At 58.4% G+C, this 40,649-nt stretch carries 40 protein-coding genes, 1 tRNA gene and 3 pseudogenes; 9 read left to right on the top strand and 35 right to left on the bottom strand.

The window, feature by feature from the left end; translation table 11 throughout:
- Nucleotides 1-270: 270 nt before the first annotated feature.
- The 3 genes from guaA to ALO80_RS02745 all read right to left on the bottom strand — a co-directional run bounded on the left by guaA (nucleotide 271) and on the right by ALO80_RS02745 (nucleotide 4,077).
- Entirely contained in the window at nucleotides 271-1,848 is a 1,578-nt protein-coding gene (guaA, locus tag ALO80_RS02755; protein WP_055007843.1) for a glutamine-hydrolyzing GMP synthase, read from the bottom strand.
- A 116-nt stretch (nucleotides 1,849-1,964) separates the two neighbouring features.
- Nucleotides 1,965-3,434 (bottom strand): IMP dehydrogenase, encoded by a 1,470-nt coding sequence (guaB, locus tag ALO80_RS02750; RefSeq protein WP_055007842.1) that lies wholly within the window; start codon nucleotides 3,432-3,434, stop codon nucleotides 1,965-1,967.
- Between the two features lie 94 nt (nucleotides 3,435-3,528).
- Complete coding sequence (locus tag ALO80_RS02745) at nucleotides 3,529-4,077, bottom strand: hypothetical protein (protein WP_055007841.1); 549 nt, start codon at nucleotides 4,075-4,077, stop codon at nucleotides 3,529-3,531.
- A gap of 131 nt (nucleotides 4,078-4,208) precedes the next feature.
- On the opposite strand from ALO80_RS02745, the gene xseA reads away from it, so the two are divergent.
- The 4 genes from xseA (at nucleotide 4,209) to ALO80_RS02725 (ending at nucleotide 9,685) form a co-directional block, all read left to right on the top strand.
- On the top strand, nucleotides 4,209-5,588 hold the full coding sequence (gene xseA, locus ALO80_RS02740; protein ID WP_162491657.1) for an exodeoxyribonuclease VII large subunit: 1,380 nt from the start codon (nucleotides 4,209-4,211) through the stop codon (nucleotides 5,586-5,588).
- Nucleotides 5,589-5,595: 7 nt separating this feature from the next.
- Nucleotides 5,596-6,420 (top strand): M23 family metallopeptidase, encoded by an 825-nt coding sequence (locus ALO80_RS02735; RefSeq protein WP_055007839.1) that lies wholly within the window; start codon nucleotides 5,596-5,598, stop codon nucleotides 6,418-6,420.
- A gap of 370 nt (nucleotides 6,421-6,790) precedes the next feature.
- Nucleotides 6,791-8,461 (top strand): 2-isopropylmalate synthase, encoded by a 1,671-nt coding sequence (gene leuA, locus ALO80_RS02730; RefSeq protein ID WP_055007838.1) that lies wholly within the window; start codon nucleotides 6,791-6,793, stop codon nucleotides 8,459-8,461.
- A 354-nt stretch (nucleotides 8,462-8,815) separates the two neighbouring features.
- Nucleotides 8,816-9,685: an isocitrate lyase/PEP mutase family protein gene (locus ALO80_RS02725; protein WP_055007837.1), complete on the top strand. Its 870-nt coding sequence runs from the start codon at nucleotides 8,816-8,818 to the stop codon at nucleotides 9,683-9,685.
- Between the two features lie 126 nt (nucleotides 9,686-9,811).
- Here the strand turns inward: ALO80_RS02725 and ALO80_RS02720 are convergent, their stop codons facing one another.
- The 23 genes from ALO80_RS02720 to ALO80_RS30410 form a co-directional block, all read right to left on the bottom strand.
- A complete protein-coding gene (locus ALO80_RS02720; RefSeq protein ID WP_055007836.1) occupies nucleotides 9,812-10,249 on the bottom strand; it encodes a hypothetical protein in 438 nt (145 codons plus the stop codon).
- 58 nt (nucleotides 10,250-10,307) lie between these two features.
- Entirely contained in the window at nucleotides 10,308-11,099 is a 792-nt protein-coding gene (locus ALO80_RS02715; protein WP_055007835.1) for an amidohydrolase, read from the bottom strand.
- On the bottom strand, nucleotides 11,087-12,235 hold the full coding sequence (locus ALO80_RS02710) for a pyridoxal phosphate-dependent aminotransferase (protein ID WP_055007834.1): 1,149 nt from the start codon (nucleotides 12,233-12,235) through the stop codon (nucleotides 11,087-11,089). The genes ALO80_RS02715 and ALO80_RS02710 overlap by 13 nt, the downstream gene beginning before the upstream one ends.
- A 110-nt stretch (nucleotides 12,236-12,345) precedes the next feature.
- Nucleotides 12,346-13,818: a ribosome biogenesis GTPase Der gene (gene der, locus ALO80_RS02705; protein ID WP_055005298.1), complete on the bottom strand. Its 1,473-nt coding sequence runs from the start codon at nucleotides 13,816-13,818 to the stop codon at nucleotides 12,346-12,348.
- Nucleotides 13,819-13,956: 138 nt separating this feature from the next.
- Complete coding sequence (gene bamB, locus ALO80_RS02700; protein WP_054988615.1) at nucleotides 13,957-15,111, bottom strand: outer membrane protein assembly factor BamB; 1,155 nt, start codon at nucleotides 15,109-15,111, stop codon at nucleotides 13,957-13,959.
- Nucleotides 15,104-15,745 (bottom strand): YfgM family protein, encoded by a 642-nt coding sequence (locus ALO80_RS02695; RefSeq protein WP_005760075.1) that lies wholly within the window; start codon nucleotides 15,743-15,745, stop codon nucleotides 15,104-15,106. The genes bamB and ALO80_RS02695 overlap by 8 nt, the downstream gene beginning before the upstream one ends.
- Nucleotides 15,746-15,783: 38 nt before the next feature.
- Nucleotides 15,784-17,073, bottom strand: a complete 1,290-nt coding sequence (hisS, locus tag ALO80_RS02690) for a histidine--tRNA ligase (RefSeq protein WP_055005297.1) — start codon at nucleotides 17,071-17,073, stop codon at nucleotides 15,784-15,786.
- A gap of 22 nt (nucleotides 17,074-17,095) precedes the next feature.
- Complete coding sequence (ispG, locus tag ALO80_RS02685) at nucleotides 17,096-18,205, bottom strand: flavodoxin-dependent (E)-4-hydroxy-3-methylbut-2-enyl-diphosphate synthase (protein ID WP_004656273.1); 1,110 nt, start codon at nucleotides 18,203-18,205, stop codon at nucleotides 17,096-17,098.
- Between the two features lie 3 nt (nucleotides 18,206-18,208).
- The gene (locus ALO80_RS02680) at nucleotides 18,209-19,210 is read right to left on the bottom strand and encodes a RodZ domain-containing protein (protein ID WP_055007833.1); all 1,002 of its coding nucleotides are present in this window, start codon (nucleotides 19,208-19,210) and stop codon (nucleotides 18,209-18,211) included.
- Entirely contained in the window at nucleotides 19,210-19,968 is a 759-nt protein-coding gene (pilW, locus tag ALO80_RS02675) for a type IV pilus biogenesis/stability protein PilW (protein WP_055007832.1), read from the bottom strand. Before pilW ends, ALO80_RS02680 begins: the two co-directional genes overlap by 1 nt.
- Before the next feature lie 26 nt (nucleotides 19,969-19,994).
- A complete protein-coding gene (rlmN, locus tag ALO80_RS02670) occupies nucleotides 19,995-21,143 on the bottom strand; it encodes a 23S rRNA (adenine(2503)-C(2))-methyltransferase RlmN (RefSeq protein WP_055007831.1) in 1,149 nt (382 codons plus the stop codon).
- Between the two features lie 33 nt (nucleotides 21,144-21,176).
- Nucleotides 21,177-21,602, bottom strand: a complete 426-nt coding sequence (gene ndk, locus ALO80_RS02665; protein ID WP_002552482.1) for a nucleoside-diphosphate kinase — start codon at nucleotides 21,600-21,602, stop codon at nucleotides 21,177-21,179.
- 96 nt (nucleotides 21,603-21,698) lie between these two features.
- A complete protein-coding gene (gene iscX, locus ALO80_RS02660; RefSeq protein ID WP_054988608.1) occupies nucleotides 21,699-21,899 on the bottom strand; it encodes a Fe-S cluster assembly protein IscX in 201 nt (66 codons plus the stop codon).
- 14 nt (nucleotides 21,900-21,913) lie between these two features.
- The gene (fdx, locus tag ALO80_RS02655) at nucleotides 21,914-22,255 is read right to left on the bottom strand and encodes an ISC system 2Fe-2S type ferredoxin (RefSeq protein WP_054988607.1); all 342 of its coding nucleotides are present in this window, start codon (nucleotides 22,253-22,255) and stop codon (nucleotides 21,914-21,916) included.
- A 3-nt stretch (nucleotides 22,256-22,258) separates the two neighbouring features.
- The gene (hscA, locus tag ALO80_RS02650) at nucleotides 22,259-24,121 is read right to left on the bottom strand and encodes a Fe-S protein assembly chaperone HscA (RefSeq protein WP_055007844.1); all 1,863 of its coding nucleotides are present in this window, start codon (nucleotides 24,119-24,121) and stop codon (nucleotides 22,259-22,261) included.
- Nucleotides 24,122-24,165: 44 nt separating this feature from the next.
- A complete protein-coding gene (gene hscB / locus ALO80_RS02645) occupies nucleotides 24,166-24,687 on the bottom strand; it encodes a co-chaperone HscB (protein ID WP_054988605.1) in 522 nt (173 codons plus the stop codon).
- Between the two features lie 10 nt (nucleotides 24,688-24,697).
- Complete coding sequence (gene iscA / locus ALO80_RS02640) at nucleotides 24,698-25,021, bottom strand: iron-sulfur cluster assembly protein IscA (RefSeq protein WP_003365093.1); 324 nt, start codon at nucleotides 25,019-25,021, stop codon at nucleotides 24,698-24,700.
- Nucleotides 25,022-25,080: 59 nt separating this feature from the next.
- Nucleotides 25,081-25,467: a Fe-S cluster assembly scaffold IscU gene (gene iscU, locus ALO80_RS02635; protein WP_055007830.1), complete on the bottom strand. Its 387-nt coding sequence runs from the start codon at nucleotides 25,465-25,467 to the stop codon at nucleotides 25,081-25,083.
- An 82-nt stretch (nucleotides 25,468-25,549) separates the two neighbouring features.
- A complete protein-coding gene (locus ALO80_RS02630; RefSeq protein WP_055005295.1) occupies nucleotides 25,550-26,764 on the bottom strand; it encodes an IscS subfamily cysteine desulfurase in 1,215 nt (404 codons plus the stop codon).
- A gap of 44 nt (nucleotides 26,765-26,808) precedes the next feature.
- Nucleotides 26,809-27,300 (bottom strand): Fe-S cluster assembly transcriptional regulator IscR, encoded by a 492-nt coding sequence (iscR, locus tag ALO80_RS02625; protein ID WP_054988603.1) that lies wholly within the window; start codon nucleotides 27,298-27,300, stop codon nucleotides 26,809-26,811.
- Nucleotides 27,301-27,458: 158 nt separating this feature from the next.
- Entirely contained in the window at nucleotides 27,459-28,235 is a 777-nt protein-coding gene (cysE, locus tag ALO80_RS02620; RefSeq protein ID WP_055007829.1) for a serine O-acetyltransferase, read from the bottom strand.
- Nucleotides 28,235-29,008, bottom strand: coding sequence for a tRNA (cytosine(32)/uridine(32)-2'-O)-methyltransferase TrmJ (gene trmJ / locus ALO80_RS02615; protein ID WP_055007828.1), 774 nt, complete (start codon nucleotides 29,006-29,008; stop codon nucleotides 28,235-28,237). Before trmJ ends, cysE begins: the two co-directional genes overlap by 1 nt.
- 37 nt (nucleotides 29,009-29,045) lie before the next feature.
- Nucleotides 29,046-29,225, bottom strand: a complete 180-nt coding sequence (locus ALO80_RS30410) for a hypothetical protein (protein ID WP_144434196.1) — start codon at nucleotides 29,223-29,225, stop codon at nucleotides 29,046-29,048.
- On the opposite strand from ALO80_RS30410, the gene suhB reads away from it, so the two are divergent.
- A complete protein-coding gene (gene suhB, locus ALO80_RS02610) occupies nucleotides 29,224-30,039 on the top strand; it encodes a type III secretion system regulator SuhB (RefSeq protein ID WP_054988600.1) in 816 nt (271 codons plus the stop codon). The two genes, ALO80_RS30410 and suhB, sit on opposite strands and share 2 nt — an antisense overlap.
- A 67-nt stretch (nucleotides 30,040-30,106) precedes the next feature.
- On the opposite strand, the gene ALO80_RS02605 is transcribed toward suhB, so the two are convergent.
- The 6 genes from ALO80_RS02605 to queA all read right to left on the bottom strand — a co-directional run bounded on the left by ALO80_RS02605 (nucleotide 30,107) and on the right by queA (nucleotide 36,190).
- Nucleotides 30,107-30,646 carry a glycine zipper 2TM domain-containing protein gene (locus tag ALO80_RS02605; protein ID WP_002552471.1) on the bottom strand — a complete coding sequence of 180 codons (540 nt, stop codon included), beginning with the start codon at nucleotides 30,644-30,646 and terminating at the stop codon, nucleotides 30,107-30,109.
- Nucleotides 30,647-30,754: 108 nt separating this feature from the next.
- Nucleotides 30,755-31,666, bottom strand: a complete 912-nt coding sequence (gene secF / locus ALO80_RS02600) for a protein translocase subunit SecF (protein WP_004406504.1) — start codon at nucleotides 31,664-31,666, stop codon at nucleotides 30,755-30,757.
- Nucleotides 31,667-31,675: 9 nt separating this feature from the next.
- A complete protein-coding gene (gene secD / locus ALO80_RS02595) occupies nucleotides 31,676-33,544 on the bottom strand; it encodes a protein translocase subunit SecD (protein WP_055007827.1) in 1,869 nt (622 codons plus the stop codon).
- 62 nt (nucleotides 33,545-33,606) lie between these two features.
- Nucleotides 33,607-33,942, bottom strand: a complete 336-nt coding sequence (gene yajC, locus ALO80_RS02590) for a preprotein translocase subunit YajC (protein ID WP_002552468.1) — start codon at nucleotides 33,940-33,942, stop codon at nucleotides 33,607-33,609.
- 53 nt (nucleotides 33,943-33,995) lie between these two features.
- The gene (tgt, locus tag ALO80_RS02585; RefSeq protein ID WP_122239191.1) at nucleotides 33,996-35,111 is read right to left on the bottom strand and encodes a tRNA guanosine(34) transglycosylase Tgt; all 1,116 of its coding nucleotides are present in this window, start codon (nucleotides 35,109-35,111) and stop codon (nucleotides 33,996-33,998) included.
- A gap of 14 nt (nucleotides 35,112-35,125) precedes the next feature.
- Nucleotides 35,126-36,190 carry a tRNA preQ1(34) S-adenosylmethionine ribosyltransferase-isomerase QueA gene (queA, locus tag ALO80_RS02580; protein WP_055007826.1) on the bottom strand — a complete coding sequence of 355 codons (1,065 nt, stop codon included), beginning with the start codon at nucleotides 36,188-36,190 and terminating at the stop codon, nucleotides 35,126-35,128.
- Between the two features lie 117 nt (nucleotides 36,191-36,307).
- On the opposite strand from queA, the gene ALO80_RS02575 reads away from it, so the two are divergent.
- A tRNA-Leu gene (locus ALO80_RS02575) sits at nucleotides 36,308-36,392 on the top strand.
- An 81-nt stretch (nucleotides 36,393-36,473) separates the two neighbouring features.
- Here ALO80_RS02575 and ALO80_RS02570 read toward each other — a convergent pair.
- Nucleotides 36,474-36,939: pseudogene (locus tag ALO80_RS02570) on the bottom strand (DinB/UmuC family translesion DNA polymerase); the annotation flags it as partial.
- Nucleotides 36,940-37,358: 419 nt separating this feature from the next.
- Here ALO80_RS02570 and ALO80_RS31870 point away from each other — a divergent pair.
- Nucleotides 37,359-37,703 (top strand): hypothetical protein, encoded by a 345-nt coding sequence (locus ALO80_RS31870; RefSeq protein WP_223813453.1) that lies wholly within the window; start codon nucleotides 37,359-37,361, stop codon nucleotides 37,701-37,703.
- Nucleotides 37,704-38,016: 313 nt separating this feature from the next.
- Nucleotides 38,017-38,165 (top strand): annotated as a pseudogene (locus ALO80_RS32250) (TetR/AcrR family transcriptional regulator); the annotation flags it as partial.
- Between the two features lie 98 nt (nucleotides 38,166-38,263).
- Here ALO80_RS32250 and ALO80_RS02560 read toward each other — a convergent pair.
- A complete protein-coding gene (locus ALO80_RS02560; protein WP_054984080.1) occupies nucleotides 38,264-39,010 on the bottom strand; it encodes an SDR family oxidoreductase in 747 nt (248 codons plus the stop codon).
- A gap of 139 nt (nucleotides 39,011-39,149) precedes the next feature.
- On the opposite strand from ALO80_RS02560, the gene ALO80_RS02555 reads away from it, so the two are divergent.
- Complete coding sequence (locus ALO80_RS02555) at nucleotides 39,150-40,052, top strand: LysR family transcriptional regulator (RefSeq protein ID WP_055007824.1); 903 nt, start codon at nucleotides 39,150-39,152, stop codon at nucleotides 40,050-40,052.
- A 296-nt stretch (nucleotides 40,053-40,348) separates the two neighbouring features.
- Here the strand turns inward: ALO80_RS02555 and ALO80_RS02550 are convergent.
- A pseudogene (locus ALO80_RS02550) lies at nucleotides 40,349-40,649 on the bottom strand (type III effector HrpK); the annotation flags it as partial.

Genomic DNA, 40,649 nt, shown 5'->3' with positions numbered 1-40,649 from the left:
AAACCATAAATCCCTTACACAGGCCCGATCATCGCCTGTACGCATCCATGCTGTAAAAATCCGAACCTGGTGGTTCGGGGTGCTGATGCCATTTTTGCATTGCTAAACAGATTGGTGCCAGTGCGAAGTGTGGCGAGGGGGCTGTTTGATGGATCACGCCACATAAACACGGTGCCTGGTGATGCCAGACCCAAAAAGCCAAAAGCCCGCAATTACGCGGGCTCCAGGGCATTTCTTGCTAGATCGTGCCGAGCAGTGCCGGACGCGGGATCACTCCCACTCAATCGTAGCCGGCGGCTTGCTCGACACGTCATAAGTCACCCGCGAAATCCCTTCGATCTCGTTGATGATCCGACCGCTTACTGTCTCCAGCAGCTCATAAGGCAGGTGCGCCCAGCGAGCGGTCATGAAGTCGATGGTTTCGACAGCGCGCAGCGCGACGACCCAGGCGTAGCGGCGGCCGTCGCCGACGACGCCGACTGATTTGACCGGCTGGAACACTACGAACGCTTGGCTGACTTTGTGATACCAGTCGGCCTTGCGCAGTTCTTCGATGAAGATGTGGTCGGCACGACGCAGGAGGTCGGCGTATTCCTTCTTCACTTCGCCAAGGATGCGTACGCCCAGGCCTGGGCCGGGGAATGGGTGGCGGTAGACCATGTCGTACGGCAGGCCGAGTTCGAGGCCCAGGCGGCGGACTTCGTCCTTGAACAGCTCGCGCAGTGGCTCTACCAGCTTGAGGTTCATTTCTTCCGGCAGGCCGCCCACGTTGTGGTGCGACTTGATGACGTGAGCCTTGCCGCTTTTCGCGCCAGCCGACTCGATGACGTCCGGGTAGATGGTACCTTGCGCCAGGTACTTGATGTTATCCAGCTTGCAGGACTCGGCATCGAATACGTCGATGAAGGTGCGGCCGATGATCTTGCGCTTTTTCTCTGGATCGCTCTCGCCTTCCAGGTTGTTCAGGAACTGCTCTTCGGCGTTGGCACGGATCACCTTGACGCCCATGTTCTCGGCGAACATGGCCATTACCTGCTCGCCTTCGTGCAGGCGCAGCAGGCCGTTGTCGACGAATACGCAGGTCAGTTGATCGCCGATGGCCTTGTGCAGCAGCGCCGCGACCACGGAGGAGTCAACGCCGCCGGACAGGCCCAGCAGGACGTTGTCAGTACCGACCTGAGCGCGAACCTGAGCGATAGCGTCTTCAGCAATCTTCGAAGGGGTCCACAGTGCTTCACAGCCGCAAATGTCGAGGATGAAGCGCGACAGGATGCGACCGCCCTGCTTGGTGTGGGTCACTTCCGGGTGGAACTGCACGCCGTAGTAACCGCGAGCGTCGTCAGCCATACCGGCAATCGGGCAGCTCGGGGTACTGGCCAGAATGTGGAAGTCTTCCGGCAGTTTGGTGACCTTGTCACCGTGACTCATCCATACGTCGAGGCCAAACAGGCCGTCGGCGTCGATATGGTCTTCGATACCATCGAGCAGACGGCTTTTGCCGACTACGTCAACGCGAGCGTAGCCGAACTCGCGCAGCTCAGAACCAGCAACCTTGCCGCCCAACTGCTCGGCCATGGTCTGCATGCCGTAGCAGATACCGAAAACCGGCACACCCAGGTCAAATACCGCTTGCGGGCAGCGCGGGCTGTCGGCTTCGTGTACGGACTCGGGGCCGCCGGCGAGGATCACGCCTTTTGGAGCGAATTCGCGAATCGCTTCGTCGTCCATGTCAAACGGATGCAGCTCGCAATACACGCCGATTTCGCGCACGCGGCGGGCGATCAGCTGGGTGTACTGGGAACCGAAGTCGAGGATCAAGATACGGTGGGCGTGAATGTCGAGGGCCATGGAAACTCTCTGAGCAGCTGCAAGCTATAAGCTGCAAGCGGCAAGTTGTCGGAATCAATGCGGTAGTTACCTTTGCGTAACTACCGCTTGTAGCTGATTGCTTGAAGCTGGAGGCGTTAGCCGACGCGATAGTTCGGCGCTTCCTTGGTGATCTGCACGTCATGGACGTGGGATTCAGCCATACCGGCACCGGTGATGCGAACAAACTCGGGTTTGGTGCGCATCTGCTCGATGTCGGCACTGCCGGTGTAACCCATGGAGGAGCGCAGGCCGCCCATCAACTGATGGATGATGGCCGACAACGGACCTTTATAGGCCACACGACCTTCGATACCTTCCGGCACCAGTTTCTCGGCACCTGCAGACGAATCCTGGAAGTAGCGATCGGACGAGCCTTGCGCCTGGGACATTGCACCCAGCGATCCCATGCCGCGATAAGCCTTGTAGGAGCGCCCCTGAAACAGCTCGATTTCGCCCGGCGCTTCTTCGGTACCGGCGAACATCGACCCCATCATCACGCAGGAGGCACCGGCCACGATGGCCTTGGACAGGTCACCGGAGAAGCGGATACCGCCGTCGGCGATCATCGGCACGCCCGTGCCTTCAAGGGCAGCGGAGACGTTGGCGATGGCGCTGATCTGCGGCACGCCGACACCGGCAACGATACGCGTGGTGCAGATGGAGCCAGGGCCGATACCGACCTTGACTGCATCGGCACCCGCAGCAACCAGCGCTCTGGCAGCCTCGCCGGTAGCGATGTTGCCGCCGATGACCTGTACCTGAGGGAAGTTTTCCTTGACCCAGCGAACGCGGTCGATCACCCCCTTGGAGTGACCGTGAGCGGTGTCGACCACGACAACGTCAACGCCGGCAGCAACCAGCGCGGTGACGCGCTCGCCGGTGTCCTTGCCGGTACCGACTGCAGCGCCGACACGCAGGCGAGCCTGATCGTCCTTGCTGGCCAGCGGGTAAGCCTTGGCTTTTTCGATGTCCTTGACGGTCATCATGCCCTTGAGCGCGAAGTTGCCGTCGACGATCAGGACTTTTTCAAGCCGGTGCTTGTGCAGCAGTTCGCGCACTTCGTTCTTGTCGGCGCCTTCACCCACCGTGACCAGACGCTCTTTGGGCGTCATCACTTCACGGACCGGGACATCAAGACGGTTTTCGAAGCGTACGTCGCGGGACGTCACAATGCCGACCAGGTCGCCATCGTGCAGGACCGGTACGCCGGAAATGTTGTGCATGCGAGTGAGTTCGAACAGATCGCGGACAGTGGCATCGGCTTCGATCGTGATCGGGTCCTTGACGACACCGGCCTCGAACTTCTTGACCTTGCGCACTTCGGCAGCTTGCTGCTCGATGGTCATGTTCTTGTGGATGATACCGATACCACCTTCCTGGGCCATGGCAATCGCCAGACGGGCCTCGGTGACTGTATCCATTGCAGCAGAGACCAAAGGTATATTCAGCTCGATGCCACGGGTCAAACGGGTTTTCAGACTGACTTCGTTAGGAAGCACCTCGGAATAACCGGGCACAAGGAGAATGTCGTCGAATGTAAGGGCTTCTTGACTGATACGCAGCATCGCGGGGGCTCCCGGGCGGGAAATTGGAAGCGCGCCATTATACCTACAGACCCCGCCCGGCTCAATGTAAACCTCAGCCTATTATCAAAGCTGTTTATAGACGCACATGAACGAAAGACACCGGGCGATCCAGACGTTCGGCGAAGTCGTCCAGAAAGGTCTGCGTGAACGAAGCATCCAGCCAGTTATTGAAGATGAAACCCAGGTTGGAAAACCCGCAGGCATCCAGAAACAGAAAACCGTTGATGTCATCTTCATGGCGACATTCGGGGCATGTGAAATTATCCGTGTGACCGGGCATCCAGTCCTCCAGGCTATCGAACAGTGCCTCCCCCACTTCGCGACGACACTCCGGGCAACCGGCCTCCTCGGCAAAGTCGTTCAGCGGGGTATAGATGCAGCGTCTGGTGACGATTTCCAGGCCGTTGACCGTTTGCCCGAACGGCAACGCATCGGGCTTCTTCACCACCCGCTTCGCTCCGGGTGCCACCGCGTAGGCCATCTTGTTATAGGTCCGCCCACAGGTCGTCAGCTCCGGCTCGACCATATCGAGTTTGACCAGCCAGCGCAGGATCAACCGCGCTCGGGCCTCGTGCCCGGGGAACGTGGAGATTTGCGGGACGATAATGCTTTGGGTGTTCATAACGGAGCGTCGCTTAAAACTGTTCGAGGCCGCAGCTTAATAGGCTGATGATTCTGGTCAAGGTGAAATCCTGCTCGAAGCGGCGATACAGACCCGTGCGCCAGACCTGCATTGCCATTATGATGCCCGACATGATCAAAGACCCTTTCGCAAGACTCGGCCTCGACCGGGAAGTCCTTACTGTCAGCCAGCTCAACGGCCGTGCGCGGGTGTTGCTGGAGGACGTGTTCAGCAGTATCTGGGTCGAAGGCGAGATTTCCAATCTCTCGCGTCCGGCTTCGGGTCATGTGTATTTCACGCTCAAGGACTCTGGTGCGCAGGTGCGCTGCGCGTTGTTCCGGCAGAGCGCAGCCCGCGTGCGCCAGGCGCTCAAGGACGGCTTGCAGGTCAAGGTGCGCGGTAAGGTTTCGCTATTTGAAGGCCGCGGCGACTATCAGTTGATTCTCGATACAGTGGAACCTGCCGGTGATGGTGCATTGCGCCTGGCGTTCGATGCATTGAAGGCCAAGCTCAGCGACGAAGGCATGTTCAGCGCCGAGCGCAAGGTCGCTCTGCCACTGCACCCGCAACGTATCGGGATCATCAGCTCACCGACCGGTGCGGTGATCCGCGACATCATCAGCGTGTTCCGCCGTCGCGCACCACGGGTCGAGCTGACCTTGATTCCCACAGCCGTTCAAGGCCGCGAGGCGATCAACCAGATTGTCCGCGCACTAAAGCTGGCCGACAGCAGAGGCTTCGATGCGCTGATCCTGGCCCGTGGCGGCGGCTCGCTGGAGGACCTGTGGTGCTTCAACGAAGAAGCCGTCGCCCGCGCCATCGACGCGTGCGTGACGCCGATTGTCAGCGCTGTCGGGCATGAAACCGATGTTTCCATCAGCGACTTTGTCGCCGACGTGCGCGCTCCGACGCCCTCCGCTGCCGCCGAACTGCTCGCCCCGGATTCCAGCGACCTGCATCGACGCGTCGACAACCTGCACCGGCGACTGGTGAGCCGCATGCAGGATCGCCTGATGCGCGAACGGCTGCGTCTCGAAGGTATTTCACGACGTCTGCGTCACCCTGGCGAACGGTTGCGCCAGCAGTCCCAACGCCTGGACGATCTGGACATGCGCCTGCGCCGCGCCTTTGAACAGAACATGCATCAACGTCAGGTGCGTCTCGCCCACATGGAGAGTCGTCTCGCGGCCCAGCATCCAGGACGAACCCTGGCCTTCCTGCGTCAGCGTCTGGATGCGTTGGCCGAGCGGCTGCCGAGAGCCATTCGCGAACAGATCAAGGCGCGCAAGCTGCAGCTGCAGAGTCAGGTGCAGACTCTCAATGTCGTCAGCCCGCTCGCCACACTAGGGCGCGGCTACAGCATCCTGCTCGACGAGCGCGGCCATGCGATCCGTAACGCCGCACAAACCAGGACGGGCCAGCGACTTACCGCCAGGCTCGGCGAAGGCGAACTGCAAGTACGTGTCGAAGACAACCACCTCACACCCGTGACCCTTTCCCTTCTGGACTGACTGCCTGATGCTACGTCTTATCGCCCCGCTGTTCGCGCTACTGCTGTGCCTGCCCGCCCACGCCGACAGCTTTATTACCCGCGCCCTCGACAAACCGGTGCCCGGCGGCGTGGCCGTTATTGATCTGGGCACAGGTGCGCAAGCGCCAACGGCCACCTATCAAGGCAAACCCGTGCTGGTGGTCAAGGAACAGGGCACGCGCTGGCTGGCGATCGTCGGCATTCCACTGACCGTCAAGCCCGGTACTCAGCAAATCACCTCCGGCGGGCGGGCACTCAACTTTACGGTTGGCAGCAAGAAATACCCGGAACAGCACATCACCCTGAAGAACAAACGTCAGGTCAATCCCAACCCCGAAGACAACAAACGCATCGAAGGCGAACTGGCTGAACAGCTACGCGCCTACCGCAGTTTCAGCCCCGGCACGCCGAGCAACCTGATTCTGGACAAGCCGGTCAACGGCCCGCTGTCGAGCAAATTCGGCGTGCGCCGCTTCTTCAACGGCGAGGAACGCAACCCGCATTCAGGGCTGGATTTCGCCGTACCGGCCGGCACACCGATCAAGTCACCGGCAGCAGGCAAGGTCATCCTGACCGGCAATTACTTCTTCAATGGCAATACGGTATTCGTTGACCATGGCCAGGGCTTTATCAGCATGTTTTGCCACATGTCGAAAATCGACGTGAAGGTCGGTGACCTGGTGCCACGTGGCGGCGTGGTGGGCAAAGTCGGTGCCACCGGCCGGGCAACCGGCCCGCACATGCACTGGAACGTCAGCCTGAACGACGCACGCGTCGACCCGGCGATCTTCATCGGCGCGTTTCAGCCGTGATCCATCCGGTGAGCGAGCGCAGCGGCGCTTGCTCACTGCGACCTGTCTTTGCGCACATCGCTTTGAGCCAACAATAAGCACACTGTAAATCTTGAAATGCCGCTATAAACGATCGATAAAAACGCATTTTCGAGAATTTATCCCAATCTTTTTCAAGTGCTTGCCATCATCCATCCCAATGGTTACGGTTGGCCTCATGAAAAGCTCTCAAACCCTCATTCTGTTGCGCCAACACCGGTGCCTCAGCCTGGTCAGCGCCCGACTGCCAGGCTAGATTGCTGTGCCTCGCCCATGTGTTCGTAATTCCCTGTGCTATCCAGAACGGCAGGCCGACCCAACCCCGGCCCCGTGAATACAAAAGGATTTCCTGATGACCATGCTCAAAGACCCCTCGAAGAAGTACCGTGCGTTCCCGACCATTGATCTGCCCGACCGCACCTGGCCTTCGAAGACCATCGATACAGCGCCTGTCTGGTGCAGCTCCGACCTGCGCGATGGCAACCAGTCGCTGATCGAACCGATGGACGCGGCCAAGAAGCTGCGCTTCTGGAAAACCCTGGTCAGCGTCGGCGTCAAGGAAATCGAGGCATCCTTTCCATCGGCTTCGCAGACTGACTTCGACTTCGTGCGCACCCTGATCGAAGACGGCCACATCCCGGATGACACCACTATCCAGGTCCTGACCCAGGCTCGCGAAGACCTGATCGCCCGCACATTCGAATCGCTGCGCGGTGCCAAGAAAGCCATCGTCCACCTGTATAACGCGACCAGCCCGTCGTTCCGCCGCATTGTCTTCAATCAGGACAAGGCCGGGGTGAAGGAGATCGCGGTCAACGCGGCCAGGCTGTTCGTCAAATACGCAGCACAACAGCCTGAAACCCAGTGGACCTTCGAATACTCGCCGGAAACCTTCAGTGCGACCGAGCTGGAGTTCGCCAAGGAAGTCTGCGATGCCGTGATCGAGGTCTGGAACCCGACACCTCAGAACAAGGTGATCCTCAACCTCCCGGCTACGGTGGAAGTAGCAACGCCAAACATTTATGCGGACCAGATCGAGTGGTTCGGACGCAACATCACCCGCCGCGACAGCGTGCTGATCAGCCTGCATACGCACAATGACCGCGGTACTGGCGTTGCTGCGACCGAGCTGGGCCTGATGGCGGGTGCGGATCGCGTCGAAGGCTGCCTGTTCGGCAACGGCGAGCGGACCGGTAACGTCGACCTGGTTACGGTTGCACTGAACCTCTACACCCAGGGCATCGACCCCGAGCTGGACTTTTCGGACATCGACGGCGTGCGCAAGGTTGTCGAAGAATGCAACCAGATTCCGGTTCACCCGCGTCACCCCTACGTCGGCGACCTGGTTCACACTGCATTCTCCGGCTCGCACCAGGATGCTATCCGCAAGGGTTTCACCCAGCAGAAGGAAGGCGAGTTGTGGGAAGTGCCTTACCTGCCGATCGACCCGGCCGACATCGGTCGTAGCTACGAAGCGGTGATTCGTGTCAACAGCCAGTCAGGCAAGGGTGGCATCACTTACCTGCTGGAACAGGAATATGGCATTTCCCTGCCACGCCGCATGCAGATCGAGTTCAGTCAGGTGGTTCAGGGTGAAACCGACCGTCTGGGCCTGGAGATGACCGCCGAGCAGATCCACTCGTTATTGCGTCGCGAATACCTGCAAGCCAATGTGCCGTATGCGCTGATCAGTCATAAGTTGCAGGAAGAGAACGGCAACAGCTCGGTGGATGCCGAAGTGCATGTCGACGGTGAAACCCAGCATTGGCGCGGCAAGGGTAAAGGCGCGCTGGAAGCGCTGGTGGCCGGTCTGCCGGTGGCCGTGGAAATCATGGACTACAACGAGCATGCGATTGGTTCGGGCACCACGGCCAAGGCCGCTGCCTACATCGAACTGCGAGTGAACGGCGAGCGTGCCGTGCACGGCGTGGGCATTGATGAAAACATTACCACCGCCAGCTTCCGAGCCCTGTTCAGCGCACTGAATCGCTCACTGAGCCAGACACAGGCCAAGGCAGCCTGAGTCGACAGCAGGATGGCGGGTGCAAATCCGCCATCCTCATGCAAACCGAACCTGCGCTTCCCTCCCCGCCAGCCTCTTGCATTCCACGCATGACCCTGCCTGTTTCGGCATAATCTTTTTCATTTATGCTGTGGTAGCATGCTGCCTTTACTCCAGCGCGGGCGCAATCCAACAGCAATTCATATGCTGACGATGCCCGTCCGGACTTACCTGCCAGCTGCATCTTTCCTATAAAACCAAGACGACTATTGCATTGATTTCCGGACGAAAAGAATGCTCGGGCAGACCCACCGTGCATTGAAATTACCATCGGCCTCGGTACGCTGAGCTGATCCAATCACATTTGGAGCGATTATGCCCAAGGCTTCCCATCAAGATTTGCGCCGCAGTTTTCGGGCGCTCACCTCGTCGAATTCGTGCTTTCACACAGCCTCGGTGTTCGACCCCATGTCAGCGCGAATCACAGCGGATCTGGGCTTTGAAGTAGGCATCCTCGGCGGCTCCGTCGCGTCGCTGCAGGTGCTGGCAGCACCTGACTTCGCATTGATCACCCTGAGCGAATTCGTTGAGCAGGCCACGCGCATCGGCCGTGTCGCGCAGCTCCCGGTCATCGCGGACGCAGACCATGGTTATGGCAATGCCCTTAACGTCATGCGTACCGTGGTCGAACTGGAACGCGCCGGTATTTCTGCGCTGACGATTGAAGATACCCTGCTGCCTGCGCAATTCGGGCGCAAGTCCACTGACCTGATTTCCACGGCTGAAGGCGTTGGCAAGATCCGCGCAGCGCTGGAAGCACGTGTCGATCCGGAGATGTCGATTTTCGCTCGTACCAATGCGGCAATCATCCCGGTTCAGGAAGCCATCAGCCGGGTTCAGCAGTATCAGGCAGCTGGCGCTGATGGCATCACCATTGTCGGCATTCGTGATTTTGATCACCTGGCACAGATATCCGAAGGCGTGACCGTGCCGCTGATGCTGGTCACATACGGCAACCCGGAACTGCACGACAATGCACGTCTCGCCGAGATGGGCGTCAGGGTCTGCGTGCATGGTCATGCTGCGTACTTTGCCGCGATCAAGGCCACCTACGACTGCCTGCGCGAGCAACGCCAGATACTGGGCAGCGAGTCGAACATGAGCGCTACGGAATTGACCCATACCTATACTCAGCCCGAAGACTACGTAGAGTGGGCCCGCAAGTTCATGAACGTGAATGAGTAACAGGCAGAATGACTGACTCTGGACACTGCGCCGCCTGACCAGAAGCGAACGCAGTACGTCCAGGCAGCATACCCATGTGGAGCGTGAACGCATCGAGCGTCACTGCAGACGCTCTTGCGGAAAAGATCACGCAGTGGTGTTGACGCCGCCTTCGGTCTGCAGTTGCAACAGCGAGCCTTGCAACGTTTGCAGATTGGCACTGGTGGCCGAGATCTGTGCCTGGATCGCCAAAGCCTTCTGAGCTTTCTCTTCTGGCGTACCTTTACCGCTTTGGGCCGCAGCCAATTGAGCCTGCTGCTGGGCCAATTGCTTCTGAGCCTCCTTGATCTGTTGTTTTATCTTCTCGATCGTTTGCTCAAGCGCCGCCTTGGTTGAACCACCAGCACTGCCACCGCCTGCTGCAGCGCCTGCCTTGCCACCCTCTGTCGAGGCCTGATCGGACGTCTTTTCGGCTTCCGTTGTGCTCGCAGTGGCGGCCTTGGTTGCCTCGGCATCGGGATTTTTGACTGTTAGCGTCAGTGAACTTGAATAAGTGTTCAACGTGGAGGTGTTGATAGTAGTCATGGCGATCTCCTGAGGGTCTGGACTACCTATCGGCTGCCCCGTAACAATCTGAAGCAATTTAATGAACAATAAATGAATCAGCATCCAGTCCGGCAGGGAACCGGGTGCGATAGGCCTGCAGATCAGCAGCGCTGAGGATCGCCTTGAATACGCCATCAGCTTCGCCAGCACTCAAGACGCCTTCACCCTGAAAATCCAGAACCTGACTGTCACCCGTGTACGCAAAGCCCTTGCCATCCGAGCCCACTCGATTGACTGCAGCTACATAGCAGAGGTTTTCGATAGCTCTGGCAGGCAGCAGGCGATTCCAGTGCAGACGTCGAGCGCCGGGCCAGTTGGCGGTGTACACCAGCAAGTCGGTGCCCTCGGCATCACGGCTCCAGACCGGAAAGCGCAGGTCATAGCAGATCAGCGGACGAATACGCCAGCCGTTGAGCTCAAACATCACCTGACGCTCGCCCGGCGTGTAGTGCTCATGCTCACCGGCCATGCGAAACAGATGACGCTTGTCGTAATGCAGCAACTCACCATCCGGTCGTGCCCACAGCAGGCGGTTGCGATGGCTGCCATCGGCAGCGCGGATGATGACGCTGCCGGTCACCACCGCGTTGATGCGTCTGGCCTGCGCCAGCAGCCATGTTGATGTAGGCCCGGCTTCCGGCTCGGCCAGGGCTTCGGACTCCATCGAGAACCCGGTGGTGAACATTTCCGGGAGGATCACCAGATCAACACCGCGCGCCTGGTCGAGCAGTTGCTCGAAGTGCTCGAGGTTGGCCTCGCGATCATGCCAGGCCAGCGTGGTCTGGATCAGCGCGAGATTCAGGTTCGGCAGTTCACTTATATCGCGCATAGTTTCTCCGCAGCCTGAAGCAAGGTTGCTTCTTGCTTGGCGAAACACAGGCGAATCAGACGCTGTCCTGCTGGCGGGCTCTGGTAGAACACAGAAATCGGAATGCTCGCCACACCGTGCTCACGGGTCATCCACAGAGCCATGTCCACATCGTTCAGATCAGGCCGAATCTGCGAATAGTCCACCAACTGAAAATAAGTGCCGCCGACCGGCCTGAAGCTGAAACGCGATTCAGCCAGATGACCACAGAAAAAATCCCGCTTGGCCTGATAAAAGGCGGGCAACTCATCAACATGCTCCGGGTGCTCAGCCATGAAATCGGCCAGTGCGTACTGCAATGGCGTCACACCACAAAAACTCACGTACTGATGGACCTTGCGCAACTCGGCAGTCAGCGCAGGAGGTGCGACCACATAGCCGGTTTTCCAGCCGGTAACGTGATACGTCTTGCCGAAAGAGCTGACGACAAAAGCGCGCTGATACAGCGCTTCGTGGTCAAGCACACTGACATGGCGTGCGCCGTCGAACACCAGATGTTCGTAGACTTCATCACTGAGCAGGTAGATATCGCGCTCGGCAATCAGTGCGGCCAATCGATCAAGCTCGGCGCGACTGATCAGAGCCCCGCTCGGGTTGTGTGGGCTGTTGATGACGATCATGCGTGTGCGCGGGCTCAGCGCATCGGTCAGCTTTTGCCAGTCAATGGAAAAGTCATCGAGTGCCAGTTGCACGTGAACGCAGCGACCTCCGGCCAGCTCGACAGCAGGTTCATAGCTGTCATAGCAAGGGTCGAAAATAATCACCTCGTCACCGGTCCGGATAACGCTCTGGATCGCGCAAAAAATCGCCTGAGTAGCCCCGGGCGTAATGGTGATTTCGCTGTCAGGGTTAACCTCACGCCCGTAACTGCGGGCGATCTTTGCCGCCACCTGCTGACGAAGCGCAGGCAGCCCGGTCATCGGTGAGTACTGATTATGGCCTTGAGCGACATGTCGGCAGACCGCATCGCGCAGCGCCTGCGGCCCGTCGAAATCGGGAAACCCTTGGGACAGGTTGATAGCACCGGTTTCGGCGGCCAGCTGTGACATGACGGTGAAGATAGTGGTGCCCACGTTGGGCAACTTGCTGTCGATCATGGAACCCTTTCCCTGCAATCTCCCGACGCCGGGCGGCACGGGGTCAGGCAGGATAGCCCATAAAACGGGCACAAAAAAAGGCGCCGAAGCGCCTTTTTCCTGCTGCCGGTTCAGCGCTTGTCGCGGCGCTTCTTGTCGGCTTTCTTGTGGTGCGACATCATTCGACGCTTTTTGTTGACCTGACGGTCAGTCAGCGTGTTCTTGTTGCCTTCATACGGGTTCTCGCCACCCTTGAACTCGATGCGGATCGGCGTACCGACCAGTTTGAGCACGCGGCGATAGGTGTTTTCCAGGTAACGGACATAGGACTTGGGTACTTTCTCGACCTGGTTGCCGTGAATCACGATCAACGGCGGGTTGGCACCGCCCAAGTGAGCGTAGCGCAGCTTGATGCGTCGGCTGCCGACCATCGGCGGCGCATGCTCGCTGACCGCATCTTCCAGAATCTGGGTCAGGCGGCTGGTTGGCCAGCGAGTTACAGCAGACTTGAACGAGTTCTGTACCGACTGATACAGGTTGCCCACGCCCGTGCCGTGCATTGCAGAAATGAAGTGGATGTCTGCAAAGTCGACGAAGAAAAGCCGGCGTTCCAGCTCGATTTTCACGAAATCACGTTCGCCCGGCGTCATGCCATCCCACTTGTTCAGCGCAATGACCAGCGCACGACCGGCTTCAAGGGCGAAGCCCAGCAGGTTCAGGTCATGGTCGACCACCCCTTCACGGGCGTCCATCACAAAAATCACCACGTTGGCGTCTTTGATGGCCTGCAGCGTCTTGACCACCGAGAACTTCTCGACTTCCTCGTGGATCTTGCCGCGCTTGCGCACACCGGCAGTGTCGATCAGCGTGTACTTCTCTTCGTTACGTTCGAAGGGAATATAGATACTGTCGCGCGTCGTGCCCGGCTCGTCATAGACAATAACCCGATCTTCACCCAGCATCCGGTTGACCAACGTCGATTTGCCGACGTTGGGACGACCGATGATGGCGATCTTGATGCCGTCCTTTTCGCTCGGGCCTGGAATGCGCTTGGCTTCCTGACCTTCGGCGACTTCCTCGACCTCCTCGCCTTCCTCCAGCTCGTCTTCGTCCTTGGGAAAGTCCCGCAGGGCAATTTCGAGCATCTGCGAGATGCCACGACCGTGGGCACCGGCTACCGGAATGGCGTCGCCCAGACCCATCGGGCTGAACTCGGCACGCGCCAGGTTCTCATCGATATTGTCGATCTTGTTGGCAACCACGTAGGAACGCTTGTTGCGTTTGCGCAGGTGCTCACCAATCATCTGATCAGCAGCGGTGTAGCCCGCACGGGCATCCACCAGAAACAGCACCACATCGGCTTCTTCAATGGCCAGCAGCGACTGCTCGGCCATCTTTTCGTCCATGCCATGCTCGTCACCGGAGATACCGCCGGTGTCGATCAGAATATAGGAGCGCCCTTGCCACTTCGCCTCTCCGTATTGGCGATCACGGGTAAGACCGGACAGATCGCCGACAATGGCGTCGCGAGTCCTGGTCAGGCGGTTGAACATGGTGGACTTGCCGACGTTCGGTCGACCCACCAGGGCGATTACGGGAACCATGCGGCTCTCCACTTCGTTATTTCAGAAAATACAAAAGCCGCTGCAGGGCAGCGGCCGGAGTTCGGGGCAATGCCACAAAGGCACCGCAGCCTTGCCGAAGCAAGGGCACCCAAGGCCATGAGCCTTGGGCATGGACACTTATTGCTTGATGGTCAGGGCTTCCAGTTTGCCGCTGTTGCCATACACGTAAATCATGTCCCCAACCACCAGCGGACGCGCGCGCAGGCCGTCGCTGTCGATACGTTCGCGACCTACAAAGCGACCGTCCACCTGACTCAGCAGATGAAGGTAGCCTTCCATGTCACCGACCGCTACATAGCTGGAATACACTTCCGGCGCGCCCAGTTGGCGACGGGCCAGCGATTCGTTGCTCCACAGTGCCGAAGACGAACGCTCGTCGATGCCCTCTACAGTGCCGGAGGCCAGGGTGGCGTAAACGCTGCCAAAGCCCTGGGCTACGCCCGAGTAGCTGGAAGCGTCACGCTGCCAGAGCACACGACCGCTTTCCAGTTCCAGACCTGCGACGCGGCCCTGATAGGTCGCGACATACAGTGTACCGCCTGACAGCAACAGGCCGCCGTCGATGTCGACCACGCGATCCAGTTCCGAGCGACCTTGCGGGATGGCAACACGCTGCTCCCAGATCGGTACGCCGTTGGTGATATCCAGGGCGACGACCTTGCCGGTCGACAGCCCCGCCACGGCGAGACGGTTGGTTGCGAGCGGAGCTCCCGTGCCACGCAGCGTCAGTACCGCTGGCGTACTTTCGTAGATCCAGAGTTGCGAACCGGTAGAGGCGTCGAAACCGACAATACGGTCATCCTGAGTCTGGACAACGACCACGGAACCGTTGGTGGCAGGCGGGGCCAGCACTTCGCTGGTCACGCGAGCACGCCACTTTTCCTCACCGGAAGTAGCGTCCATGGCAATGACTTCACCCTTGAGGGTGCCGATCATCACCAGACCATAACCTACGCCGACTGCACCGGAAACGGGCAGATCGAGATCTTTCTTCCAGATCACGTCACCGGTCAGACGATCCAGCGAGACGACTTCACCCGTAACGTCAGCCGCATAAATGCGGTCGCCATCAATGGCCGGCACGAGCATGTTGTACGTCTTGCCCTGACCGTCGCCAATGGAACGGCTCCACTGCTTGTGCAGAACCACTTCTTCTTTGAAGTCGGTCAGCTCGGCCGGAGGCAATTCCTTTTTGCTGTTGCTGCTGCAACCCGCGGCCAGAATGGCCAGAGCCAGCAATGCTGCATGTTTCCAACGAATCACGTCACGCATCCCCTTTCGCCAGATCGTCGAGCTTCATTTGCAGGCCACCTACCGCTGCGTCTTCGGACAGCGCGGATTTGGCCTTTTGGTATGCAGCATAGGCCTCGTCGGTACGACCCAGCTGTACCAGCAGGTCACCCTTGAGTTCTTCACGACTGGCGAGGAAAGCCTTGTCGGCATCGCCGTCGAGCAGCTTCAGCGCGTCATCGGTCTTGTTCTGCGCAGCCAGCACACGAGCCAGACGTTGACGGGCAATTTCACCCAGCGTGTCGTTGGCAGGCTTGTCAGCCACGGTTTTCAGCTCGGCTGCGGCATCGTCCAGCTTGCCGGCATCGACCGCCACCTTGGCGACGAACAGGCTACCGAACTGTGCGTAGGTAGTGCCACCGAATTCGCTTTTCAGTTTGCCGGATATTTCGGCGACACGGGCGGTGTCTGCCTGGCCACTCGGCGTCAGTGCGGTTTCCAGCAATTGCTGATAAAGCATCGAGGCACCTTGCGACTGGCCGGCCTGATACCGGTGCCAGAACTGCCAACCCAAGACCACGACCAACGCAAGCAGACCACCGGTCAACAAGGGTTTGCCGTTACGCTGCCACCAGTCCTTCATTACCGCCAGCTCTTCATCTTCGGTACCCGACACCCCAATACTCCTATTCGCTAAACGGCTGTTAATCAGCTTCAACCCTGCACAACGCAGGAGGCCAGGTGCTCCGAGAGAGCATCCCAGGCAATATTCTGTTGTTCACCCTGACCACGCAGGGGTTTGACGCCTATGACCTGTGCAGCAAGTTCTTCTTCACCGAGGATCAGCGCATACAGCGCACCACTCTTGTCGGCCTTCTTGAACTGGCTTTTGAAGCTTCCGGCACCGGCATTGACCTGTAAACGCAGGTTCGGCAACTGATCACGCACCTTTTCGGTGAGGGCCAGCGCCGCCAGCTCGGCCGCTTCGCCAAAGGCGCACAGGTAGACATCGACCTGACGGGCAATTTCTTCCGGGACCTGCTCAAGGGTCTCCAGCAACAGCACCAGACGTTCGATACCCATCGCGAAACCGACGCCGGCAGTGGGCTTGCCGCCCATCTGCTCGACCAGGCCATCATAGCGACCACCGGCACAGACCGTACCCTGGGCACCCAGTTGATCGGTGACCCATTCGAAAACGGTCTTGCTGTAATAGTCCAGCCCGCGAACCAGCTTCGGGTTGATGACATAAGGAATGCCTGCCGCGTCCAGACGGGCCTTCAGGCCTTCGAAGTGAACGCGTGATTCATCATCCAGATAATCCGCCAGCTTCGGTGCATCGACCAGCACAGCCTGGGTTTCAGGGTGTTTGGTATCGAGGACCCGCAGCGGATTGGTTTTCAGGCGGCGCTGGCTGTCTTCGTCGAGCTGATCAAGACGTGCCGACAGATACTCGACCAGCGCATCCCGATAGCGCGCACGCGCCTCGCTGGTGCCCAGGCTGTTCAGTTCGAGCTTGACCGCATTGCGAATGCCCAGCAGGCCCCAGAGGCGCCAGGTCATGACAATCAGTTCGGCGTCGATGTCCGGCCCATCAAGGTTGAAGACCTCTACACCAATCTGGTGAAACTGGCGATAACGACCTTTCTGTGGTCGCTCGTGACGAAACATCGGGCCGATGTACCAGAGTTTCTGAACCTGACCGCCACCGGTGATGCCATGCTCCAGAACCGCACGCACACAGGCGGCAGTGCCTTCCGGGCGCAGGGTCAGGGAGTCGCCGTTGCGGTCGGCGAAGGTGTACATTTCTTTCTCGACGATATCGGTCACTTCACCGATGGAGCGCTTGAACAGCTCGGTGAATTCGACGATAGGCATACGAATCTGCCGGTAACCGTAGTTATCCAGCAGTCGTGAAACAGTGCCTTCGAAGTGGCGCCACAACGGCGTCTGCTCGGGCAGGATGTCATTCATGCCACGAATGGCTTGTAGAGACTTACTCACAGAAAATCCTTAGCAATCCTGGTTAGCCGCGCACGATGACCGATGCGTCGGCTTCGGCCTTTTCAGCCGCTTTCTCGCGAATCAAGCGTTCAAGCTCGTCCACAAGATTGTCGTTGGTCAGTTTCTGCGCTGGCTTGCCGTCGATGTAGATCAGGTTGGGTGTACCGCCCGTCAGGCCGATATGCGCCTCCTTGGCCTCGCCTGGACCGTTGACCACACAACCGATCACTGCGACATCGAGCGGCACCAGCAAATCCTCGAGGCGACCTTCAAGCTCGTTCATGGTCTTGACCACATCGAAGTTCTGCCGCGAGCAACTCGGGCAGGCGATGAAGTTGATGCCACGGGAACGAAGGCGCAAGGACTTGAGGATGTCGTAACCGACCTTCACTTCCTCGACGGGATCGGCAGCCAGCGAGATGCGGATAGTATCGCCAATTCCTTCGGCGAGCAGCATACCGAGACCGACAGCCGATTTCACTGTGCCTGAACGCAAGCCACCGGCCTCGGTGATACCCAGGTGCAGCGGCTGGACGATCTGTTTGGCCAGCAGACGGTAGGCAGCGACGGCCATGAACACATCGGAGGCTTTGACGCTGACCTTGAAGTCCTGAAAGTTCAGGCGCTCCAGGTGTTCGACGTGACGCAGCGCAGACTCGACGAGGGCTTCCGGCGTTGGCTCGCCATACTTCTTCTGCAGGTCTTTTTCCAGCGATCCGGCATTGACGCCGATCCGGATCGGAATACCGCGATCACGCGCAGCATCGACCACGGCCCGCACACGGTCTTCGCGACCGATATTGCCCGGATTGATACGCAGACAGTCGACACCCAGCTCCGCCACACGCAACGCAATGCGGTAATCGAAATGGATATCGGCGACCAGCGGCACCTTGACCAGTTGCTTGATACGCCCAAAAGCCTCGGCGGCGTCCATGTCCGGTACGGAAACACGCACGATGTCGACGCCGGCCGCTTCCAGACGATTGATCTGGGCCACGGTGGCGGCGACATCATTGGTATCGCTGTTGGTCATGCTCTGCACCGCGATCGGCGCATCACCGCCGACCGGTACGGAACCGACCCATATTTTTCGGGATTCGCGACGCTTGATTGGAGATTCGCCGTGCATGACTTATTGCCCTAGCTTCAGGCGAGCAGTTTCGCCGCTGGTAAAAGGTGCCACGTCTACAGGCTGACCGTTGTAACTGACCTGCGCACCGCGCGCGAAGCCCAGACGCAGGGTCAATGGCGGCTTGCCGCTGACGTCGAGACTATCGCCCTTGCGCTTGAGACCGCTGACCAGCACTTTGCCGTTTCCGTCGGTAACCTGAGTCCAGCAATCGGCGACGAATTGCACCGTGACCTGACCGGCACCCGCCACGACAGGCGCGGGTTGCTCGGCTGGCGCAGTCGGCATCGAAGGGACGGTCGGCGCAGCAACGGGAGCCTGAGGAGTGCTCGCCGGTGGCGTAGCAGCGGGTGTCTGTGGCTGTGTCGTTGCATGACCTGTGACGTTTGAAGCCGGGGCCGCAGGCGCAGTGGCAGGCGCCTCACTGGCAGGCGCACCGGTATTCAACGGCAGAGAGGTCTGACCGGCGGCGGGCGTTTCAGCCACTGCGGGCTCTTCCGGCTCATCCAGCGGATGGATCTGCGTGGTGCCATCGGCGCTTTCGACTTCGACATGCTCCATGTTCAGCCCGGACTGATCCTTGCCGCGCAGCGAGGCCTGATCCTGCCACCAGAAGAAACCACCGCCGACCAGAATCACCAGCAATAAAAGACTGACGATACGCAGAATGTTGTGTGACAGCCTGACCGGCTCTTCGATACGGCCCAGTGCATGAACCGAACTGCCCTTGCCATCGGTGCCGGTGAACTGGTCGAACTGCTCGACCAGCGCCGCCTGATCGAGATCGAGCAATTTGGCGTAAGCGCGTACATACCCCCGGGCGAACGTATGCCCAGGCAGTTTTTCAAAATGGCCGTTCTCCAGATTGCTCAGGGAGGTCACGGTGAGGTTCAGTCTCAAAGCCACATCTGGCAGCGACCAGCTCCTGCTCTCGCGGACCTGGCGCAGGGTTTCTCCAGGGTTCACGCGGGTGGTTGCTACAACTTCGGGATGCGCCGCTTTCATCATTGCTCCGACAGGTATTGCTGATATTCCGGCGTACCGGGATAGAGTCTTTTCAACAGCAGACCAAAACTGGCCGCCTTGTTACGATCATCATAGATCTTCGCCAGACGCGTACCGAGCAATAGACTACGTGCATTTTGCTCGCTGAGCTGGCTAAAACGGTCGTAATAATCACGCGCTGGCACATATTGCTTGTCTTCGTAGGACATCTGCGCCATTTCCAGCAAGGATCGCGGCAACTGGCGGTCAAGGCGCAACGCCTTGGTAAAGTGCTCAAGGGCCTGCTCGCGATCACCCAGCTTCAGCGAAGTCATGCCCAGGCTTTCAAAGACCCGTGACCGCTCAGGATACAGGTTGTCGGCAGCCGCCTGTTCAAAACGCTCGTAGGCTTCCTTGTAACGTTTTTGTTCGAACAGAAAACTGCCGTAATTATTGACGATACGTGTTTCGTTGTTGCTGGAAGCCAGCGCCTTGCGAAAATATTGCTCTGCAAGCTCCGGCTCCATCTCGGTCTGAAAAACCAGGGCCAGCGCGGCATTGGCCTGCGCATCGGAACTGTCCAGTTCGAGTGCCTTTTTCAGCGGAACCTTGGCCCGTTCGGTCTGCCCCTGCTGAAAGTAACCCAATCCAAGCTGCACGTAAGCCCTGCGCGCTTCTTCACGTCCCTGCGCTGTCGTCAGCGGGTTGACGTTGCCGGTGGACACGCACGCCGTCAGCAACATGGCAACACACAGCAGCAGCGAGGCACGCACAGACATGGAGTCTCTCTCGATCAGGTTGGCAGTCAGGTTCGAGTTGCCGCAACCGGCACCGTATCGGCCTCGGCGCTCAACTCACGCACAGCGATGTAGCGTTCACTACGGCGCGTGCGGTCCATCACCTGCCCGACCAGCTGGCCGCATGCAGCATCAATGTCTTCACCGCGCGTGGTGCGCACAGTGACGTTATAACCGGCCTGATGCAACAGGTCCTGAAAACGACGGATCGCGTTGTTGCTGGGACGCTCGTATCCGGAGTGCGGAAACGGGTTGAACGGGATCAGGTTGATCTTGCAAGGCGTGTCCTTGAGCAGTTCGATCATCTCGACGGCGTGCTCGACCTTGTCATTGATGTCCTTGAGCATCGTGTACTCGATGGTGAGTACACGCTTTTCGCCCAGGCTGGACATATAACGGCGGCAGGACTCGAGAAGCATCTGCAACGGGTATTTCTTGTTGATCGGCACCAACTGGTTACGCAACGCATCGTTGGGTGCGTGCAGCGACAAGGCCAGGGAAACGTCAATGTGCTTCGCAAGCTCATCAATCATCGGTACCACACCGGAGGTGGACAACGTCACCCGACGCTTGGATATGCCATACCCCAGGTCGTCCATCATCAGACGCATGGCGGCAATGACATTGTCGAAGTTCAGCAGCGGCTCACCCATGCCCATCATCACCACATTGGTGATGGCACGGTCGACGGTCGCCGGGACGCTGCCAAAGGATTTGTTGGCAATCCACACCTGACCGATGACTTCAGCGGCGGTGAGGTTGCTGTTGAAGCCTTGCTTGCCGGTGGAGCAGAAACTGCAATCCAGGGCACAGCCCGCCTGGGACGAAACACACAAGGTGCCGCGCTTGCCCTGCGGAATATAGACGGTCTCGACACAGCTGCCGGACTCTACGCGCACGACCCATTTACGGGTGCCGTCGCTGGAGATGTCCTCGCTGACCACTTCAGGACCGCGAACCTCGGCACACGCCTTGAGCTTTTCGCGCAGGGCCTTGCTGACGTTCGTCATTGCGTCGAAATCATCGACGCCGAAGTGGTGAATCCACTTCATGACCTGACCGGCACGGAAGCGCTTCTCCCCGATAGAGTCGAAGAATTTCTCCATTTCCTGTTGAGTCAGTCCCAGCAGGTTGGTTTTACCAGTCGATGCAATCATGAATTCACCCTTCACTCGTCAGTCAAAAATGACTTAGCGAGCGGTTACTTCGGTAGCGGCGAAGAAGTACGAGATTTCGCGAGCAGCAGCTGCTTCGGAATCGGAGCCGTGAACAGCGTTGGCATCGATGGAATCAGCGAAATCGGCGCGGATGGTGCCGGCAGCAGCTTCTTTAGGGTTGGTAGCGCCCATCAGCTCACGGTTCAGAGCGATAGCGTTTTCGCCTTCCAGAACCTGAACCACAACCGGACCGGAGATCATGAACGCAACCAGGTCGCCGAAGAAACCACGAGCGCTATGCTCAGCGTAGAAACCTTCAGCTTCGGCCTTGGACAGCTGCTTCAGCTTGGAAGCGACAACGCGCAGACCGGCTTTTTCGAAACGAGTGGTGATCTCGCCGATTACGTTCTTTGCAACGGCGTCAGGCTTGATGATGGAGAAAGTACGTTGGACAGCCATGGTGAAACTCCAGAAACAGTGATTTAAGCGAAAAATTAAACCCGCGAATTATACGCGGGTTCTGGTGTATTGCCTAACGGCGTACGTTACTGAACGTCAATCCAGCTCTTCGATCCATAACCCCTGGATCGCTTCGAGAACCTTCTCCCCGCTGCGGGCGGGGTCGTCATCGAACTCAGGCAAGGCAATCACCAGATCGCGCAACCTGGGGAAACTCACCGCGAGCGGATTGATCTCCGGATGGCTTTCAGCCAGCTGGATGGCAATTTCCTGCACATCGACCCATTTGAGACTCATGAGCAATCCTTGAATCAGTGTGGCGCTTCAGCAGCGTGATTGAGCGAATACTTGGGTATTTCGACAGTCAGGTCTTCGTTACCGACGATTGCCTGACAGGAAAGGCGCGATTGAGCCTCCAGCCCCCAGGCTTTGTCGAGCATGTCCTCTTCCAGCTCGTCGGCTTCGTTCAGCGAGTCGAAACCCTCTCGAATGACGCAATGACAAGTAGTGCAGGCACACACGCCACCACAGGCGCTTTCAATCTCGATGTGATGCTCGTGGGCAATGTCGAGAATAGACGTGCCGGGCTCCACTTCTACAACCAACCCGTCCGGGCAATGCTCGGCGTGGGGCAGAAAAATCACCTGCGGCATCAGTTATTCCTCAATCTCATTCAAGTTGCGCCCGGCCAATGCGGCTTTTACCGTCGAATCAAGGCGTCGGGCAGCAAATGCGTCGGTCACCTGCGAAAGACGCTTGGTCTGCTGCTCGATAGCGTAACCATCGGTGCCTTGCATCAATTCACGTAATTCGTCCATCTGCAGGTTGATGACCAGCCGCTCATCTTCATCGAGGAGACGCTCGCCATCCGCTTCCAGGGCACCTTGAACGGCTTCAAGCAGGCGCTCGGCGTCAACCTGGTGCTCGCGCAGCACACGGGCGACCTTGTCATCACCCGCGTACTCGAAGGAATCCTTGAGCATGCGAGTCACCTCGTCATCGGTCAGCCCATAGGATGGCTTGACCTGAATGCTCGACTCGATGCCCGACCCCATCTCACGCGCCGAAACGCTGAGCAAACCGTCGGCGTCGACCTGAAAGGTGACACGAATCTTCGCGGCACCCGCAACCATTGGCGGGATGCCACGCAGTTCGAAACGCGCCAGCGAACGACAGTCGCTGATCAATTCGCGTTCGCCCTGCAACACATGAATCTTCATGGCCGTCTGGCCATCTTTGTACGTGGTGAATTCCTGACCACGCGCTACAGGAATGGTGGTGTTACGCGGGATGACCTTTTCCATCAGCCCACCCATTGTCTCCAGCCCGAGAGACAGCGGAATCACGTCAAGCAGAAGCAACTCGCCACCATCACGTTTGTTGCCTGCCAGTGTATCGGCCTGTATCGCAGCACCGATGGCCACCACCTGGTCCGGGTCAATCTGGGTCAGCGGCGGACGGCCAAACAATTCGGCAACTGCCTCACGCACACGCGGAACACGCGTCGAACCACCGACCATGACCACGGCCTCGACCTCGTCAAGCTCGATACCGGTATCACGCACTGCACGACGACAGGCCTTGAGACTGCGCGCAATCATAGGTTCGATCAGCGCATCGAGTGCATCACGGGTCAGCGTACCGCGCCATTCACCGTAGGCAATTTCAACAGACTGGGCGTTGGTCAGTGCTTCCTTGGCCGAGCAGGCTGCCTGCAGCAGGTTACGCTGGGCGGAAGGGTCCAGGTCGGCAGACAGACCGGCATCGGCAACAATCCAGTTCGCGATGGCGTGATCGAAGTCATCGCCACCCAGCGCGGTGTCGCCGCCAGTGGCCAGCACTTCAAACACGCCGCCAGTCAGGCGCAGGATCGATATATCGAACGTCCCGCCGCCCAGGTCATAGATAGCCACCACACCTTCGGCTTTCTGATCCAGTCCATAGGCGACAGCAGCAGCCGTTGGCTCGTTGAGCAGGCGCAAAACATTGAGACCCGCCAGCCTGGCGGCATCCTTGGTGGCCTGGCGCTGAGCGTCGTCGAAATAGGCAGGGACGGTGATCACCGCGCCCACCAGTTCGCCACCCAATGCGGACTCGGCGCGCTGGCGCAAGACCTTGAGAATATCGGCAGACACTTCGACCGGGCTTTTAGGCCCCTGTACGGTTTCGATGAACGGCATATGCGACTCACCGCCGACGAAGCGATAAGGCAGTTGTTCGCCCAGTTGCTTGACGTCGGTCAGCCCGCGACCCATCAGGCGCTTGACCGACAGAACGGTGTTGAAAGGGTCCTGTGACGCAGCGGATTTCGCTGACTGCCCGACCTCGACACGATCAGCGTGATAGCGTACGGCAGACGGCAGAATAACCTGCCCTTCTGCATCGGCCAGCGGTTCGGACAGGCCGCTGCGCACTGCAGCAACCAGAGAGTTGGTAGTGCCCAGGTCGATACCCACAGCCAGACGGCGCTGATGCGGTTGAGGACTCAGGCCGGGTTCGGCGATCTGCAGTAAAGCCATGCTGTTCAGAATAATCACTGGCGCGCGACCAAAGCCGCGCGGGGTTAATCGTCGAGGCGCTCTTCTAGCTGGCGCACTTCGTGAGAGAGCTTGTCGAGGAACTGCATACGCCGCATCAGCTTTTCAGCGTGCTCGCGTTGTGCAGCATCGTTCCAACAGGCGGCGAAGCTCTGGTTCAACTCGTCCTGAGCGACCTTGAGCTGGCGCTTGAAGGTCGCCACGCCGGCAAGATCGGCCTCATCCTGCAGATCCTCGAGGTCTTCGCGCAATTGCATCTGCTGCAGAAGAAATTCAGGATCATGCACAGTGACCTCGAGCGGCACCTCGTTACCCTTCATCGCCAGAAGATAGCGCGCCCTTTTCGGCGGGCTTTTCAGGGTCTGATAGGCCTCGTTGAGACTGGCTGAACGCTCGAGCGCCAGACGCTGCTCACGCTCGGAGGCGTCAGCAAAACGATCGGGATGTACGTTGCGCGCCAGCTCGCGGTAGCGCGTTGCCAACTGATCAAGATCGAGCTGAAACTCGGGCTTGAGATCGAACAGGGCGAAATGACAGGGAGTACCCACAATAAAAGCCTCAGACGTTGAAGCTTTCGCCACAGCCGCACTCACCGCGCGAGTTGGGGTTGTTGAATTTGAAGCCTTCATTCAACCCTTCACGCACGAAGTCGAGCTCGGTGCCATCCAGATAGACCAGGCTTTTCGGGTCAATGATCACCTTGACGCCGTGCATTTCAAACACGGTGTCTTCGCTGGCCGCCTCATCGACGAACTCCAGTACGTAGGCCAGACCTGAACAGCCTGTGGTGCGGACACCCAGACGAACGCCATCACCCTTGCCGCGCCCCTCAAGGGAACGTCGTACGTGGTTAGCGGCAGCTTCTGTCATGCTGATAGCCATCGGAACTCCTCAACTGTATTGCACGTTAACGCTGTTGCGCGCTGCGCTGCAAAGCCTGCTTACAGCAGACCTTTCTTCAGCTTGTAATCGCGAACGGCTGCCTTGATGGCGTCTTCGGCGAGTACCGAGCAGTGAATCTTCACCGGCGGCAGCGCCAGCTCTTCAGCCAGCTGAGTGTTCTTGATGGTCTCTGCTTCATCCAGAGTCTTGCCCTTCATCCACTCGGTCGCCAGCGAACTGGAGGCAATTGCCGAACCGCAGCCGTAGGTCTTGAACTTGGCATCTTCGATAACGCCTTGTTCGTTGACCTTGATCTGCAGGCGCATCACGTCGCCGCATGCCGGAGCGCCGACCATACCGGTGCCGACATCAGGATCTTCCGCGTTCATCTTGCCGACGTTACGTGGGTTTTCGTAGTGGTCGATGACCTTTTCGCTGTAAGCCATGATTCTGTTCCTCTCACATCAGGGAGCCGCTCTGCAGGTCACGCCGCAATTGCACATGACCTGTATTGGAGGCGGCTTTAAATTAGTGCGCCGCCCACTCGATCTTGGAGATATCGACGCCGTCTTTGAACATGTCCCACAGCGGCGAAAGAGCACGCAGCCTGGTAACAGCCTCGCAGACCTTCTGCGCGGCGTAATCGATCTCTTCTTCAGTGCTGAAACGACCGAAGGTAAAACGAATCGAGCTGTGCGCCAGTTCGTCGTTACGGCCCAGGGCACGCAATACATACGACGGCTCAAGCGAGGCCGATGTACAGGCCGAACCCGACGATACCGCCAGATCCTTGAGCGCCATGATCAGCGACTCGCCTTCGACATAGTTGAAGCTCAGATTCAGGTTGTGCGGTACGCGGGCAGTCAGGCTGCCGTTCACGTACAGCTCTTCCAGATTTTCGACCTGCTTGAAGAAACGATCACTGAGCGCCTTGATGCGCACGTTTTCAGCGGCCATTTCTTCCTTGGCGATACGGAATGCTTCACCCATACCGACGATCTGGTGCGTCGCCAGCGTACCGGAACGCATGCCGCGCTCGTGACCGCCGCCGTGCATGGCTGCTTCGAGGCGGACACGCGGCTTACGGCTGACATACAGCGCGCCGATGCCTTTGGGGCCATAGGTCTTGTGCGCCGAGAACGACATCAGATCAACCTTGAGGCTGGCCAGATCGATTTCAACCTTGCCGGTCGACTGCGCGCCATCGACGTGGAACAGCACGCCACGCGAGCGAGTCAGCTCACCGATCGCGGCGATGTCGTTGATGGTGCCGATTTCGTTGTTCACATGCATGATCGAAACCAGAATGGTGTCGTCGCGCAATGCAGCTTCAATCATGGAAGGCGTGATCAGACCGTCTTCACCTGGCTCGATGTACGTGACTTCGAAACCTTCCCGCTCCAGTTGGCGCGTGGTGTCGAGGACAGCCTTGTGCTCAACCTTGGACGTGATCAGGTGCTTGCCCTTGCTGGCATAGAAATGCGCAACACCCTTGATGGCCAGGTTGTCGGACTCGGTAGCCCCCGACGTCCAGACGATTTCGCGCGGATCGGCGTTGACCAGGTCTGCGACCTGACGGCGAGCGTTCTCGACCGCTTCTTCGGCTTTCCAGCCAAAGACGTGGGAGCGCGATGCAGGGTTGCCGAAGTTTCCTTCGACTGTCAGGCATTCGATCATTTTCTGCGCGACACGCGGATCGACCGGGGTCGTCGCGGAGTAATCGAGGTAAATCGGCAATTTCATTGAAGCTCTCCTATCAGGCAGGCGCACCGCTCATTCATCTGCGTTCATTCGACGGCGGACGTTTCGATCTTACCCAGTTGCGAAACGTGGTGATGACCACGACGCATATCCTGGCGCTGAGCGACTTCTTGTACCTCACGGCGAGTGACAAGATCCGCCAAGCTGATACCGCTTAGAAATTCGTGAATCTGCTGGCTAAGGTCGCACCACAAGTGGTGGGTCAGGCATGTATCGCCAGCGTGGCAATCGCCCAGACCCTGGCACCGCGTGGCGTCGACCGATTCATTGACCGCGTCGACAACCTGAGCAACCTGAATGCCTTTCATGTCCCGCGACAGCTGGTAGCCGCCGCCCGGGCCGCGAACACTGGAAACCAGATTGCCGCGACGCAGTTTGGCGAACAGCTGCTCGAGGTAGGACAGGGAAATCCCCTGCCGCTCGGAGATGTCGGCCAGAGACACTGGCCCGTTCTGCGCGTGCAACGCCAGGTCAAGCATGGCAGTTACAGCGTATCGGCCTTTAGTAGTCAGTCGCATGGCGTATACCGCAGAGGTTCGGAATGAGAGCGAGTATGCTATTCCCGAGTAAATGAGTCAACTATTAGACCAAGTAAAACAGTCGGGATTAGCGAAAAGTGCGGGCTGCATCATAGCAAAAGTGCGGCGCAATGGCACGCGCCAGACCTCCATGCGGCCTAGCCGACCTTGTCTTCGTGACGATCCTTGACGCAATCGAAAACCTCGTCGCGCAGCTCGGGCAATTCTTTGGCACTGTAATCGCTGCCGAGCCTGCCGAGCGCGTCGCACATGCCTTCCAGACGACCGTCGACCGCCTGCAGATGGTCAAGCAATTGCCCAATGGCGCGAGCGACCGGGTCCGGCATATCGGCGCTCACGCCGTACGCATCGAAGCCAAGCTTTTCAGCCATAGCCTTGCGCTTGGCTTCTGCTTCGTCGTCCGACTTGACGATTATGCGCCCCGGAATACCGACGGCTGTCGCGCCCGCTGGCACCGCTTTGGTCACCACGGCGTTGGAGCCGATCTTGGCACCCGCCCCCACGGTGAACGGCCCAAGCACTTTCGCACCCGCACCCACAACCACACCGTCCTCCAGCGTCGGGTGACGCTTGCCGGCATTCCAGCTGGTGCCGCCCAGGGTCACGCCCTGATAAAGCGTTACGTCATTGCCGATCTCGGCGGTTTCGCCGATAACAATGCCCATGCCATGGTCAATGAAAAAACGGCGGCCGATGCGCGCGCCCGGATGGATTTCGATACCGGTCATCCAGCGACCGAAGTTCGACACCACCCGCGCAGGCCACTTCCAGCCGTTACGCCACAGGATATGCCCGAAGCGGTGCAGCCAGATGGCATGCATGCCCGGATAGCAGGTCAGGACCTCAAAGGCATTGCGTGCAGCAGGATCGCGATGGAACACGCTTTGAATGTCTTCTCGCAGACGCTCGAACATTACTGATCCTTCCGCTTGTAGGGTTCACCGCGTGCGGCTTTCTGGGTTTCGGTTAGCACGCCACGCAGGATGCTCAACTCGGATCGCTCGACTTCGCTGCGCCCGTAAAGCCTGCGCAATCGCGCCATCAGATGGCGTGGCTTTTCCGGATCAAGGAAGCCAATGGCCACAAGCGTGGCTTCAAGATGCACGTAGAAACCTTCCATCTCATCCATCGTCGCCAGCTCTGCGTTGTGCGCCGAGACGGCTCGCGGCACTTCGCGCTGTTCCGACTGCGCAGAAACCGCCAGCCAGGCCATGCGCACCTCATAAGTGAGCACCTGTACGGCAGCCGCCAGATTGAGGGAGCTGAACGCCGGATCAGACGGAATATGCACATGAAAGTGACAGCGCTGCAGCTCTTCATTGGTAAGGCCCGCATGCTCGCGCCCGAACACAAGCGCCACTTCGGCACCCTCACCGGCCTGCTCGACGACCTTTTCACCCGAAGCACGCGGATCAAGCAAGGGCCACGGCAGGCTTCGGTCCCGCGCACTGGTACCCAGCACCAGACGGCAGCCGACCAGCGCCTCTTCAAGGGTCGCGACAACCTGTGCGCGCTCCAGAATGTCGGTGGCACCCGAGGCGCGCGCATCGGCGTCGGGCGAAGGAAAAATCCTTGGATCGACCAGCACCAGACGCGACAGGCCCATGTTTTTCATGGCGCGAGCGGCCCCGCCGATATTTCCGGGGTGGGTAGTGCCGACCAGGACAACACGAATGTTCTGCAACAAAGCGAACGCTCACTGACACGAATTAGGGGGGCAAATCTTACAGAAACGGTTCGACTTGCGCCATGAAGCTGTGCGGGCCGGAAGATCGGTACTGACCGCCCTCACCTGGAAAAAACCCACACGAACCCGACAACCGTAACAACGCAAGGCTGGAAATAATTCGAATCAGCCCATAGAATGCCCGGCTCTCTTTAACAACCTTAGGTGAATTGTCCATGCAGCCCATGCTGAATATCGCGCTGCGCGCCGCCCGCAGCGCCAGCGAATTGATTTTCCGCTCCATCGAGCGCTTGGATACCATCAAGGTTGACGAAAAAGAAGCCAAAGACTACGTCACAGAGATCGACCGCGCCGCCGAGCAGAGCATCATCACTGCGCTGCGCAAGGCCTACCCGACCCACGGCATCCTTGGCGAAGAAAGCGGCCTGCACGAAGGCAGCGGCGAAGGCACCGACTACCTGTGGATCATCGACCCGCTGGACGGCACTACCAACTTCGTTCGCGGCATCCCGCACTTTGCTGTCAGCATCGCCTGCAAATACCGCGGTCGCCTTGAGCACGCCGTCGTTCTCGACCCGGTCCGTCAGGAAGAATTCACCGCCAGCCGTGGTCGCGGCGCAGCCCTGAACGGCCGTCGCCTACGCGTCAGCCAGCGCAAGAGCCTCGAAGGCGCACTGCTCGGCACCGGCTTCCCATTCCGTGACAACCAGATGGACAACATCGAAAACTACCTGGGCATGTTCCGCAGCCTGGTCGGCCAGACCGCCGGCATCCGCCGCGCAGGCGCTGCAAGCCTTGACCTGGCCTATGTAGCTGCAGGCCGTTTCGATGCATTCTGGGAGTCGGGCCTGTCGGAATGGGACATGGCGGCAGGCGCCCTGCTGATTCAGGAAGCAGGCGGCCTGGTCAGCGATTTCACTGGTGGTCATGACTTCCTGGAAAAAGGCCATGTCGTTGCCGGTAACACCAAATGCTTCAAGGCTGTGCTGACTGCAATTGCACCGCACCTGCCGGCTTCGCTCAAGCGTTAAGCTGCAGACATAAAAAAACCGGCGAAAGCCGGTTTTTTTATGTCTTGCAGAAGCTCAGCGGCTGGCGTTATTGCGCCTGACCCAATATCAGCTGACCATTCTTGTCGACTGGAATCTGGCTGCCCGGATCACGCTCCATCCGAACCTGACCTACTTTCTCGTTCAACTTGTATTTGACGTTGTAACCCACAACCTTGTCGCTCACATCGTTGACCGTTGTGCAGCGGTTTTGCGTAGTGGTGTAGGTATCACGCTCTTGCATGCCTTCCTGAACCTTGTTGCCCGCATAACCACCGCCTACCGCACCGGCAACTGTTGCGATTTTCTTGCCGTTACCACCACCGATCTGGTTGCCGAGCAAGCCACCGGCTACCGCGCCGATAACGCTACCGACGATCTGGTGCTGGTCCTTGACCGGCGCCTGACGGGTAACGGTTACGTCCTTGCAAACTTCACGGGGGGTTTTGATCTGCTGATTGATCGGCTCTACCGCCAATACATCCGCATACTCAGGACCACCCTTGACCAAGCTATAGGTGGCAACGGCGCCGCCAGCAGTCACGACAGCAGCACCTAACACAGCACCAACAAGCATAGACTTGTTCACTTGAACCTCCTGACCAATCGAAACGCAGCATGGCTGCGCAATGCCTAGCCTTGGAGCATAAAAAAAGGCGCGAGTTCAGCACTCGCGCCTTTTTTATGACGGTCGGATCTACGGAAGATCGTCAGCCTTCTCAACGACCACTGGCGGGATCAGATCCTCGGTGGTCAGATTCAGCCAGATCAGCACCACGTTGGCGATGTAGATGGACGAGTAAGTACCCGCCAGCACACCGATGAACAACGCAATGGAGAAGCCTTCCAGGCTGTCACCACCAAACGCCCACAGTGCGACAATCGCCAACAGGGTCGAAACCGAGGTTGCAATGGTGCGCAGGAGTGTCTGCGTGGTGGAAATGTTGATGTTCTCGATCAGCGAAGCCTTGCGCAGCAGGCGGAAGTTTTCGCGTACCCGGTCAAAGACCACGATAGTGTCGTTCAGCGAGTAACCGATGATCGCCAGTACCGCCGCCAGCACCGTCAGGTCGAAGGTGATCTGGAAGAACGACAGGATGCCCATCGTCACCACCACGTCGTGGATCAGCGAGATGATCGCCCCGACCGCAAATTTCCACTGGAAGCGGAACGCCAGGTAGATCAGTACGCCGCCCAGCGCCATCAGCATGCCGAGGCCGCCCTGATCGCGCAGCTCTTCACCGACCTGCGGGCCGACAAACTCGACGCGCTTGACCACGGCCGGGTTGTCGGCACCCGCCTTGCGCAGCGCGTCGGCAACCTGAGTACCCAGTTGCGGGTCTTCACCCGGCATGCGCACCAGCAAGTCAGTGGTGGCACCGAAGCTCTGTACAACGGCTTCGTGATAGCCCGCCGAAACCAGCTCCTGGCGAACCTTGCCCAGATCGGCCGGACGCTCGTAGGTCAGCTCGATGAGCGTACCGCCGGTGAAGTCCAGACCAAAGTTGAGCCCTTTATGGAACCAGCTGAACAACGCCAGTGCGGTAAGGAGCATCGTGATGGCGAACGCAACATTGCGAACGCCCATGAAGTTGATGGTACGTAACATGGCAGCCCCTTAAATCCACAACTTCTTGAAGTCACGACCGCCGTAGATCAGGTTGACCATAGCGCGGGTCACCATGATGGCCGTGAACATCGAGGTAAAGATCCCGAGCGACATGGTCACCGCAAACCCTTTGACCGGGCCGGTGCCCATCGCAAAGAGAATGCCGCCGACCAGCAGCGTCGTCAGGTTGGCGTCGAGGATCGCCGTGTAGGCACGATCGAAACCTTCGTTGATAGCACGCTGAACCGTCATGCCGTTGGCGATCTCTTCACGAATCCGCGAGAAGATCAGTACGTTCGCATCCACCGCCATACCCATCGTCAACACGATACCGGCAATACCCGGCAGGGTCAGTGTCGCACCCAGCAAGGACATCAGCGCCAGCAGCATGACCATGTTCAAGGCCAGGGCAACGGTCGCGATCAGACCGAAGAAACGGTAGATCGCCATGATAAACAGCGAAACGAACAGCATGCCCCACAGGGAAGCGTCGATACCCTTGGTGATGTTGTCGGCGCCCAGGCTCGGGCCAATTGTGCGCTCTTCAGCGAAGTACATCGGTGCCGCCAGACCACCGGCACGCAACAGCAGCGCCAGCTCGGAAGACTCGCCCTGACCGTTCAGACCGGTAATCCGGAACTGGCTGCCCAGTGGCGACTGGATGGTCGCCAGACTGATGATCTTCTTTTCTTCCTTGAAGGTCTGAACAGGCACGTCTTTCTCGACGCCGTTGACCATTTGCCTGGTGTAGGTAGTGGTCGGACGCTGCTCGATGAAAATCACCGCCATGCTGCGCCCCACATTACTGCGGGTTGCGCGACTCATCAGCTCGCCACCGTGGCCATCAAGGTTGATGTTCACTTGTGGACGGCCATGCTCGTCGAAACTGGCCTTGGCGTCAGTCACCTGATCGCCGGTAATGATCAGACCACGCTCCACCGCCGCTGCCGGACGCCCGCCTTCGCGGAACTCGAACATTTCGGTGGTGCCTTTCGAGTCATCCGGGCCTGCGCCCAGACGGAATTCGAGGTTGGCAGTCTTGCCCAGAATACGCTTGGCTTCCGCGGTGTCCTGTACACCCGGCAGCTCGACCACGATGCGGTTGGCACCCTGACGCTGGACCAGCGGTTCGGCAACACCCAGCTCGTTAACCCGGTTACGTACAGTGGTCAGGTTCTGCTTGATCGAGTATTCGCGAATCTCGGCCAGTTTGGCCGGAGTCAACGCCATGCGCAGTACGGGAATCCCGTTCAGCTCGGCAGGCGTGATTTCGAAATCGGTGAAGGTCTTGCGCACCAGCGCACGAGCCTGCTCGCGCTCTGCATCATCGGAAAAGCCCAGCTGAATCACATTGCCCAGCTGCGGCAAACTGTGATAACGCACCTTTTCCTTGCGCAACAGCGATTTGACTTCGCCTTCGTAAACCTTCAGACGCGCATCGATCGCCTTGTCCATGTCGACTTCCAGCAGGAAGTGCACACCACCGGACAGGTCGAGACCGAGCTTCATCGGGCTTGCGCCCAGGTTACGCAACCAGGTCGGCGTGGTACGCGCCAGGTTCAGTGCAACGACATAGTCATCACCCAACGCCTTGCGCACGACATCCTTGGCCGGCAACTGGTCTTCCTGCTTGCTCAGACGCAACAAACCGCCCTTGCCATTCTCGGCCAGAGAAGAAGCCTTGACCGAGATGCCGGCATCGGCAAGCGCCTTGGCTGCACGATCGACATCTGCCTGATTGACTTGCAGCGCAGTGCTTGCACCGCTGATCTGAATGGCAGAATCATCAGGGTAGAGATTGGGTGCGGAATAAATAAAACCGACCACCAGCACCGCCAGGATCAGTACGTATTTCCACAGAGGGTATTTGTTCAGCATCACGCCGCCCGCTTAAAACGCGGGGCGCCTTGCGCGCCCCGTCGATGGGTAAAAGTTGTTGCTCAGATCGCTTTCAGGGTGCCTTTTGGCAGAGTGGCCGCGATGGCGCCCTTCTGGATTTTCAGCTCAACGGTGTCAGACACTTCGATCACCACGAAGTCGTCGGTCACTTTATTGATCTTGCCCGCAATACCGCCGCTGGTGACAACTTCATCGCCTTTCTGCAGGTTGCCCAGCAGGTTTTTCTGCTCTTTGGCGCGCTTGGCCTGTGGACGCCAGATCATCAGGTAGAAGATGACCAGAAAGCCGACCAGAAAGATCCACTCGAAACCACTGCCCGCAGGACCGGCAGCCGGTGCAGCAGCATCCGCAAAAGCGGGAGAGATGAAAAAGCTCATTTGTCGCTCCAGTTACATAATTAGTATAAAAAGCAGGAAAAACTCGTTCTGTTTCAACCCAGAGGCGGCGTTGGAAGGCCGCGTTTGGCATAGAAGGCATCGACGAAGGCGGCCAATGTACCCTGTTGAATAGCCTCGCGCAAACCAGCCATAAGCAGCTGGTAGTGCCGCAAATTGTGGATCGTATTAAGCATGCTCCCCAGCATTTCGCCGCACTTGTCCAGGTGATGCAGATAAGCGCGCGAGAAGTTCTTGCAGGTGTAGCAGTCGCAGGTCGGATCCAGCGGCGAATTGTCATGACGGTGGAACGCGTTGCGGATTTTCAGCACACCGGTATCGGTGAACAGATGACCGTTGCGGGCATTGCGGGTCGGCATCACGCAGTCGAACATGTCAACACCGCGGCGCACACCTTCGACCAGATCCTCCGGTTTGCCTACACCCATCAAGTAACGAGGTTTGTCTGCTGGCATAAGGCCCGGCAGGTAGTCCAGCACTTTGATCATCTCGTGCTTGGGCTCGCCCACCGACAGCCCGCCGATCGCCAGGCCATCAAAGCCGATCTCATCCAGGCCTTCCAGCGAACGCTTGCGCAGGTTCTCGTGCATGCCGCCCTGAACAATGCCGAACAGTGCGGCCGTGTTTTCGCCATGCGCAACCTTGGAGCGCCTGGCCCAGCGCAGCGACAGCTCCATGGAGATACGCGCCACGTCCTCGTCAGCCGGATAAGGCGTACATTCGTCGAAGATCATCACGACGTCAGAGCCCAGATCACGCTGGACCTGCATCGACTCTTCAGGCCCCATGAACACCTTGGCACCATCGACCGGCGAAGCGAAGGTCACGCCCTCCTCCTTGATCTTGCGCATGGCACCCAGGCTGAACACCTGAAAACCGCCGGAGTCGGTCAGAATCGGACCTTGCCACTGCATGAAATCGTGCAGATCGCCGTGGCCCTTGATGACTTCGGTGCCGGGACGCAGCCACAGGTGAAAGGTGTTACCCAGAATCATCTGCGCACCCGTGGCCTCGATATCACGCGGCAGCATGCCCTTGACCGTGCCATAGGTACCCACCGGCATGAACGCCGGGGTTTCCACCACACCACGCGGAAAGGTCAGACGACCGCGACGGGCCTTGCCGTCGGTGGCCAGCAATTCGAAAGACATACGACAGGTGCGACTCATGCGTGATCCTCTGGTGCCGATTCCTGAGGGGCCGTCGGCGCGGGATTGCGGGTGATGAACATCGCATCACCGTAACTGAAGAAGCGGTAGCCGTGCTCGATGGCCGCCGCGTAGGCCGCCATCGTCTCGGGATAACCGGCGAACGCCGAAACCAGCATCAACAGCGTGGATTCAGGCAGATGGAAATTGGTTACCAGGGCATCGACCACATGAAACGGACGGCCTGGGTAGATAAAGATGTCGGTGTCGCCGCTGAACGGCTTCAACTGACCGTCGCGCGCCGCACTCTCCAGCGAGCGTACGCTGGTGGTCCCGACGGCAATCACACGCCCGCCTCGCGCGCGGCATGCGGCCACCGCATCCACCACGTCCTGGCTGACCTCCAGCCATTCGCTGTGCATGTGGTGATCTTCGATCTGCTCGACGCGCACCGGCTGGAAAGTACCCGCGCCAACGTGCAGCGTGACGAACGCGGTTTCAACGCCCTTGGCGGCAATCGCTTCCATCAGCGGCTGATCGAAATGCAGGCCGGCGGTCGGTGCAGCCACAGCACCTGCGCGCTGGGCGTAAACGGTCTGATAGCGCTCGCGGTCCGCACTTTCGTCCGGGCGGTCTATATAAGGAGGCAACGGCATATGGCCGACACGCTCCAGCAACGGCAGCACTTCTTCGGCGAAGCGCAGTTCGAACAGCGCGTCACGCCGCGCCACCATCTCGGCCTCCCCGCCGCCGTCGATCAGAATCGACGAGCCCGGCTTGGGCGACTTGCTGGAACGCACATGCGCCAGCACCCGATGGCTGTCCAGCACGCGCTCGACCAGAATCTCCAGCTTGCCGCCGGACGCCTTCTGCCCGAACAGTCGAGCGGGAATGACGCGGGTATTGTTGAACACCATCAAGTCGCCCGAGCGCAAATGCTCAAGCAAATCAGCGAATTGACGATGTGCCAGCGCGCCAGTCGGCCCATCGAGGGTCAACAGACGACTGCTGCGACGCTCGGCCAGCGGATGGCGAGCAATCAGGGAATCGGGGAGTTCGAAAGTAAAGTCAGCGACGCGCATGATCGGGTTCGTTTAGCAGGGCCGGGAAGTTTATCCGGTTTGGCAGCATTAGTAAAAAACCTGCGTAAATCGCTGTTGACCAACGGAAAACTCATCCTTATACTTCGCCGCCATTGAGCCCTGATGGCGGAATTGGTAGACGCGGCGGATTCAAAATCCGTTTTCGAAAGAAGTGGGAGTTCGATTCTCCCTCGGGGCACCACCATTTAAAAAAGACCTTGAATTTCAAGGTCTTTTTTTTCGTCTGGCGTAAAGTTGGCGTAATGGCATCGGAAAGACAGGATCAATCACACCTTACGGTCCGCAACTGATCCCGCCTGGTTGTGTACATCTGGCTCATCATGTCACGACGCATCGCCCTCTCGGGATTCGTAGGTGCGCTTCCCCCCCCCCAGCGCGTATCGATCTTATCCAGCACGCCCATCACCTTCTCGGCCGCGAAAAGATCATCCTGAACTCCACCCGGCTGACAAAGGTCCAGTAGCAGCACCTCCCTCCGCTTTGCTGTATTTGAAGCCCGACCGGAACAGACGATTCACAGCCTCGGTCACAGCTTTCGTCATCAAGCCCACGTCATTGGTGGGATACGGAAGTTCGACCAGTGCGCCATTGGCGTACTTGGCTTCTTCCGGATTTAACATGCCAGTGCGGATGCTGACTCTGATCCTCATGCACAGGAGATTCTGGGAGCGAAGCTTCTCGGCAGCACGCTGCGTGTAGGTGGCCACCGCTTCCTTGATTGGCTCAATTCGGCATGACATGTGAAGGAAGCCTGCAGCACTCAGAGAAAATCCTGCGTTAGGCTTTTTCTGCCCAGCCTGAACATGTCCAGACCAATAAATGTGTGAAGCGTACAGGCGAATGTGCAGTCAAAGAAATCGCTTCCAGCAATGGCTCTGTTCTGACGGGTAACTCATTAGCCTTCGAACGCCACAGATCAGTTCCATACTTTCAAGCAAGAGGTCTTTTATGGGCTGTGTACCGAGTACGTCAAGAAGCACTGGATATTACTCCGGTCACGAAAGCCATGAGGAACCCATGGGCGGCAAGCAGACCGGCGAACAGTAATGATCGCGGCTACGAAACTGATTCAGAGCCATCCAGTGGCAACTTGATACCCAATGCGAGGAGAGTGTATAGCGAATCTGTCTTGTGGCACGGTACATCCATGCAATCAAAAATAGACTTGAGAAGCAAAGGGTTCGATGCAGGTAGAAAAACGGGCGGCGCTACTGAAGGTGGCAACACAAATATGTTTATGAACCCGAGTAGGAAGGCTCAGTCTGAATCCAGACAACATCATTATTTGTCTTCATCCCGAAAAGAAGCCAAGCACTTTGCTATGTTTGCTGACATGAGTAATCCCACACTGGTATGCACCATCGGCGTCAGAAACAATTTGAACCTGATAACCGACCCCAGGACCGGCGGCACCGCACTCATGACAGATCAATCGATTCCTCGAAAATTTGTGCTCGGATCAAAAAGCAGTGCTCCCGGAGGAAATGCTTAAGTCTTTAGGGATGACATGCGTGCGGCAGGACACAATGTGTCGGCAAAGCAAGCCGGCGAACGGCTCAGAGAAGTCCAGCCTGATTCAGACGATGACAACTTCCCTGACCCCGATGACTTTATCATGAGCCGTTTTACCGGGTAATCGGATAGAGATGAGGGTCTTCAAGAATTCGTCTGAAAGAAACCGGACTCTTCGGGCCAGCATAATCGAAGTTTCAATCAGTGCGGCTGGAAGAGACGAGCCATTACCCTGAACAGTCCTTTGTTGCCTACCGACCATGGCGCTGCCGCCAAGCAACTTCATGGTCGGTAGGCAACTTGCACCACAAGCCCTTTTTGAAAGCGTCGGCGGTTCGGCCGAAGATCAGCTAATGGCGGTGGATCAACCCTGCCTCGCACGCTGTCGAGCCCAGACATGCGGAGTGTCGAAGCTATGATCATGGTCGACAAGACGAGTCAAAATGGGAGCGGGCCGTGTAGAAGCTACGTGCTGACTTCAAGAAAGCCTGAGTGGCAGGTTTTCCGTAAAAGCGCAGTAGACGCTCATACCGTTGGCAGCTAAAGCGAGCGGCCACCGTCAACGATGAGTTCCGAGCCCACCGTCCATCGTGACTCGTCTGACGCCAGGTACAGCACGGCCTTGGCCACTTCCTCGGGCGTACCAAACCGGCCGAACGGAATGGTCGCTGCGATATCATGGTTGAGCTGTTCGCGATAGGCATCGGGAATACCGAGCTTGTCGTAAAGTGGCGTATCAACCGGGCCAGGGCTGACTGCATTGACGCGAATACCACGCGGGAGCAGTTCGCTGGAAAGCGTTTTTGACATGTTCAGGAAAGCGGCCTTGGTCGCGCCATAGACTGATGAACGTGCGTCACCGAGGTGTGCACTGACCGAGGTGTTGAGAACCACTGACGCAGGGTTCGCGAAAACTGGCAGCAATGCCTGGATCAGAAAGTACGGCCCCTTGACGTTGATGTCGAAGGAGCGATCGAACATTTCCTCCGTCCACTCTTCGATCGGCAGCCAAACGGATACGCCTGCATTGAGAAAGGCAACATCGAGTTGGCCATAGTGAGTCTGAACGGCCTGCGCCAGTTCCTTCTGCGCATTGATGCTGGCCGAGTCAGCACGCAGTACCAGCACTTCGCTTCCCAATTCCGTCTGAGCCTTTGTGATGGACTCCGGATTGACTCCGGTAACGATCACGCGCGCGCCTTCGGCGAGGAACTGCTTGGCCGTTTCCAGGCCAATTCCGCTGGTGCCGCCGGTGATGAGAGTGCGTTTGCCTTGCAATCGGGACATGTCAGTTTCCTTTTCGGTTTTTCACGGTCAGTCGATGTACTGACCTGCCTGACGGAAACTATGTATTCATACCTTCACATTGATAAGATGGGATTTTCGAATACTTTTCATGCTTTTATTGCATGAATCAGAGGCCTGGATGGACCGACTATTGCTGATGACCTGCTTTGTTCGCGCTGTCGAGAAAGGAAGCTTCTCGGCTGCGGGGCGTGACCTGGGGCTGGGACAGCCTAATGTCAGCCGCTATGTGGCGGCGCTGGAAAACCATTTGCAAACCAGGCTGCTTCACCGATCCACACGTAAGCTTGCCCTAACCCCGGAGGGAGAACGCTATTACGCAGATGCCCGGCGCATTCTCGATGCTGTGGAAGAATCGGAGTCGTCTTTCAGGGAGAACGTCGCCCCGTCCGGATTGTTGCGAGTCGCCTGTCCGACCGCGCTGGCCCATGCATTCGTGGTGCCGCATGTGTCCACATTTCTGGAGCGCTATCCAGAGCTGACGCTCGACCTGCAGATCAATGATCGCTATGTGAATCTGGTCGACGAAGGGGCTGAACTGGCGATCCGTATCGGACATCTGGAAGACAGCACAATGCGAGCCCGGCCGCTAGGCTGGTTCGAGCGTGTATGCGTTGGCAGCAAGGGATACCTGGCCAAACGCGGAATCCCCACGACGCCCGATGATCTGAGAACGCACGATTGCCTGATCTACACCCTGCTGTCGACAGGCAGCACATGGCGCTTTCGGGATATCGATGTGCCCGTTTCAGGCAGGCTTCGGGTCAACTCACCTGAGGCCATACGAGCGTATGTAAACGAAGGACTGGGAATCGCACAAGGGCCCGAATGGCTTTACGACGAAGGGCTGAAAAATGGCAATCTGCAGGTGTTGCTCAGGGACTACGCAGCTCCGGCGGTCCCCGTGCAAGTCATTTACGTTGCCGACCGACTCCTCCCCAAAAGGGCCATTGTGTTCATGGATTTCATCGCCGAGGTGTTCGCAAAAAATCCTGCATTTAAGGACCCACTCAGACCCTCGTAATGGCAGTAGTCAGCTTGGCATGCTCCTGACGCCCGACTGATGATAAAAATTCATCAGGTGACGGTTCGGCATCTTCGGCAAACCAGGTAGTCTATCTTTGACCCGTTCGATAAAAATGTTATTTCAAGTTTCCCTCAGGTATCACCAAATTAAAAAAGACCTTGAGTTTCAAGGTCTTTTTTCCGTCTGATGGAAAGTGTTCTGACACAGTCGCCCTCTTCCCCTCCCCAGCTCCGTCACCCTGAAATAGGCTTGCCTCGTCTATCGGCAAGCGCAGGTATTTTGCTGACGAGCAATCAATGTGCCTTCGCAATCCCGAACTGCTCAAGCACCGGATCGACGTTATGATCGAACGCCTTTTGCGCCTTGTGCTTCTTCACCGCATCGACGATAGCGGAGATGCCGAAGCCCAACGCCATCGCGCCGTCGATAGCCCAGCCAATGACGGGCACTGCAGCACCCAGCGCCGCACCCGCCGCGAGCCCCGTGGCCTCGCCTGCGACCATACCGATGGCGCGGCCTGCGATCTGGCCGGCCATGCGGCCGAGTCCGGCCGATGCTTCACGCCCCATCAGTTTTGCCCCGGCATCGATGCCG

This window comes from Pseudomonas caricapapayae, from assembly GCF_001400735.1.
GTDB classification, from domain to species: domain Bacteria; phylum Pseudomonadota; class Gammaproteobacteria; order Pseudomonadales; family Pseudomonadaceae; genus Aquipseudomonas; species Aquipseudomonas caricapapayae.
The sequence above is the reverse complement of the archived record's forward strand: the minus strand, read 5'-3'. Positions and strand labels throughout refer to the sequence as shown.

Excerpts from the sequence above, each read along its gene's own strand:
- guaA (WP_055007843.1), bottom strand. The coding sequence starts at position 1,848 with ATGGCCCTCGACATTCACGCCCACCGTATCTTGATCCTCGACTTCGGT.
- guaB (WP_055007842.1), bottom strand. The coding sequence starts at position 3,434 with ATGCTGCGTATCAGTCAAGAAGCCCTTACATTCGACGACATTCTCCTT.
- ALO80_RS02745 (WP_055007841.1), bottom strand. The coding sequence starts at position 4,077 with ATGAACACCCAAAGCATTATCGTCCCGCAAATCTCCACGTTCCCCGGG.
- xseA (WP_162491657.1), top strand. The coding sequence starts at position 4,209 with ATGATCAAAGACCCTTTCGCAAGACTCGGCCTCGACCGGGAAGTCCTT.
- ALO80_RS02735 (WP_055007839.1), top strand. The coding sequence starts at position 5,596 with ATGCTACGTCTTATCGCCCCGCTGTTCGCGCTACTGCTGTGCCTGCCC.
- leuA (WP_055007838.1), top strand. The coding sequence starts at position 6,791 with ATGACCATGCTCAAAGACCCCTCGAAGAAGTACCGTGCGTTCCCGACC.
- ALO80_RS02725 (WP_055007837.1), top strand. The coding sequence starts at position 8,816 with ATGCCCAAGGCTTCCCATCAAGATTTGCGCCGCAGTTTTCGGGCGCTC.
- ALO80_RS02720 (WP_055007836.1), bottom strand. The coding sequence starts at position 10,249 with ATGACTACTATCAACACCTCCACGTTGAACACTTATTCAAGTTCACTG.
- ALO80_RS02715 (WP_055007835.1), bottom strand. The coding sequence starts at position 11,099 with ATGCGCGATATAAGTGAACTGCCGAACCTGAATCTCGCGCTGATCCAG.
- ALO80_RS02710 (WP_055007834.1), bottom strand. The coding sequence starts at position 12,235 with ATGATCGACAGCAAGTTGCCCAACGTGGGCACCACTATCTTCACCGTC.
- der (WP_055005298.1), bottom strand. The coding sequence starts at position 13,818 with ATGGTTCCCGTAATCGCCCTGGTGGGTCGACCGAACGTCGGCAAGTCC.
- bamB (WP_054988615.1), bottom strand. The coding sequence starts at position 15,111 with ATGCGTGACGTGATTCGTTGGAAACATGCAGCATTGCTGGCTCTGGCC.
- ispG (WP_004656273.1), bottom strand. The coding sequence starts at position 18,205 with ATGCACGGCGAATCTCCAATCAAGCGTCGCGAATCCCGAAAAATATGG.
- ALO80_RS02680 (WP_055007833.1), bottom strand. The coding sequence starts at position 19,210 with ATGAAAGCGGCGCATCCCGAAGTTGTAGCAACCACCCGCGTGAACCCT.
- pilW (WP_055007832.1), bottom strand. The coding sequence starts at position 19,968 with ATGTCTGTGCGTGCCTCGCTGCTGCTGTGTGTTGCCATGTTGCTGACG.
- rlmN (WP_055007831.1), bottom strand. The coding sequence starts at position 21,143 with ATGATTGCATCGACTGGTAAAACCAACCTGCTGGGACTGACTCAACAG.
- ndk (WP_002552482.1), bottom strand. The coding sequence starts at position 21,602 with ATGGCTGTCCAACGTACTTTCTCCATCATCAAGCCTGACGCCGTTGCA.
- iscX (WP_054988608.1), bottom strand. The coding sequence starts at position 21,899 with ATGAGTCTCAAATGGGTCGATGTGCAGGAAATTGCCATCCAGCTGGCT.
- fdx (WP_054988607.1), bottom strand. The coding sequence starts at position 22,255 with ATGCCGCAGGTGATTTTTCTGCCCCACGCCGAGCATTGCCCGGACGGG.
- hscA (WP_055007844.1), bottom strand. The coding sequence starts at position 24,121 with ATGGCTTTACTGCAGATCGCCGAACCCGGCCTGAGTCCTCAACCGCAT.
- iscA (WP_003365093.1), bottom strand. The coding sequence starts at position 25,021 with ATGGCTATCAGCATGACAGAAGCTGCCGCTAACCACGTACGACGTTCC.
- iscU (WP_055007830.1), bottom strand. The coding sequence starts at position 25,467 with ATGGCTTACAGCGAAAAGGTCATCGACCACTACGAAAACCCACGTAAC.
- ALO80_RS02630 (WP_055005295.1), bottom strand. The coding sequence starts at position 26,764 with ATGAAATTGCCGATTTACCTCGATTACTCCGCGACGACCCCGGTCGAT.
- iscR (WP_054988603.1), bottom strand. The coding sequence starts at position 27,300 with ATGCGACTGACTACTAAAGGCCGATACGCTGTAACTGCCATGCTTGAC.
- cysE (WP_055007829.1), bottom strand. The coding sequence starts at position 28,235 with ATGTTCGAGCGTCTGCGAGAAGACATTCAAAGCGTGTTCCATCGCGAT.
- suhB (WP_054988600.1), top strand. The coding sequence starts at position 29,224 with ATGCAGCCCATGCTGAATATCGCGCTGCGCGCCGCCCGCAGCGCCAGC.
- ALO80_RS30410 (WP_144434196.1), bottom strand. The coding sequence starts at position 29,225 with ATGGACAATTCACCTAAGGTTGTTAAAGAGAGCCGGGCATTCTATGGG.
- secF (WP_004406504.1), bottom strand. The coding sequence starts at position 31,666 with ATGTTACGTACCATCAACTTCATGGGCGTTCGCAATGTTGCGTTCGCC.
- secD (WP_055007827.1), bottom strand. The coding sequence starts at position 33,544 with ATGCTGAACAAATACCCTCTGTGGAAATACGTACTGATCCTGGCGGTG.
- yajC (WP_002552468.1), bottom strand. The coding sequence starts at position 33,942 with ATGAGCTTTTTCATCTCTCCCGCTTTTGCGGATGCTGCTGCACCGGCT.
- tgt (WP_122239191.1), bottom strand. The coding sequence starts at position 35,111 with ATGTCTTTCGAATTGCTGGCCACCGACGGCAAGGCCCGTCGCGGTCGT.
- queA (WP_055007826.1), bottom strand. The coding sequence starts at position 36,190 with ATGCGCGTCGCTGACTTTACTTTCGAACTCCCCGATTCCCTGATTGCT.
- ALO80_RS31870 (WP_223813453.1), top strand. The coding sequence starts at position 37,359 with ATGCAATCAAAAATAGACTTGAGAAGCAAAGGGTTCGATGCAGGTAGA.
- ALO80_RS02560 (WP_054984080.1), bottom strand. The coding sequence starts at position 39,010 with ATGTCCCGATTGCAAGGCAAACGCACTCTCATCACCGGCGGCACCAGC.
- ALO80_RS02555 (WP_055007824.1), top strand. The coding sequence starts at position 39,150 with ATGGACCGACTATTGCTGATGACCTGCTTTGTTCGCGCTGTCGAGAAA.